We start from the raw sequence: 56,217 nt of genomic DNA, 5'->3' as shown, positions 1-56,217 counted from the left end.
GCCGAGCAGCCATGCCGCGCCGCCGATGAGCAGGGCGCTGGCCACCACCTGCGCCGCGCCCGCGCCGAACACCCAGCGCCGCATGGCCCACAGGCGCGCGGCCGATAGTTCAAGCCCGATCATGAACATCAGGAACAGCACGCCCAGCTCGGCCAGCATCGAGACGCCTTCGCCGCTCGGGAAGGTAAGGTAGCCCAGCAGCGGCACCTGCGGCGCCAGCAGCCCGAGCCCGAACGGGCCGACCAGCGTGCCCACGGCGAGGAAGCCCAGCACCTGGTTGATGCGCAGGCGCTGCAGCGTCGGGATGAGGATGCCGGCGAGTGTCAGGAACAGCAGGATCTCGCGGAGGAAGGGAAAGGCGTGTTGCTCTTGCACTGGTGTGTGGCCCTTTTGCAGATGTTGAAAGACGTTCCATTTTATAACGGCCGCTTGCGGGCTCCGCGTTTTGCGAGGCCGCGCTACACTCGTTCTTGATGAAGCATCCTGTCTTTTTTGAGGAGGAAAAGCGAATGCAAACGACCTGGATTCTCACCGCGGACAGCAGCCGCGCGCGCATTTTCGAACTGTCGCAAGACGACGGCCACCTGCAGGAAATCGAGGACATGCTCAACCCCGAAGGGCGCTTGATGGACCAAGAGATCAATGCCGAGCCCAAGGGGCGGTTCTTTGGCAAGGGCGAGCGGATGATGGGCCACACGGCCGAGTCGGACGTGGAGCCGACCCAGAAGGCCGCCGAGCGCTTTTCCAAGCGCGTGGCCGATCACCTGGACCACTGCCGCAACGAGCATCGCTTCGACAAGCTGCGCGTGGTGGCGGCGCCCCGCATGCTCGGGCTCATCCGCGAGAACATGAGCAAGGAAGTGCAGAAGATGGTGGAGGAAGAGGTTGCCAAGGATATCTCCAGCATGAAGGAGCATGACATGGAGGAGTACTTGCGCAAGTATCCGCACTGAGGTAAGGCACGCCAAGCCTCGCACGTCGTCCCGGCGAAAGCCGGGACCCATAGAAAGCTTGAGTAACCCGTATAGTCAAGCGCGGCCGCTGCGCTAGCTCAGCATGGGTCCCGGCGTCCGCCGGGACGACGGGTTCAATCTAGCGCATCGATTCGACATCAGAACCGCTTGACGTGAAACGCCTCCGCCGGCGCTTCTTCCTGCTGGCGGTGGTCGCTCGCCACATGCTGCCGGGTCTCGGCGGCCATCTGCAGTTCCTCGATTTCCGGATCGGCCTCGTTGCGCAGCTCCAGGTAGCGGCCGAGCGCGTTGTCCAGCGTCGGCAGCAGGATCGCGCGCTCGCTCGTGAGCGCAGTGTACGCCGGGCGTGCGGCGGCAAAGCCGCAGGCATGCGCTGGCCTGGCTTCGACGCGGCTTGCGTCCACCCCGGCGCGCTCGGCCGCCATGACCGCCAGGCCCGCCCACGTCACCGGGTGCCCATTGGTCAGGTGCCAGATGCCGCGTTCGCGGTCGATCGCCAGGTCCAGGCAGGTGTGCACCAGGTCCGGCACGTAGGTCGGCGTCACCGTGATGTCGCTGGCGCCCGCAAACGGTTCGCCACGCGTGAGCGCGTCCAGTGCCAGCGTGACGAAGTTGTACTTGTCCCACGGCCCGAAGAAGGAGCTGGTGCGCACCACCAGCGCGTCCGGGTTCGCGTCCAGCACGCGCTGCTCTGCTTCCGCTTTGCTCTTGCCGTACACGTTGAGCGGCGCGACCGGATCGGATTCCACATAAGGCTCGCGGCGCGCGCCGTCGAATACCAGGTCGCTCGAGAACGTGGTCAGGTGCACGCCGTGCCGGGCGCAGGCTGCCGCCAGCACCGCCGGGCCGATCGCGTTCTCGCGAAGGCAGCGCTCGGCGTCGATCTCGGCCTCGTCCACGCGCACGTAGCCGCTGGTGTTGATGACCGCCCACGGCCGGTGCTGCGCCAACGCGCGCTCCACCGAGGCGGGGTCCGCAATGTCCATGTCCTGGCGCGACAGCAGCCGGTAGGCGATGTTGCGCTTCTGGCAGATGCGCGCGAATGCGCGGCCGAGGGTGCCCGTCGCGCCCGTGATCAGGAGCGGCGCGGTGCCCATGCCGACCAGCGTGTGTCCGTCCGCCGAAATGGATGCGGGCACGTTGGAGGTGGCCACCGGCGGGTGGCACAGGAAGCGCCCCGGCCGCCGCCACCAGCCCTGGCCGCGCAGCACCGGGTGCGACAGCTGCCGGCCCGAGGACAGCTCGCGCATCATCGCCGCCACCGCGGTCGGGCGCGGGGGCGTCGAGCGCACGTCGAACGGGCCAGGCTCGTAGTAGCCGCGGCATTCGGTCACCAGGCTGTTCCAGTCGAACGAACCGAGCAGGGCCCACACCGTAACCGCCCGCATGTCCACGCCGTTCAGGCGCGCCTCGTGCGCCGCCTCCCAAATCTCGAGCAGCCAGCGCAACTGGTCTTCGCGGTTGGCGTCGATATGCGCTTCGGTCACGGCGATCGGCAGGCGGTAGCGTTCCCACACCTCGGTCAGCAGCGGTGCGATGCCGGGCGTGGGCGTGGCCAGCGCGCGCGAGGTCTCGATGTCGGCGCAAGGCCGGCCATCGATCACGCCGCGGTGGTGCGGCGGGTAGCGTTCGGGCCGGTGGTCGAGCCAGCGCTCGCTGGTGACGTAGTAGTTGACGCCGATGATGTCGGGCGGGCAGGGGTTGTCGCGGAACCAGAGGATCTCGGTGGCATCGATGCTGCTGCGGGTCAGGTAGTCCCACAGCGCGTGGTCGGTGTCGACCCGCCCGCACAGCAGGTCCCACGCGAGCCAGCGGCGCAGGTTGTAGAACTCGGCCACGTCCGCCATTTCGGGCGTGCTGTAGGTCTTGCCCAGGTCATCGGTCTGGACCAGCTTGGCGTTGGGGTTGACCGCGCGGATCGCGCGCATCGACAGCACCACCGCGCGGCACTGGTTCAGCAGCGCCTGGATGAAGGTGCGGTCATCGCGGCCATGCGGGTACCACAGGCCGTACAGTCCCGCAAAGCGGGCCGTGGTACAGGGTTCGTTGACCGGGGTGTAGTACTCGAGCCAGGGATAGCGGGCGGCGACGGCGCCGGCGTATTCGGCCAGCTGTGGCGCAAATGCGGGGTCGAGCAGGCTGGTGTGGCGCGGGCCGCTGCCGTGGTGGACCAGGCCCGCAATCGGGGTCACGCCGGCGTCGCGCAGCGCGGGCAGGCGTTCGTCGGTCCAGCTCCAGTCGGCCTTGGCCAGGCCCTCGGGCGCGGTGCGCTCCCACAGGACCGGGTAGCGGATCGCCCGGATGCCCAGGGCAGCGAAGCGGGCGATGTCGTCGAAACGGTTCGCGTGCCCGTTGCGGTCGAGCTGGCTGAAATAGTCGTCGCGGACGCGGTTGACGGTACATTCGAGGCCGCCCCAGAGTTCAAGCGGGCGGGTTTGGCTGTTCGTGCTCGAGTTTTTCTGCATACTCACCATTGTTAATGTTATTTCAACTACAGCAGCAGACCGCATCGAAAAGTTGACAGCGTCGCGTCAACCTGCAACCATGCGGTCCATGAATTTCACGAAACCACATGCAATCCTTCGCTGGTGGCGCCGCTGACAGAGCGCGGCCGCTGGATATGATGTGAATTTCAATGAACGCCGCCTCGATTCAGGTGGCGTTTTTTGTTGGCGCGGCAGGATCGGGGCATCACAAAGGAAACACGATGAGCTCGCAAAGCAATACCGCACCAGCCCCCGTCATCCTGACGGGCGACCGTCCAACCGGACCCCTCCATCTCGGCCACTTCGTGGGCAGCCTGCGTAACCGGGTCGTCTACCAGGACAGCTACCGGCAATTCGTCATGCTTGCAGACGCGCAAGCGCTGACCGACAACATGGAGGACATCGGAAAGGTACACCGGAACGTGGTGGAAGTGGCGCTCGATTACCTCGCGGTAGGAATCGACCCGGCCCGCACCACCATCCTGATCCAGTCGCAGATCCCCGAGCTGGCCGAGCTGACCTTCTACTACCTGAACCTGGTCACGGTGGCGCGCCTGGAGCGCAACCCGACGGTGAAGGAAGAGATCCGCCACCGCGGATTCGAGCGCGACATTCCGGCCGGCTTCCTCACTTACCCCGCCAGCCAGGCGGCCGACATCACCGCCTTCAAGGCCACGCTGGTGCCGGTGGGCGAAGACCAGATCCCGATGATCGAGCAGACCAACGAGATCGTGCGGCGCTTTAACCGTGTGGCCCAGCGCGACATCCTGGTCGAGGCCAAGGCGCTGGTGCCGGAAGTGGGGCGCCTGCCAGGTATCGACGGCAAGGCCAAGATGAGCAAGTCGCTCGGCAACACGATCAACCTCGGTGCTTCCGCCGCCGAGATCAGCGCCGCCGTCAAGCAGGTGTACACCGACCCGCTGCACCTGCGCGTGTCCGACCCCGGCCACCTGGAAGGCAACGTGGCCTTCCTCTACCTCGACGCGTTCGACCCCGACAAGGAAGGGCTGCAGGCGCTGAAGGACCACTACGTGCGCGGCGGGCTGGGCGACAGCGTGGTCAAGAAGCGGCTGGAAGGCATCCTGCAGGACCTGCTGGGCCCGATCCGCGCCCGCCGCGAAGAGTTCGCGAAGGACAAGGGCCAGGTGATGCAGATCCTGAAGGAGGGCACCGCCAAGGCGCGCGAAGTGGCGGCCCAGACCACGGACGAAGTGCGCAAGGCGCTGGGCCTGAGCTACTTCTGACGACCCCGGCGCGATCCTGCCGCTGTTCAGGTTGTTGAAATTGTGGCAATCTCATCGGCGTTCCCAACAGAAAGGAGCGTCGCATGAGCAAAGGACTGCGCCTCACCGAAGTGTGGATGCAACGTGCATTGTGGCTCGTTGCATTTGTGTTCGCCGCGTTCCTGATCGGCCTGGGCGGCAAGATCGTCGATAACCTGCGCGACGTCGAGCCCGCGCCCACCGTGGAGCAGTTCATCGACGCGCAGCAGGCCGCGCGCGTGCAAGGCGAGCTGGCCGCCGCCGGCAAAGCGCGCGACGAAGCCGCCGCAAGGCTGGAGCAGGCAAACCAGAAGCACGAGATTGCTGCCTCGAACACGCAGGCGGCGCGGCAAAGCTTCAACACCTGGGTCGCCACGCGGCAGGCCACGGCCCGTCCCGACCAGGACACCGAGCTCATCACCCGCACCCGCGCGCTCGATGCGCTGGAAGCGTCCGAACGCGAAGCACTGCGCGCAGCGCAGGCAGAAGAACAAAAGATGCTCGATGCCAAACAGGCGAGCTATCGGGCGCGGCAACGACTGGATGAACTCGAAGAGCCGGCGCGTGATGCGGCCGAGAAGGCGGCACGCATGTACGAGCTGCGCGTGTTCGGCTTGCGGCTCGCGCTCACACTGCCGCTCTTGGTGGTGGCCGGCTGGCTGTTCGCGAAAAAGCGCCACGGCAGCTACTGGCCGTTTGCCTGGGGCTTCATCTTCTTCGCCCTGTTCGCGTTCTTCTTCGAACTCGTGCCCTACCTGCCGAGCTACGGTGGCTACGTGCGCTACGTCGTGGGCATCGTGGTGACCGTGCTGGTGGGGCGGTATGCGATCGTCTCGCTGCAGCGCTACCTCGAGCGCCAAAAGGCGGCCGAGGCGCTGCCGGACGTGCAGCGGCGCGAAACCATGCGCTACGACACCGCCATCAGCCGGCTGGAAAAGAGCGTGTGCCCCGGCTGCGAACGCACGGTCGACCTCAAGGACAAGACCCTGGACTACTGCCCGCACTGCGGGATCGGCCTGTTTGACCACTGCGGGCGCTGCACGACGCGCAAGAGCGCCTTCTCGCGCTTTTGCTTCTCGTGCGGGGCGCCCGCCAATACCAGCCTGGCCGAGTAGGCGTCAGTCCTTCAGGTCGTCCGGCACCTTGCCGCCATTGGCCGCCAGCTTGTTCATCACCTGGCGGTGCAGCCAGATGTTCATCGTGGCCGAGTCGCTGGTGTCACCGCTGTAATGCAGCTCGGCTGCCAGCTCCTTGCGCGCCTGCAGGCTGCTGTCCAGTCCTAGCAGCTTGAGCAGGTCGACGATCGAGGTGCGCCAGTTCAGCTGCTGGCCCGACTGCTTTTGCATATTGTTCAGCACCTGCTCCACGTCCACCTGTGGCACGGCGGCGGCCTGCGGTTGCTGCACCCCCGCCTGGGGCTGCTGGGCGCCGCCTTGCGGCTGCTGCACCCCGGCCTGCGGCTGCTGCTGCGGCGCCCGTTGCTGCGAGACCTGCGGCTGTCCGCCGGCCGAACCTGCCGGCGCGGTACTGGTGTTGGCCTGTGCCTGGGTCACCGCCGGATGCGATGAGGGAAAGATCTTGTGGAAGATATTGCTGAGGATGCCCATGGTTGTTCCTTTGTGTGAGTGATTACTGGCGCCGCTGCTGCATGCCTTGCGCGATGTGGCCAAGCGCGATGGCCAGCGCCGCGCCGCCGACCGCCTTGACCAGGTTCGGATGCTGCGCGTAGAAATTGCCCATCGTGTCCACCACGCCCGGGTTGTGCTGTTCGGCCTTGGCCGCGATCTCCTGCACCTGCTGGGGCGACACCTGCGCAGCCTGTTCCGGCGTCACTTGTGGCTGGCCGCCCTGGTGGCCGCCCAGGATGTTGCCGAGCGCGCCGCCGGCCACCGACGACAGGATCTGCGGTCCAACGCTGGACAGGATCTGGTTGAGCATGCCGGCGCGCTGGTCCGGATTGCTCTGGCCGAACATGTGGCTGACCATCTGCGGGAACGGCGGTGTCTCGTCCGAGCGCAGCGCCTGGGTCACGCCCTGGGCGACCGTTTCGCGCGGCGCGTTCTGAGCCACGCGCTCGAAGTCGTCCGCGGCCTGCGCCGTGTTCGCGTTCTGCGCGCCGCCGATGTATTGCTGTAACAGGTTTCCCAAATCAAAGCCCATCATGGCCTCCCGATGAAAACAGGTCGAAGGTCGAGGGTAGGCCGTGGCGCTCGGCGGCTCCGTTCGGTAGCGAACGAAGATGGCCTTTAGCCCGGTTGCCTCATGGACAGCCGTCAGGGCAGGGCGTAAGCTCCTTGCCCATGCACACCGTCGCCGTCCTTGCCTTCGCTGCGTTCTATGCCGCCGCAACCTTGCTCTGGCATGTACCGGGCTACATCGGGCTGGCCTACCTCGTCGTCAGCGCCGTCTGCTTTGGCGCCTACGCGTTGGACAAGGCCGCGGCCCGCGCGCATGCACGCCGCACGCCCGAGCGCACCTTGCTCCTGCTGGGCTTGGCGGGCGGCTGGCCGGGGGCGGTGCTGGCGCAACAGTGGCTGCGGCACAAGACGGCCAAGCCATCGTTCCAGGCACGGTCCTGGGCCACGGTGGCGGTGAACGCCGGCGCCTTCATGTACGTGGCGACGCATCTCTAGGGGGGGCGAATCATGTGGCTATATCCTGCGACAGTGCTGGCCCACCGCGGCGGTGGCACGCTGGCTCCGGAAAACACGCTGGCGGGCCTGCGCGAGGGAATGGCGCGCGGCTTTCGCGCCATCGAGTACGACGTGATGCTGGCGCGCGATGGCGTCCCCGTCGTCATGCACGATCCCTGGCTGGGTCGCACAGTGGCGGGCTCGGGCAACGTGTTCGATTACGACGCGCGCGAACTGGCGGCAATGGACGCGGGCGGCTGGTTTGGCCGTCAATACAAGAGCGAGCCGGTGCCGCTGTTCGTCGAGTTTGCCCAGTTCTGCAAGGCCAACGGGGTGTGGATGAACATCGAGATCAAGCCGGCGCCGGGTTACGACCTGGAGACGGGTGCAGTGGTGGCCCGGATCGTGTCGTCGATGTTCGCGGACGAGATCGCCGCGGGTCAGAAGGACCGGGTGCCGCTGCTGTCATCGTTCAGCCACGAGGCGCTGGAGTCGGCGCGCGAACTGGCGCCGCAGGTGCCACGCGCCTGCCTGATGAGCGAGCTGCCGCCGGACTGGGAGCGCCGCGCGCGCGAGGTCGATGCGGTGGCGGTCCATGCCAACCACCGGAACCTGACGCGCGAGCAGGCGGCGCAGGTTAAGGCGGCCGGGCTGGCGCTGTTTTGCTACACCGTCAACGACCCGGCACGGGCGCGCGAGCTGCTCGGCTGGGGCGTGGATGCGTTTTGCACCGACCGCATCGACCAGATTGGCCCGAACTTCGCGATCGGGTAGGGTGGGCACTTGTGCCCACGCGCGGCGCACGAGCCGCTTGACCACCGCGTGGGCTCAAGAGCCCACCCTACCGGCGCATTTCCGTTGTCATCCATTCCACCCCCTCAACCGTTGCCATCAGTGCCGGGTTGACCCCCTGCATAAGTCACCGGTGACTGAGATATAATCGGAAATCCTGTTTCGTGCACCGCAATAAAACGAAAACGCAGCCATCCTCCGCCCACAAGACATGAAATCATCCGAAATTCGCGAAAAGTTCCTCAAGTTCTTTGAGTCCAAAGGCCATACCATTGTCCGGTCCAGCCCGCTCGTGCCGGGGAACGACCCGACCATGTTGCTGACCAATAGCGGGATGGTGCAGTTCAAGGACGTGTTCCTGGGCCTGGATACGCGCCCGTACAAGCGCGCCACCACCGTGCAGCGCTGCGTGCGCGCCGGCGGCAAGCACAACGACCTGGAAAACGTCGGCTACACCGCGCGCCACCACACCTTCTTCGAGATGCTGGGTAACTTCAGCTTCGGCGACTACTTCAAGCGCGACGCGATCAACTTCGCCTGGGAGCTGCTGACCAAGGTGTACCTGCTGCCGGCCGAAAAGCTGACCGTCACCGTCTATTTCGAGGACGACGAAGCCTACGACATCTGGGCCAACGAAATCGGCGTGCCGAAAGAGCGCATCATTCGCATCGGCGACAACAAGGGCGCGCGCTACGCATCGGACAACTTCTGGCAGATGGCCGACACCGGCCCGTGCGGTCCCTGCACCGAGATCTTCTACGACCACGGCCCGGACATCTGGGGCGGCCCCCCGGGCTCGGCAGAAGAAGACGGCGACCGCTTCATCGAGATCTGGAACCTGGTGTTCATGCAGTTCAACCGCGACGAAGCCGGCGTGCTGACCCCGCTGCCCAAGCCGTCGATCGACACCGGCATGGGCCTGGAGCGTCTGGCCGCCGTGCTGCAGCACGTGCACAGCAACTACGAGATCGACCTGTTCCAGAACCTGATCCGCGCTGCCGCCCGTGAAACCGGCGCCACCGACCTGTCGAACAACTCGCTCAAGGTCATCGCCGACCACATCCGCGCGTCGAGTTTCCTGATCGTGGACGGCATCATCCCGAGCAGCGAAGGCCACGGCTACGTCCTGCGCCGCATCATCCGCCGCGCGCTGCGCCACGGCTACAAGCTGGGCCAGACCAAGCCGTTCTTCTACAAGCTGGTGGACGACCTGGACATCGAAATGGGCCAGGCCTATCCGGAGCTGCACGAGGCCAAGGAGCGCGTCAAGCAGGTGCTCAAGGCCGAGGAAGAGCGCTTTGGCGAGACGCTGGAAAACGGCATGAAGATCCTCGAAGCCCAGCTGGCCAAGGATCCGAAGAACCTGGACGGCGCCACCGCCTTCACCCTGTACGACACCTACGGCTTCCCGCTCGACCTGACCGCCGACATCTGCCGCGAGCGCGGCGTGACGCTGGACGAAGCCGGCTTTGCCAGCGCGATGGAGCAGCAGAAAAAGACCGCCCGCGCCGCCGGCAAGTTCAAGATGGCCGCCAACGTCGAGTACTCGGGCGAAAAGACCAAGTTCGTCGGCTACGAATCGCTGGAGCAGAACAGCCGCGTGGTCGCGCTGTACGCCGATGGCGTGGCGGTGCAGGAACTGAAAGCCGGCCAGGCCGGCATCGTGGTGCTCGACACCACCCCGTTCTACGCCGAATCCGGCGGCCAGGTGGGCGACCACGGCCTGCTCAAGGGCGGCGCAGGCGTGTTCGAAGTCGAGGACACCCTCAAGATCCAGGCCGAAGTGTTCGGTCACCACGGCGTGGTGCAATCGGGCGCGCTGAAGGTGGGCGACGCGGTCGACGCGCAGGTGGACAAGGCCAAGCGCGCACGCACCATCCGCAACCACTCGGCCACCCACCTGATGCACAAGGCGCTGCGCGAAGTGCTGGGCGCCCACGTGCAGCAGAAGGGCTCGCTGGTCGATCCGGATAAGACCCGCTTCGACTTCAGCCACAATGCCCCGGTCACCCCGGAGGAAATCGCCAGGGTGGAGCAGATCGTCAATGCCGAGATCCTGGAAAACCACCCGACCCGTGCGCAGCACATGACGATGGACGACGCGATCAAGCACGGCGCCATGGCCCTGTTCGGCGAGAAATACGGCGACACCGTGCGTGTGCTCGACATCGGCTCGTCCAAAGAGCTGTGCGGCGGCGTGCACGTGACGCGCACCGGCGACATTGGCCTCTTCAAGATCGTGTCCGAGGGTGGCGTTGCTGCCGGTATCCGTCGTATCGAGGCGGTGACGGGCGAGGGCGCGCTGGCATGGGTGCAGGCGACCAACCGCAAGCTCCAGGAAGCCGCAAGCGCGCTCAAGACCGCGCCGGAAGAGCTGCCGACCCGTATCGGCCAGGTGCAGGACCAGGTCAAGACGCTGGAGAAGGAAGTCGCCCAGCTCAAGTCGAAGCTGGCCTCGGGCCAGGGCGACGAGCTGGCCCGCAAGGCTGTGGACGTGAACGGCGTGAAGGTGCTGGCCGCGACCATGGACGGCGCCGACGTGGCCGCGCTGCGCGAGACCATGGACAAGCTGAAGGACAAGCTGAAGACCGCCGCCATCGTGCTGGCGAGCGTGGCCGACGGCAAGGTCAGCCTGATCGCGGGCGTGACCCCGGACACCACCGGCAAGGTCAAGGCCGGCGAGCTGGTCAACTTCGTCGCCAAGCAGGTCGGCGGCAAGGGCGGCGGCCGCCCGGACATGGCACAAGCTGGCGGTACCGACCCGGCCGGCCTGCCGCAAGCGCTGGAAGGCGTGGCTGCGTGGGTGACCGAGCGCGTCTGACCGTCCCGGCGACGTTTTGAATGAAGAGGTGCGCGGAGCGATCCGCGCGCCTTTTTTGTTGTTGCACTGTAACGGTGCAAGCACGCTCGATCCCAAGTCGTTACCCGTAAAACCGTCATCCCGGCGAAGGCCGGGATCCATGCTGAGTGTACGGCCCCGCAAACGGTCTATGGATCCCGGCCTTCGCCGGGATGACGACTCTAGGGTTAGGGGGGCAAGCCGAGGCGGAAGGCTGTTCGGCGCTTGACATTATCGCAAGCCACTTGTCGTTGTTGCTATGCAACAGAGATACCCCTTTTTGGTGCGCTGCGTCATAATCGCCGTTTTGGAGTAGTATTCACACGACGAATTGCAGGCACCATGAGCGATACCCTCTGCGAACTTGAAACCATGGAATTCCAGAAAGACCTGGATGCGCGCGGCCTGAACTGCCCGCTCCCGATCCTGAAAGCCAAGAAGGCACTTGCCGAGATGCAGACCGGCGAGGTGCTGCGCATCGTGGCCACCGACTCCGGCTCGGTGCGCGATTTCCAGGCCTTCGCCAAACAAACCGGCAACACGCTGCTGTCGCACACCCAACAAGACGGCGAGTACACCTTCCTCATGCGCCGCAAGTAAAGGCGCGTGGCACAGCGGGCTGCACCGGCGCGGCCCGCGCCTGTTTCCCGACAATGACCCAGGTGAAGAATTAGGAGGAAAGCTCTAGTGGAAAATCGCACGGTCGTGCTTTAATTTAGTCCTGAACCATTTTTCCCCTTATAATCTAGACCATTTTGGTCCGACACTTTTTCACATTCCAAAGGCAAAACATATGAAAGTCCTGGTACCGGTCAAGCGCGTGGTCGACTACAACGTCAAGGTCCGCGTCAAGTCCGATGGCAGTGGCGTGGATATCGCCAATGTCAAGATGTCGATGAATCCGTTTGACGAGATCGCGCTCGAGGAAGCGGTGCGCCTGAAGGAAGGCGGCAAGGTTACCGAAGTGGTGGCGGTGTCGGTGGGCGTGGCCCAGTGCCAGGAAACCCTGCGCACCGGCATGGCGATCGGCGCCGACCGCGGCATCCTGGTCGAGACCGCGGTCGAGACCGAGCCGCTGGGCGTGGCCAAGGTGATCAAGGCGCTGGCCGACAAGGAACAGCCGCAGCTCATCATCCTGGGCAAGCAGGCGATCGACGACGACTCCAACCAGACCGGCCAGATGGTCGCGGCGCTGCTGGGCTGGCCGCAGGCCACCTTTGCGTCGAAAGTGGTGGTGGAAGACGGCAAGGTCACCGTGACCCGCGAAGTGGACGGCGGCCTGGAAACCGTGGCCCTGTCGCTGCCGGCCGTGATCACCACCGACCTGCGCCTGAACGAGCCGCGCTACGTGACGCTGCCGAACATCATGAAGGCCAAGAAAAAGCCGCTCGAGACGATCAAGCCGGAAGACCTGGGCGTGGACGTCACCCCGCGCCTGAAGACGCTGAAAGTCGTGGAGCCGCCCAAGCGCTCGGCCGGCATCAAGGTGCCCGACGTGGCGACCCTGGTGCAGAAGCTGCGCACCGAAGCGAAAGTCATCTGATCGCGGCCTGGCCGTCTCACACATAAGGATTCAATCATGGTCGCATTAGTTATCGCAGAACACGACAACGCCTCCATCAAGGGCAGCACTCTCAACACCGTTACCGCGGCCGCACAGTGCGGCGGCGAAGTCCACGTGCTGGTCGCCGGCGCCAACGCCGCTGCTGCCGCCGAGCAGGCCGCGCAGATCGCCGGCGTGTCCAAGGTGCTGCTGGCCGACGCGGCGTACTTTGCCGATGGCCTGGCCGAGAACGTGGCCGAGCAGGCGCTGGCCGTCGCCGGTTCCTACTCGCACATCCTGGCTCCCGCCACCGCCTTCGGCAAGAACGTGCTGCCGCGTGTGGCCGCCAAACTGGACGTGGCCCAGATCTCCGAAATCACCAAGGTCGATGCGCCGGACACCTTCGAGCGCCCGATCTACGCCGGTAACGCCATCGCTACCGTGCAGTCGTCGGACAAGGTCAAGGTCATCACCGTGCGCAGCACCGGCTTTGACGCTGCTGCCGCCACCGGCGGTTCGGCCGCCGTCGAGAAGCTGTCGCCGGTTGGCGACTCGGGCAAGTCGTCCTTCGTCGGCCGCGAGATGGCCAAGTCGGACCGTCCGGAGCTGACCGCCGCCAAGATCATCGTCTCGGGCGGCCGCGGCATGGGCTCGGGCGAGAACTTCAAGATCCTGGAACCGCTGGCCGACAAGCTGGGCGCGGCCATGGGCGCATCGCGCGCCGCCGTGGATGCGGGCTTCGTGCCGAACGACTGGCAGGTTGGCCAGACCGGTAAGATCGTCGCGCCGCAGCTGTACATCGCGGTGGGCATCTCGGGCGCTATCCAGCACCTGGCCGGCATGAAGGACTCCAAGACCATCGTCGCCATCAACAAGGATCCGGAAGCGCCGATCTTCTCGGTGGCCGACTACGGCCTGGTGGGCGACCTGTTCGAGGTCGTGCCGGAACTGGTCAAGGAACTGGGCTGATCGCCACGGGGCGGGAGTGATGAAACCTTCCGCCCATTCCACACACGTCGTTCCCGCCCAGGCGGGAATCCGTTGTGCCGGCGTAAGCGCTGCGTCAACCGCAGCCGCTACGCTTGCACGATTGGGTTCCCGTTGCGGCGGGAACGACGTTTTTGTATCTGCGCATTGAATTACGAGGAGACCAAGGTGAGCTACATCGCCCCCCTGAAAGACATGCAGTTCGTGCTCAACGAACTGGCCAACCTGTCCGAGATCAGCCAGCTGCCCGGCTGCGAGGACGCCACCCCCGACACCGTCGAAGCGGTGCTGGAGGAAAACGCGAAATTCTGCGGCGAGGTCATTGCCCCGCTGAACCACCCGAGTGACAAGGAGCCGAGCTTCTGGCACGACGGCAACGTCACCACCTCGAAGGGCTTCAAGGAAGCCTTCAAGGGCTTTGTCGAAGCCGGCTGGCAGGGTGTGCAGCACCCGACCGAATTCGGCGGCCAGGGCCTGCCCAAGCTGGTGGCCACGCCGTGCATCGAGATGCTGCACGCGTCCAGCCTGTCGTTCGCGCTGGTGGCGCTGCTGACCGACGGCGCGATCGAGGCGCTGCTCACCGCCGGTTCGGAAGAACAGAAAGCGCGCTTCATCGAGCCGCTCATCACCGGCAAGTGGACCGGCACCATGAACCTGACCGAGCCGCAGGCAGGCTCCGACCTGGCTGCCGTGCGCACCCGCGCCGTGCCGCAGGGCGACGGCACCTACAAGGTGTTCGGCACCAAGATCTTCATCACCTACGGCGAGCACGACATGGCCGAGAACATCATCCACCTGGTGCTGGCCCGCACGCCGGACGCACCGCCGGGGGTGAAGGGCATTTCGCTGTTCATCGTGCCCAAGTTCCTGGTCAACGAAGACGGCTCGCTGGGCGCGCGCAACGACGCGCACTGCGTCTCGATCGAGCACAAGCTGGGCATCAAGGCCAGCCCGACCGCCGTGCTGCAGTTCGGCGACCATGGCGGCGCAACCGGCTACCTGGTGGGCGAGGAGAACCGCGGCCTGGAATACATGTTCATCATGATGAACGCGGCCCGCTTCGGCGTGGGCATGCAGGGCATCGCACTGGCCGAGCGCGCCTACCAGAAGGCGGTGGCGTACGCAAAAGACCGCGTGCAGTCGCGCGACCTGGCCGGTTCCAGCGGCCCGGTGTCGATCATCCACCACCCGGACGTGCGCCGCATGCTGATGTCGATGCGCGCCCAGACCGAGGCCGCGCGCGCGCTGGCGTACGTGGGCGCGGGCCTGTCGGACCTGGCGCACCACCATCCTGACGAAGCGACCCGCAAGGCCAACCTGGCGGTGTACGAATACCTGGTCCCGGTCATCAAGGGCTGGTCCACCGAGATGAGCGAAAACGTGGCGCGCGACGGCGTGCAGGTCCACGGCGGCATGGGCTTCATCGAGGAGACCGGCGCGGCACAGCACTACCGCGACGCCAAGATCCTGACCATCTACGAAGGCACCACCGCGATCCAGGCCAACGACCTGGTGGGCCGCAAGACCGTGCGTGACGGCGGCGCCGTGGCCAAGTCGATCCTGGCGCAGGTGCGCGCCACCGAGGCGCAGCTGGCCGAGGTGCAGGGCGACGAGTTTGCGGCCATGCGGCGCGAGCTCGCGGCCGGCAGCGCGGCGCTGGAACAGGTGGTGGACTACATGGTGGCCAACGTCAAGTCGGACATCAAGGGCGTGTTCGCGGGCAGCGTGCTGTACCTGAAGCTGGCCGGCATCGTGCTGGGTGGCTGGCAGATGGCGCGCGCTGCGCTGGTGGCGCACAAGAAGCTGCAGGCAGGCGAGGGCGATGCCGCCTTCCTGCGCGCCAAGATCACCACTGCGCGCTTCTTCGCCGACCACATCCTGTCGCAAGCCGGCGGCCTGCGCACTGCGATCGTGGAGGGCAGCGCCGGCGTGCTGGCGCTGGCTGAAGACCAGTTCTAAGCCTCCCGACTGCCCCGCAGTTGCCTGAAAACGTCGTCCTCGCCTGAGCGGGGGCGACGTTTTTGTATTTGCCGGAACGTACCAAACGCTTTCCGTTCAACGACAACGCCCTCACGGCCGAGTTTCGTTTCCGCGCCACCGCCTGCTTGATGCGCGCTAAATGAACGGCTGAGTCCCACCCCTAGAATTCTCTACAGCGCGATGTTCAGGAACGACTGCTGGGGGCTGCGTACTGTCGGGTTGGGCGTCCATTCCAAGAAAATCATACGACGCGTGCGCGCCGCCGCTTGTGGATTTGTTTCGTCGGTTTCATCGATCACACCCACTACAGGAGCGCCCATCATGGCTGTCAGCAAAACGAATTCTCGATTGGTGCCGCACGTGGCTCTGTCGGCACTGCTGTTGCTCACCGCCTGCGGCGGTGACAACCCGTCGCACGACCAGAACCAGAGCGGGCAGGATCCGCCCCAGCCCACCCCGGCGCCGACGACAGCCCCGACGCCGGCCCCCACGCCGGCACCGACCGTTGCGCCGACTCCTGCGCCTACGCCAGCGCCAACGCCCGCGCCAACGCCCGCGCCAACGCCGGCACCGACGCCGGCCCCCACGCCGGCGCCGCTCGATGTCAGCCTCGATACCAAGCTCACGCCGCTGAGCACCATCTCCAACAGCCCGGCGCAGTGGCCGGACGGCTCCGGCACCGGCAAGCCCATCGACGGCGTCAACTGCGCGTCAGGCGAGTCCTACCACGTGCATTCGCTGGTCTCGCTGTACAAGGACGGGGTGCGCCAGAGCCTGCCGGCGGAAATCGGGCTGAAGGGCTGCGCCTACGAGCTGCACACGCACGACCACACGGGCGTGGTGCACAACGAGACGGACATGAAGAAGAACTTCACCTTTGGCCAGTTCTTCTCAGTCTGGGGCAAGGAGCTGACGGCAACCAGCGTTGCGGGCCTGACGGGGGACATCCACTACTACATCATTGAAAACGGCAAGCTCACGCCATTCACCGGCGACCCGGCAACCATACAGATCGTCAGCCATCGCGAGCTCCTGATCATCATCGGCAAATCGCCGGGCGTGGTGCCGCAGTACGTGTGGCCGGCCACGCTCTGATGCGGACGGTGGGCGGCTTGTCGCTGCGCCAGCCGGTGCGGCTGGCGGTTGCCCGGGCTTAGCTGGCGTCGGGTGAGGCGGCGCCCGCCGCCCGCAGGGATCACGCTGCCCTATTGCCCGCAAGGGCTGGGGGCGGGGGTGTCGCGCAGCCGCCGCAAGATGCGATTCAGCCCCACCGGCGTCACCCCAAGATAGCCTGCGAGGTCCTTTTGCGGCACGGCTGCGGCAAGCTCCGGCCGCTCTTGTGCGAACTTGAGGTACAGCTCAGCTGGCGACAGCATGAGCAGGTCGCGTTCGCGCACCACCTTGATCTCGGCAAGCCGGCGAAAGGCCAGCCCCACGGCAGCCTGCCACGCCGGGTGCTGCTCGGCGAGCGCCTCGACGAGGCGAAAGTCGATAGACTCGACCACTGCGCTGCCAATGCTGATGCTTGCAAAGCTGGTTCGCCCGCCTTCGGTCAGCGCGAACGGACATCCGAAGAGGTCGCCGGGGGCGGCGAAACTCTTAATCCGCTCGCTGCCGTCGGCGCCGAAATAGACCTGCTTCAGGATTCCGGAGCGCACCGCGAACACATGGCTGCACAGTTCGCCCGCTTCGAACGCCGCCTCCCGGTGCCGCAGGGCGCGCACGCGGACCGCTGCCGCCAGGCGCCCCGCTTCCGGGAGCGGGGCGCCAAAAGCGTGCTCAAAGCGCGCGAGCATGGCAAGCAAGGGTGAGGTATCCACGATTAACCCTGGTTAATGACACGAGTGGGGTGCGGCTCCACACTGCCGCCTGCGCGGGACGTCCGCGTAACGACAACTGGAAAACATGTCCTTGAACACTATTATCGAACACAACCGTCGCTTACTGACCAGCTATTTCGAGCAGGTCTGGAACCAGGGGCAAGTGGACGTGCTGGACGAGCTGCTGGCCACCGACTACATCAACCACAGCCCCAGCACGCCGAACCCGCCTGCCGGCCCGGCGGGCCTGAAGCCCATCGTCCAGGCGATGCGCGCGGGGATCCCCGACCTGCATTACGACATCCTGGACATGGTGGTCGCGCCGGACAAGGTGGCCGTGTACACCCGGGTGACCGGCACCCACAGCGGCGAGCTGTTCGGCATGCCCGCGAGCCACCGCAAGATCGACGTGCGGCAGATGCAGGTCGAGTGGATCCGCGATGGCCGCATCTGGCAGCACTGGCGCATTACCGACGAAGCGGCGCTGGTGCGCCAGATCCTGGGCCAGGAGCCGGTTCAGCCGTAGGCGCCGCCGGTGTAGAGCAGGTCGAACATGCGCGACATGGTGGCGATCACGACCGTGGTGCCGACCAGCATGGTGGCCACCAGCAGCACCACGACCACCCAGTTCGAGCGGGACTGGGTGCCGGAGCCGGCGTTGTAGGCCGCGTCCCATTTCTCGTCCGGGGTCAGGCCGATCACCAGCGCTTCGATGAAGCCGGCCGAGTACGAGACCAGCAGCGGCAGCAGTACCCAGAACGGGTTGGGCGCGTGCCCCAGGCCATAGACCAGGCCGGCCACCGGCACGCTGCACAGGTGCAGCAGGCCAATCCGGTCAGTCGGGTGCTTGATGTAGAAGCGGTGCGCGCCCAGGCCGCCCAGGAGCAGGGCGCGCAGGGTAGCGATGGTCTTGTTCTTGTGTCGGCTGGCCATGCGCAGGAAATGTCTCCAAGGAAAGACTGCAGTATCGTCCAAAACCGGCGCAAAGGCCACAGTACGCTTGTGCTGCGCGGTAGCGGGCCGCCGAAAAATCGGCGATAATGCTCAATTCGGCCGGGCAGCATGCCTGTTGTCGTTAAGGCTTGCTGCTGCGCGACGTTTCGCGCTATAATCGTCGGCTTTCTCCGCCCAGTACAATTTTTCTGGAAATAATATGGTCGTTATTCGTTTAGCTCGTGGTGGCGCCAAGAAGCGCCCGTTCTTCAACATCGTCGCAACCGACTCGCGCAATCGCCGCGACGGCCGCTTCATCGAGCGTATCGGTTTCTACGATCCGATGGCATCGGGCGCCGCAGTTGGCCTGCGCATCGCTGCAGACCGCCTGGCTCACTGGCAAGGCGTTGGCGCACAACTGTCGCCGACCGTTGCCCGCCTGGTCGCCCAGCAAAAGGCAGCTGCCTAAGTAACAAGGCTGTCCAGGTTTGACCGATCACGCCGCACCCGCTGTTCCCGCCGACCTGGCGCAAGTCGGTCACGTGTCGGGCGCGTACGGCGTCATGGGCGGCATCCGCATTACGCCGTATTCGACGGACGCGGACGCGCTGCTCAAGGTAAAGACCTGGTGGCTGGACAAGCCGGCCCTGCGGCCCGTGCAGGTGCGCACCGTGCGCATGCACAGCGGCGACGTGGTGGCCACGCTTGTCGAAGTCAAGGACCGCGACGCGGCGGAAGCGCTCAAGGGCGCTTCGGTCAGCGTGCCGCGCAGCGAGTTTCCCGCGCTGCCCGACGACGAGTATTACTGGACCGACCTCATCGGACTGGACGCTGTCAACCTGCAGGGCGAGGCCCTCGGCAAGGTGGCGGACATGATGCACAACGGCGCGCAGTCGATCCTGCGCATCATGCCGGTGCGAGGTGAGGGCGATGAGGCCAAGGCGCAGGAGCGCCTCGTGCCGTTTGTCGATCAGTTCGTCAAGCAAGTCGACCTGGCCGGCAAGAAGATTACCCTGGACTGGGGCCTGGATTATTAGCCCGTCCACCCTGGAGCGAGGTCCCGATGCAGTTTGACGTCGTGACGTTGTTTCCCGAGATGTTTGCCGCGTTGACGCAGTCGGGTGTGACCCGGCGCGCCTTCGAACAGGAACGCTGGGGGCTCACGTTGTGGAATCCGCGCGATTTCACGACCGACCGCCACCGTACCGTGGACGACCGCCCGTACGGCGGCGGCCCCGGCATGGTGATGCTGGCGCGCCCGCTCGAAGCGACGATCAACGCGGCCAAAGAGCGCCAGGTGGCCATGGGCCTGCCGGCGCCGCGCGTGGTGTTCATGTCCCCGCAAGGCAAGCCGCTGAGCCACGCGCGCGTCATGCAGCTGAAGGACGAGCCGGGCCTGGTGGTGCTGTGCGGCCGCTACGAAGCGGTGGACCAGCGCCTGCTGGACCGCTGCGTGGACGAAGAAATTTCGCTGGGCGACTTCGTGCTGTCCGGCGGCGAGCTGCCGGCGATGGCGCTGATGGACGCGGTGGTGCGACAATTGCCCGGGGTACTGGGCGACGACGCGTCGGCGGTCGAAGACAGTTTCGTCAACGGGCTGCTCGATTCGCCGCACTATACGCGGCCCGAGGTGTACGAAGACATGCCGGTGCCGCCCGTGCTGTTGGGCGGCAACCATGCCGAGATCATGAAGTGGCGCCGCCAGCGCATGCTGGAAGCGACCGCGACAAAACGGCCGGATTTGCTGGAGCAGGCGCGCACCGCCGGGCTCCTGACGAAGGCGGACGAACAGTTTTTGGCAGGTTTAGCAAAACCTGTGTTGTAAAAGCCGCACCATGTTGGTGCAAAACTGCGGGCCGCAAGGCCTGCTGGTTAACCCCCATCCTCTACTGGGCACTTGATGGCGCCAGCAAGATGGTTTTTGGAGTGATAAAAATGGATCTGATCCAGCAACTCGAGCAAGAAGAGATTGCGCGCCTCGGCCGCAACATCCCTGACTTCGCACCGGGCGACACCGTGGTCGTCAACGTCAACGTCGTCGAAGGCAACCGCAAGCGCGCCCAGGCATACGAAGGCGTCGTGATCTCGCGTCGCAACCGCGGCCTGAACTCGAACTTCATCGTTCGCAAGATCTCGTCGGGCGAAGGCGTGGAGCGTACGTTCCAGCTGTACTCGCCGCTGATCGCTTCGATCGAAGTGAAGCGTCGTGGTGACGTGCGTCGCGCCAAGCTGTACTACCTGCGCGAGCGTTCGGGCAAATCGGCACGCATCAAGGAAAAACTGCCGAACCGCAAAGCCGCTGCTGCCGAGTAATCGCGTCTGCATGGCTGAAAAAGGCATCCCTTGGCGGGTGCCTTTTTCTTTTTCCGCTGGAGATTTCGTTTGGCAAAGATTCATTTCGACCCGCAACTGCTGCCGGTAGAAGGCTACGCTGGCGAGCCCCCGCTCGCGTCCGAGCGGCTGGTGCCCAGCTGGGTGCGCCAGCGCTTTGCCGCGCCGCCGCCGCAATGGCAGGCGGAGCAGGTGGACGAGAGCTGGCTGCTGCAGTTCCCCAGGCTCAAGCGCGCCGCCGTGCTGGTGCCGCTGGTGGCGCGCGATGGCGCCCTGCATGTGCTGCTGACCCAGCGCACCGACAACCTGACCAACCACGCCGGCCAGATCAGCTTTCCGGGCGGCCGGTCGGAAGAATTCGACTCTTCGCCCATCGAAACGGCCCTGCGCGAGACGGAGGAAGAGATCAGCCTGGCGCGCCGCCACATCGACATCGTCGGCGTGCTGCCCGAGCACGTGACTGGTACCGGCTACCGCGTCACGCCCGTGGTCGGCATCGTGGCCCCGCCGTTCGAGCTGGCCGCCGACCCCAACGAGGTGGCCGAGATCTTCGAGGTGCCGCTCGCCTTTTTGATGGACGGAATGAACCACCAGCGCCTGTCGTACGAACTGCCGGAAGGGAAGGGCCGCCGCCACTTCTACGCCATGCCCTTCGAGCGCTACTTCATCTGGGGCGCCACCGCGGCCATGCTGCGCAACCTGTTTCACTTCCTGCGTGCCTGACCGGAACATTTTCTTACAGCCTTGATTTGATTCCGGCGGTCCTCTGCGCTATCGTAGCGGGCAGCATAAAGTTGCCATAAACAAAAAACAGCAAGGACCTTCGATGACTTTTTTCTCCATTCTGTGCGCGTTGCTGATCGAGCAACTCAAGCCCTTGCGCGCAGATAACCAGGTGTACGGTGGGATCAAGCGGCTGGCTGCGCGGATCGAAGGCTGGTTCAACGCCGGCGAGCCGGGCAACGGGCGCCTGGGCTGGCTCTTGATGATGGCGGTGCTGATGCTGCCGACCGCGATCATCTACTGGGTGCTGCTGCACTACAACCTGGTGTTTGCGGTGTTCGCCTGGAACGTCCTGATCGTCTACCTGACGCTCGGTTTCCGCCACTACAGCCATTACTTCACCTCGATCCAGTTCGCGCTCAACGCCGGCGACGAGGCGCAGGCGCGCGCCCTGCTGGCCGAGTGGACCCGGATGGACACGGTGGGCATGGACAGCAGCGAGATCGCGCGCATTGCGGTGGAAAAATCGCTGGTCACCACGCACCGCAACGTGTTCGGCGTGTTCTTCTGGTTCCTGATGCCGGTCGGCCCGGCCTGCGCGGTCATGTATCGCGTGGCCGAGTACCTGGCGCGCGCGTGGAACGAGCCCGAGCACATGCGCAACGAAGAGTTCGGCAAGTTTGCCGCCAAGGCGTTCTACTGGATCGACTGGATCCCGGTGCGCCTGACCGCGATTGCGTTTGCGGTGGTCGGCAATTTCGAGGACGCCGTGTACGCGTGGCGTAATTTCGCCAACCGCTGGGCGGACGAGTCCAAGGGCATCATCCTGGCCGCGGGCGGCGGCGCGATGGGTGTGCGCCTGGGCACCCCGGCCGAAAACGCGCCGCAACTGCTGCCGGCCGATGCCGCGACGGTGGACCTGTCCGAGAGCGAAGCCGAAGTGCTGCCGGGCGAGGAGCCGAACGTGCGCGCCTTGCAGAGCACGGTGGGCTTGGTCTGGCGTGCTTTGCTGCTGTGGATGCTGCTCCTGCTGCTCCTGTCGAGCGCAGTCTGGCTGGGCTGAGCGCAAGCCGCCAACAATAGCCCGTCGTCCCCGGACTCGCCGTCCGCCTTGGCGGGGACCCATAGGCCGCGTGAATGCACGCTCAGCATGGGTCCCCGCCTCCGCGGGGACGACGTTTTTGAGTTGACGATGGCTGCAAAGCAGCGTCGCAGCACGCTCAGCATGGGCCCGGCGTTCGCCGGGGTGACGGTGTGTCATGTTTCCCGGGACGGCATTGTTTTCCACCTTTTCGCCCACACCCTTCCATCCGGGCGCCAGAAACCTCGTCCTCAGGTCTTCTATAAGATATAATACTGAAGTTCTCTTCCACGCAGCATTCACCAAGCAGCACTATGGCCGAGTTACCGCAAAACAGGAAAGAACTCGCCGGCGAGTTTTTTATTCTGGGCATTTCCAACAGCGGAAGGCAATTCCGCCCCAGCGACTGGGCTGAGCGCCTGTGCGGCGCCATGTCCTGCTTTCGCCCGGAAGACGGACGCAACGCCCACCTGAAGTACTCGCCCTACGTGCGCCCGACCGTCGTCAACGGCCTGAAAGCCGTGGTCGTCAGCCGCGCGCTGCAGGACCTGGAACCGCTGGCCTACCACTTCGTCCTCGACTTCGCCAAGGACAACGACCTGCAGGTCGTTGACGCCTGCTTCGTGCCGCTGCCCGGCGAACGCAAACCCTGATCCCGCTCCGCGCCATCGCGGCTTTGAGCAAGGTCAAAGCCGTGCCGGTGGCGCACGCTACGGTGGTTCACGGCGCGCAGCCCTGCGCGCCTACAACAACGAGGGGACTGCCATGCACATCGGGGAAATTTCCACCGTCCAAACGGTGTATTGCAAACGCGACGAAAGCGTCCAAAGCGCAGCTTTGCTGATGCGAAAACACCATGTCGGCGACCTCGTCGTGGTCGATCAGCCCGAAGGCGAAAAGATCCCGGTTGGCATCGTCACCGACCGCGACATCGTCGTTTCCGTGATCGCGCTCGGGCTCGACCCGTCCAGCCTGCAGGTGGGCGACATCATGACCGACGACCTCTTGACCGCCGCCGAACATGACGATGTGTACGAGACCATCGAGCGCATGCGCTTTCGCGGCATTCGCAGGGTGCCGGTGGTCAACGCCGCCGGCGGGCTGACCGGCATCATCAGCGCCGACGACCTGCTCGAGTTCCTGGCCGACGAGATGGGCGAGCTCTCGCGCATCAGCTCGCATCAACAAGCGCACGAAAAGAGCGCCCGGCACTAGCGTCTGTTACCATCCCGTCGTTTGCAACGTCACTGACGGGATTGACATGGATTGGATGAAAATCGCGCGCGGCTTCGTCGCGCCTGTTGCGGTCGGCTGCGCGGCCTTTCTGGCTGCCGGCGCCGCCTGGTCGTTCCAACTGCCCAAGGGCGTGGTGCAGGGGCCAATGGTGGAGGGCATCACCGAATACCGGCTGCCCAACGGCCTGAAGGTGCTGCTGTTCCCGGACGCGTCGCGCCCGACCATCACCGTCAACGTCACCTACCTGGTCGGCTCGCGCCACGAGAACTATGGCGAGACCGGCATGGCCCACCTGCTCGAACACCTGATGTTCAAGGGCGCGCCCAAGCACCCGGACATCACGCGCCAGTTCGCCGACCGCGGCATGCAGTTCAACGGCACCACCTCGTTCGACCGCACCAACTACTACGAGGTGTTCGACGCGTCCGGCGACAATCTCCAGTGGGCGCTGCAGATGGAAGCGGACCGCATGGTCCACTCCTTCATCGCGAAGAAGGACCTGGACTCCGAGATGACCGTGGTGCGCAACGAGTACGAGAGCGGCGAGAACTCGCCGGGCCAGGTGCTGATGAAGCGCATGCAGAGCCTGTCGTACGACTGGCACGCCTACGGCCGCCCGACCATCGGCAACCGCAGCGACATCGAGAACGTGAAGATCGAGAACCTGCAGGCCTTCTACCACACTTGGTACCAGCCCGATAACGCGGTGCTGCTCGTGGCCGGCAAGTTCGACCCGGTGGCCACGCTGGGCACCATCAGCCGCCTGTTCGGCGCGATCCCCAAGCCCAAGCGCACGCTGCCCAAGTTCTGGACCGTGGAGCCGACCCAGGATGGTGAGCGTACCTACGCCGTGCGGCGCCAGGGCGACGTGCAGATCGTCGCGCTCGGCTACAAGATCCCGTCCGGCCTGCACCCGGACAGCGACGTGCTCGATTTCGCTTCGAGCATCATGGGCGACGTGCCCACCGGCCGCCTGCACAAGCTGCTGGTCGATTCGGGCATGGCGAGCGAGGTGTTCGCCTTTCCGCAAACGGGCTACGCGCCCGGGCTGCAGTTCTTCGGCGCGGTGGTCAAGAAGGGCGCGCCAATCGAGCCGGTGCGCACCGCGCTCACCGAAGCGGTCGAGAGCTTCTACAAGAACCCGCCCACGGCGGAGGAAATGGAGCGCGTGCGGCGCGCCTACCTCAACGATTTCGAGCGCAGCCTGAACGATCCGCAGAAGGTCGGGGTGTCCTTGTCCGAGTCGATTTCGCTGGGCGACTGGCGCCTGTATTTCGTTGGCCGCGACCGCGTCAAGCAGGTCAAGGGCGACGAGGTGGCAGCTGCCGCCGGCCGCTACTTCCGGCGCGACAACCGGGTGACCGGCACCTTCATCCCGGACGATAATCCGCAGCGCGCGCAGATCCCGGTGGCGCCCACGGCGCAGGACCTGCTCAAGGACTTCAAGCCGCAGAACGGCAGCTACGTGTCCGAGGAATTCGCGCCGACGCAGGAGAACATCCTCAAGCGCACCACGATCGTGCTTGAGGGCGGCGTCACGCTCGCGCTGCTGCCCAAGAAGAACCGCGGCGCCACCGTGTCGGTCGACCTGCGCCAGCACATCGGCGACGAAAGGAACCTGTTCGGCAAGAACGCGATTCCCGGCCTGACGGCAGCCATGCTGATGCGCGGCACAAACAAGTACAACCGCGTGCAGCTGGCCGACGCATTCGACAAGCTCAAGATCTCGGGCGGCCTGACGCACTTCCAGACCACGCGCGAGAACCTGCCCGAGGCGCTCAAGCTGGTTGCGCACGTGCTCAAGGAAGCGAGCTTCCCGGCCACCGAGTTCGAGCAGCTGCGCCAGCAGGCGCTGGTGGGGCTCGAGGCCGGCAGGAGCGAGCCGCAGGAGGTGGCATCGCGCGCGCTGGCCGAGCACTTCAACATCTACCCGCGCGGCGACGTGCGCTACGAGACCACGCTGGAAGAAGACATCGCCGACATCAAGGCCGCCACGCTCGACCAGGTGAAAGCCTTCCACCGCGACTATTACGGCAGCGTGCCGGCCCAGATGGCGATCGTCGGCGACTTCGATCCCAAAGAGGTCACGCCGCTGGTGGACCAGCTGTTCGGCCACTGGCAGGCGAAAGAGCATGTGGCGCCGGTGCTGCGCCGCTACGCCGACATCAAGCCGATGGAAAAGACGCTGGATACGCCGGACAAGGAGAACGGTTTCTTCACCGCGCGCGAGAACCTGGACCTGAACGTGGACGACGAGGACTTCCCGGCGCTCATGCTGGCCAACTACATCTTCGGTGAAGGCGGCCTGCGCTCGCGCCTGATGGACCGGATCCGCCAGAAGGAAGGCTTGTCGTACGGCGGCGGCTCGCAACTGGTGGCCGGCGAGATGGACCGCTCCGGCATGTTCGCCATCAGCGCCATCGCCGCGCCGCAGAACCTGCGCCGCGTGGACAAGGCCGTGCGCGAGGAACTGGCGCGCGCCGTCAAGGACGGTTTCACGCAACAGGAGCTGGCCGGCGCCAAGTCGGGCCTGATGCAGCAGCGTATCCAGAACCGTTCGGAAGACGGGGTGGTGGCGGCCGGCTGGACCTCCTACCTCTACCGCGGCAAGACCTACGAGTGGTCGCGCGAGTTCGAGCGCAAGCTGATGGCGGTGACCCTGCCGCAGCTGAACGCGGCCTTCCGCAAGGCGATCGATCCGGCCAAACTCTCGGTGGTGATCGCCGGCGACCAGCACAAGGCCAATGGAGGGAAATGAGGCCGGGGCAGCCCCGCAGTTTGATCGATGGACCTGCTGCACGCTATGATGTTGCTTTTGCTGTGGCATCGCGTAGGAGCAGATCGTGAAGGGCACTAACAAGCAGCAGTCGGAAGCCATGTCGTTTGCCGGCAAGGTTGTGCTGGTGACGGGAGCGGCAGCCGGCATCGGCCGCGCCACGGCGCTGGCGTTCGGGCGCGCGGGCGCCTGCGTCGTGGTCGCCGATTCCTCGGTGGACGGCGGCCACGCGACTGCCGCCATGATCGTGGAAGCGGGCGGCAAGGCGCTGTACGTGAATGCCAACGTGACCCGCGCATCCGATGTGGAAGCGCTGGTGGACAAGGCTGTCAGCCGCTACGGCCGCATCGACTGCGCCGTGAACAACGCGGCCATCGAGGAAGAACAGGCCGGCATGCTGGACACGGACGACGCGCAATACGACCGCATCATGGGCGTGAACGTGAAGGGCGTGTGGCTGTGCATGAAGGCCGAGCTGCGCCAGATGATGCAGCAGGGCGGGGGCACGATCGTCAACATGGCGTCGGTGGCCGGACTGGTGGCCTTGCCCACGCGCTCGCTCTACACGGCCAGCAAGCACGCCGTAGTGGGCCTGACCAAGAGCGCCGCAGTCGAATACGCGCGTGCCGGCATTCGCGTCAACAGCCTGTGCCCTGGCGCCGTGCGCACGCCGATGTTTGCGCGCATGCTCGAGCGCGACCCGCAGCTGGAAGAAAAGCTCAAGGACACCTACCCGATGGGGCGCCTGGCCGAACCTGCCGAAGTGGCCAATGCCGTGATGTGGCTGTGCTCCGACCAGTCCTCGTTCGTGACCGGCCACCAGCTCGCCATCGACGGCGGACTGACCGCGCTGTGACGTAGGGTGGGCTCTCGAGCCCACGCGGTCAGGCACGCGGCGCGTATCCCCGCGTGGGCACCAGTGCCCACCCTACAAAAAAAATCCCGCATCGCTGCGGGATTTTTTTCGTGATGCCGGTATCGCTTACTTGGCTGCAGCCGCCGTCGCCGGGGTCGGGTGATTCGCCAGCACGATCCAGTAGCGCGCCAGGTCCGACAGGCCGCCGCCCGCCTTCACGTCCTGGAAGGTCTTGATCGCTTCGTCCTTGTGGCCGGCGCGCAGCTGGGCGATACCCAGGCGCAGCTTGGCCTCGTCCGGCTGCTTCAGGCCGCCCTTGGCGATGCCCTGCTGGATGAAGCCGATGCCCTTGTCGAACTGGTCCATCGTCACATATGCCCAGCCCAGGTTGACCAGGCCGGCGCCGTTCTTCGACTTGGCTGCCGAAGCCTCGCCGGTGGCGATGTTCTTGGCGTCGTCGGCCGCGCCCTTGGTCGCCTTGTCGCGCAGCTGGCGGTGCTTGGCCGCGTCCGCGCCGGTGCCCAGCGCGCCGTTGGCAAAGCCGGCGTCCAGCACCTTCTTCGCTTCGGTCGGGAAGCCCGCCAGCAGCAGCAGCTGGGCGAAGTCGGCGTAATGCTCGGCCGGCATCTTCTGCTGGGCCGAGTATTCCAGGCGGTACACGTTCACGTCGTTCGCGGTGCCATCGTAGCCCGGCTTGCGGTACACGCCGCGGTTGAGCGCGTCGGTCCACAGCTCGTCGCTCGGATAGTAGGCGATCATCTTGTCGATGGTGGCCAGGTAGGTGGCGTCGTCCTTGGTCTTGTTGGCCGAGGAGGCCAGCAGCCGCAGGTCCTCTTCGCCCGGCACCTTGCCGGCCTTCTCGGCGTCGGCGATCACCGGCAGCAGGCCGGCCTTGGCCGCGGCGTAGTCGCCGGACAGGTACTCGGCGCGGATCAGCGGGCCGCGCACCTTGGACGGGTCGCTGCCTTCCTTCTCGTAGCGCTTGAAGACCTCAGCGGCCTTCGGGTAGTTCTTGTTGTTGTAGTACTGGTTGCCGAGCGCCAGCAGGAAGGTGTCCTTTTCCTGCGGGGAGATGAACTCGGAGCCCAGCAGCGTGGTCAGCATCGGCGCCACGTCCGCGCCCGAGGTGGCGGCCAGCGACAGCTTCATGCGGTCGATCGCGTAGTGTTCGTACGGCGTCAGGTTCGGCACCGCTTCGGCTTGGTTGAGGCGGTTCTGGACTTCCGTGAAGTTCTTGGCGTCCATCAAAGGCTTGAGCTGGGCGCCGTCGATCAGCTTGAACACCTCCGGACGCACGGTCGGGCCTTTTTGCTCGGCGGCCGGTTTGTCTTCTTTCTTTTGCGCGATGGCATTGTTCATCAGGGCCGGCGCTGCGCCGAGGGCGGCCAGCATCAGGACGAGACGGGCAAGACGAAATTGGGACATGGAGAATCCTTCAATCAATAGCAAAAAAATGAGCGATGCACATTTTTGTCGGCTCAAAGCAACATTGCCTTTTCGGACAAACCGGCATTGTCCCACAAACTACATCGATGGGTCTGGCAATTGTGCCGCAGAGTCTGCCAGACCCGGCGCGTCGTTACATTGAGTTACGGCTAAAACCCGGCACCGGGCACACGCCTTGCGCCTCGATCTGGCCGGCCAGCCAGGCGTTCACCGCTTCCAGCGCGGGCGGGGCGAAGCCGTAGGTCATCAGGGCCGGGGCCTCGAAGTCGAGCGCCTGATAGGGGTTCCATAGCGCCAGGTGCAGGTCCGGGCGCCAGGTGGCGCGCGCGTTGGGGCCGTAGCGGCGGCGCGAGGTCGAGGCCAGGACCGTGAAGCGGCCGTCCTGCGGCAGCGCGTCCCAGTCGAAGCACTCGGCGTCGGCAAAGGTGACCAGATCCACCTCGTACAGCTGGCCCAGCATGGCTGCGATCGTGGCGGCCGGCACGCCGGCCTCGGACACGCCGTCGCTCACCACGTCCTGGCGCGCCACCAGGCGCACCTTGCTGCCGCGGGCAGGGCGGGTGGGGCCGCGCAGCGCGGTGAGGCCCGCCTTCCACGCCCGCGCCATGAGCGCGCGGTCCTGCTGTTCGGTCGTGTACTCGCCCTGGCAGCACGGATGCGCCTGCACCAGCGCGGACAGGCGCGCAAGGCGTGCCTTGACCTCGTCCATCGGCAGCACCCCGTCGCGGATCGCGGCGGCGATCGCGTCGATGGTCTCCTGCTGCGTTTCGCGGCTGCCGATCGCCATCACCATGTCGGCGCCGGCCACCAGCGCGTTCACCGCCGCCTGGCCCGCGCTGTAGCGGTGGGCGATCGCGTGCATGTCCATGCCGTCGGTGATCACCACGCCGCGGTAGCTCCACTCATCGCGCAAGATGCCGGTCAGGATCCGGCGCGACATGGTGGCCGGGTTGTCCGGGTCGAGCGACGGGTAGACGATGTGCGCCGTCATCATCGCCGGCGCGCTGGCCGCGGCCATGCGGAACGGCGCGAACTCGAAGCGTTCCAGCTCGGCGAGCGGCTTGTCCACCAGCGGCAGGTCGCGGTGCGAATCGACGTGGGTGTCGCCGTGGCCGGGGAAGTGCTTGACGCAGCAGGCCACGCCTTCGGCCTCGCTGCCCGCCATCCAGGCCAGCGCCAGTTCGGTCGCGCGCAACGGGTCGGCGCCGAACGAGCGCTCGGCGATGACCGGGTTCTGCGGGTTGTTGTTCAGGTCCAGCACCGGCGCGAAATTCCAGTTGAAGCCCAGCGAACGCACCGCGCGCGCCACCGCGGCGCCCACGTCGCGCGCCAGATGCGGATCGTTCGCTGCGCCCAGCGCCATCGCCGACGGCGGCGCCGGCACCCAGGTCGAGCGCACCACCGCGCCGCCTTCCTGGTCCAGTGCGATCAGCGACTCGCGGCCCATCACCTCGCGCAGCGCACCGGTGAAGCGCGTGAGCTGCGTGGCGTCGGTCATGTTCTGGCGGAACAGGCACACGCCGCGCACGCTGTTCTGGCCCAGGAATGCGGCGGTGTCGGCATCCAGTTCGGTGCCGAACAGCCGCACCATGATCAGCTGGCCGGCTAGCTGGTGGAGGTTCTCGTTCATGGTCCTCAGTTTGCTTAGTTCGTCTTTGTGACTTTCGACAGGTGGCGCGGACGGTCCGGGTCCATGCCGCGCGCCTTGGACAGGTGCGCCGCCATCACATAGAAAGACTGGATCGCTGCGATCGGGTCCAGGTCCGGGGTGGCCGCCACCGGTATCGTCAGGTCGCGCTCGGCCACGTCTTCGGGCGCGGCCAGCAGCACGCGCGCGCCGCGTCCGCGCATTTCGCCGGCCAGCTGCACCAGGCTGGCCTGGGCCGGGCCGCGGGTTGCGAAGATCAGGAGCGGGTAGCCTTCCTCGATCAGCGCCATTGGGCCGTGCTTGATCTCGGCGCCGGAGAACGCCTCCGCTTGCAGGGCCGAGGTCTCCTTGAACTTGAGCGCCGACTCCAGCGCCACCGGGAAGCTGATGCCGCGGCCGACCACCATGATGTTGCGGGCCGGCGCCAGCACGTCGATCGCTGCCGACCAGTCGGCACGGGCGGCGGTGGCCAGCACCTCGGGCAGGGCGGCGATGCCGTCCTTCAGTTCCGGGTCGTTCTGCCATTCGGCGACCAGGCGGGCGCCTGCCACCAGGCTGGTGATGAAGCTCTTGGTCGCGGCCACGCTCTGTTCTTTACCGGCGTGCAGCGGCATGGTCCACTCGGCCGCTTCGGCCAGCGGCGAGGCGGTGTCGTTGACCAGCGCGACCGTGGTGGCGCCGCCGCCGCGGAAGTAGCGGATCGGTTCGACCACGTCCGGGCTCTGGCCCGACTGCGAGATGGCCACGGCCAGCGTGTCGCGCGTGACGAGCGGCGACTTGTACAGGGTGATGAGCGACATCGGCAGCGAGGTCACCAGGCGTCCCATGCGCGCCATGATCAGGTAGGCCAGGTAGGCCGACGCGTGGTCCGAGCTGCCGCGCGCGACGGTGACGGCGCTGTGGAAATTGGTGGACCTCAGCTTGCGGCCCAGTTCCGCGTAGCGTTCGGCGTCGTTCGACAGTTGGAAAGCGACGCATTCTGCCGCGGACACGGCTTCTTTAAGCATCTGCGAGGTCACACACTTCTCCTTCAATATAAACGGCTTTGATGTTCAGGTCGCGGTCCAGGACCACGAGGTCGGCGAAGCAGCCCGGGGCCAGGCGCCCGCGCTGGGTTTCGCCTAGATAGTCTGCGGCGTTGGTGGACACGCGCCGTGAGGCCTCGGCCAGCGGCAGCCCGATCGAGACCAGGTTGCGCAGCGCCTGGTCCATGGTGAGCGTGCTGCCGGCCAGCGTGCCGTCGGCCAGGCGCACGCCGCCCATGCATTTGTGGACCACCTGGCGGCCCAGCATGTATTCGCCGTCCGGCATGCCGGCGGCGGCGGTGGAATCGGTTACGCAGAACAGGTGCGGGATCGACCGCAGCGCCACCTTGATCGCGCCCGGATGCACGTGCAACAGGTCGGGAATGATCTCGGCGTACTGCGCATGCGCGAGCGCCGCGCCGACCATGCCGGGGTCGCGGTGGTGCAGGCCGGGCATCGCGTTGAACAGGTGGGTGAAGCCCGCCGCGCCATGCTCCAGCGCCTTCACGCCGTCCTCGTAGGTGCCGGTGGTGTGGCCGATCTGTACCTTGATGCCGGCATCGGCAAGCTGGCGCACCAGTTCCAGGTGGCCGTCCATTTCGGGCGCCACGGTGATGAGCTTCATCGGCGCCTGCTGGCCGAAGCGCTGCACTTCGGCCAGCGTGGCCTCGCGCGCGTAGGCCGGCTGGGCACCGAGCTTGCCGGGGTTGATGTACGGGCCTTCCAGGTGCACGCCAAGGATGCGCGCCTCGTTCTTGCCACGCTCGCCGCAGGCCTTGCCGATCGCGCCAAGCGCGGTGGTGATGTCTTCCACCGGGGCGGTCATGGTGGTGGCGAGCAGGCTGGTGGTGCCGTGCCTTGCGTGCAGCGCCGCGATCACGTGCGGCGCGTCGCCGCCTTCCATCATGTCGCGCCCTGCGCCGCCGTGCACGTGCAGGTCGATAAAGCCGGGCAGGATGTAGTCTTCGCGGTTCGCTTCCGGATTGATCGACTCGCCTTCGATCGACAGGATGCGCGGGCCGAATTCGATGTCGCCGACGATCCAGCCGTTCGGGGTGAGGATGTTGCCCTTCATTGGTGTGCCTTTTTCAAATGCTGTTCGATCATGCGGAGCGCGCCCTTGGCCGAGTCGCCTTGCGCGGCCACCACGCGCGCAAGGAGTGCCTGCGGCAGGTAAGGGCGCAGCGGTTCGCCCAGGCCGCCGCACAGCGCCACCGGCAGCTGGCCGGAAGGGTCGAGCGCGGCCGCCATCAGCGCCACTTCGCGCCCCGCGTCTTCGAGGATGGTTCTGGCCACCGGGTCCGATTCGCCGTGCGCCATCACGATGCGCGCCAGCCCAGCGTAGGTGGTCTGCGTCGCCTGGCCGAGCCAGACCTGGATGGCGTCGCGGTTGCCGCCGCAAGCGTCGATCACCGCATCGGCAAAACGGCTCCCCGGCTTGCGGCCGTCGAGCACCTGCTGGATATGGTTCATCGCGCGCAGGCCCATCCAGCCGCCGCTGGCCTCATCCCCCGCCGGAAAACCCCAGCCGCCCACTTCGCGCTGGCTGCCGTCCGGGAGCAAGGCTTCGCCCACGCTGCCGGTGCCGATGGCCACGATCACGCCGGGCTGGCCCGCGTGCGCGCCGAAGAGGGTGGTGATGCCGTCGTTGTCGAGCGCAAGGGCCGCGTAGCCGGGGTTGGCGGCCGCGAATTGCGCCGCCCATTCCTTGTTGTGGACCCCGGCCAGCCCAAGCCCGATGGCGCAACGCTCCAGCGGAACCTGGTCGATGCCGATCGCGGTGAATGCCTTGCCCACCGCAGAGTTGACGGCGGTCCAGGCATTGCCGATGCCATGCGCCAGACCCGAAGGGCCGCTGGTGGACTGTGCCAGTTCGGCGCCGCTAACTTCTGCAAGCCGCACGCGCGTGCCGGTGCCGCCGCCATCGACGCCGATGAGATAGTCGATCATGAGTGTGATTGAGTGCCGGGGAGGTCAGGGCACTATAGGGAGGGCATACTTTGTTGTCAACAGGTATTTGACTGGTATTCTTTTGTGGCAATCCGGAATGGGTCAATAGCTGTCGGTTATGAGTGTAAGTAGTTGGTTTTTAAGGAAAAATTGCTGGTATCTGGCTGGTATGGTTGAGTGGGCGTGATGCCGCTGTTGTAATTGCCCACGACATGAAAAAAACAGTCCATTGATGCTATTCTTTCAATCCGTCGTTGGCCCAACAAGAAAATTACTGGACTCCCCTGCATAATGAACCAAACTGAACACATCGATTGGTCGGATTTCATGAAGGTCGAGCTTCGTGTCGGGCGCATCGTCGCCGCGGAGGCGTTTCCGGAAGCGAGAAAGCCGGCCTATAAACTGCAGATCGATTTCGGAAGCGATATCGGCGTGCTCAAATCGAGCGCCCAGATCACGGCGCTATATGCACCGGAAACCCTCATCGGAAAGCAGGTCGTTGCGGTCACCAATTTCCCTAAAAAGCAGATCGGTCCGTTCATGTCCGAATGCCTGGTAACCGGCTTTCACGACGCCTCCGGAAACGTCAGTCTCTGCGCACCGGAACATCAGGTACCGCTCGGCACGAGGCTGTTGTAAGCGAAATCTCGCAGCCACCTGCCCGTAACTCCCCCGGTTGGATTTTCCGCCCAACGGCCAGAAAAGGCTGCCGGGGCGACGATCGGCCCGGTGGTATCATGCAGCAATGAAACACAAGCTTTTTCTCTTTGACCTGGACGACACGCTCCTCGACTTCCGCGCGTCCGAAAAGCGCTCGTTTGCGCGGACCTTGCAGGAACTGGGCGCGCGTGACGGCATCGACCAGCTGTTCGTGGACTACCAGGCGATCAATGTCGACCTGTGGAAGCGCTTCGAACGCGGGGAAGTGGCGAAGGACTTCCTGAAGGTGGAGCGGTTCCGCCGCACCTTCCTTGCGCACGGGCTCGAGCTGGATGCCGAGGCGGCAAGCAGCCTGTATCTTGAGTCCTTGTCCGAAACGGTCGTGCTGATCGATGGCGCCGCGAGCGTGTGCGCAGCGCTGGCGGAAATCGGCGAAGTCGGTGTCATCACCAACGGCGTCGATCACATCCAGCGCCGCCGCATTGCCAGCTCGGGGCTGAACCAGCACATCTCGTTCATCTCCACGTCCGAAGCCTGCGGCTTCGCCAAGCCGGACAGCCGCTTTTTCGAGTACACGGTCAAGATGGCGCGTGCCTGCGCCAAGGCGGAGATGATCATCGTTGGCGACCGCCTGGATGCGGACATCCTGGGCGCGAACCGGTTCGGGATTGAAAGCTGCTGGTTCAATCCCGAGCGGCTTGCGAACGAAACCGATGCGGTGCCGGATTACGAGGTTGGCAGCCTGCGCGAGATCGTGCCCGCGCTTGACGCTCTGCCGGTCACGTAGGTTTGGCAGGTGCTCCTGCCCACGCGTTCAGGCCACGCATGCCCGGCCTGAACGCGTGGGCGGGAAACCCGCCCACCCTACCGAACCGCTTCGACGATCGGCAGCTCGACAAAGCTGCTGTGGTACACCCGCTGCGTGGCCTTCTTGAAGTCTGCCGGCTTGGCCCAGAAGATGTTGGGCACGAAGGTCTGCGGATTGCGGTCGTACAGCGGGAACCAGCTCGACTGCACCTGCACCATGATGCGGTGGCCCGGCAGGAACACGTGGTTCGCGGTCGGCAGGCCGAAGCGGTAGGCGAGCGGCTTGTTCGGTGCAATCGCGTGCGGCACCTCCATGCTCTCGCGATAGCGGCCGCGGAAAATGTCGCCCGAGACCATCAGCTGGTAGCCGCCCATGGCCGGCTGGCTGCCCACCTGGTCCGGGTACACGTCGATCAGCTTGACCACCCAGTCCGAGTCGGTGCCGCTGGTCGAGGCAATCAGGTTCGCCACCGGCTCGCCGCTGATCTTCACCGGCGCGGTGAGCACGTCCGAGGTGAAGGTCAGCACGTCGGTGCGACCCGATGCCTCGCGCTGGTCGTCCACCAGCCAGCGCGGCCAGCTCTGGCCCTTGGCTTCGTCGTAGCCGTACGGCGGAATCGGCCGCTGGCGGAACGGCACCGGCTTGGCCGGGTCCGAGATGTATTCGTCATAGCCCTTGTCGTTGGCCGGCGCACCCAGCAGCGCCTTCTGGCTGGCGGCCAGGCGCAGCGCCACCGGCTTGATCGCGCAGCCGCTGTTGCAGCCGGCCGGCCACGCATTCAGGCTGCGCCATTTGTTGGTGCCGGTCTCGAATGCCGACACGGTCGGGATCGGCGCGGCCGAGGTGTCGTCCTTCAGGTAGCGGTCCAGGAACGGGCGCAGGATCTCCTGGCGGAAGTGCAGGGCGGTGTCCTGGCCAAACTTGATCGCGCCCAGGCTGCTGCCGTCGCCGATGCCGCCGCCGTGCGACCACGGGCCCAATACCAGGTGCACCTTTCCGTCCTTGTCGTTCGGCTTGATGGCCTTGTACACCGCGACTGCGCCATAGATGTCTTCCGCATCCCACAGGCTGTGCACCAGCAGCGTGGGCACCGTGACCGGCTGCTTTGCCAGGATCTTGTCCATTGCCTGCTGCTGCCAGAAGCTGTCGTACGACGGATGCGCGAGGATCTTGCGCCAGAAGCCGCTCTGCTCGACGCCGCGTTCGCGCCCAAGCTCACCGGCGGTACCGGCGCGCATGTACATGTCGTAGTCGTCGTAATTCGAGGTAAACCATTTAGCCTCATTCTTGCGCGAGACCACCTGCTCCATCACGTACGACAGGTTGATCTGGCGGAAGGCGCCGTTGTGGAACCAGTCGTCGCCCTTCCAGCCATCGACCATCGGGTTCATCGGCACCGCCACCTTGAGCGCCGGGTGCGGGTTCACCAAGGCCATCAGCGGCAAAAAGCCATCGTACGAAATGCCGATGATGCCGACCTTGCCGTTGGTCTCGGGGAGGTTTTTGGTGAGCCATTCGATGGTGTCGTACGTGTCGGTCGAATGGTCCACCGGCGTGGGGTTGAGCGGGCCTTGCAGCGGGCGGTTCATCACATAGTCGCCTTCCGAACCGTACTTGCCGCGCACGTCCTGCACCACCCGGATGTAGCCGCCTTCCACGATCACGTCGGCCGCGTTGTCATAGCCCTGCAGGATCGAGCCCAGGTCGTTGCTCTCCGCGTGGCTGGTCAGCGACGACGCGTCGTACGGCGTGCGGGTCAGCAGGATCGGCGCGTTCTTCGCCCCCTTGGGCATGATGATGACGGTGTTGAGCCTCACGCCGTCGCGCATCGGGATCATCACGCTGCGCTTGACGTAGTTGAAGCTCGCTGTCGGCGCCGCGAATTCGGCGGGTGTTTCGGTGGGCAGTTGCGGATACAGCGGCTTGTCGGCCTGTGCGTGCGCGAGGCCGGCAAACGCAAGCGCGCCGGCGAGCGGCGCGAGGCGGGCGATGGTTGGTTTCATTGGCGTCCTTGGTTTTATAGGCGGCTATGTACATACAACGCGTGGCGGCGCTCGCGAAAGCGCCGCGTTACATTAGCACAGGACGCCGCCGCTACTCACTGCAGCAGGTGGTGCGTGCCCTCGCGATCGACCACCAGGATCGAGCCGCGCTGGCGGTTGGCCTGTTGGGCAGCTTGCTGGGTCAGGTTGACCGTCGCGCTGCCCGGGCCGCGCACGTGGATGTCGGTGTGCGCCGCCGTCAGGGCGCGGCCCTCGAGGCTGCCCGAGCCGGTCAGCTCGGCGCTGACCGTGTCCACGGTGCCGCTGATGCTGGCGTCGCCCGGCCCGTCGATCTTCAGCAGCAGGCGCTTGCCGGCCATGTTGGCGGCCAGGTTGCCCGAGCCGCGCAGCTGTGCGTCCAGCGTGTCGGTGATCGTGGCCAGCGCGACCTCGCCCGGGCCGCGGCTCGCTACCTGCGCCTTGGCCACCTGCAGCGAGCCGGCCTTCAGGTCGCCCGAACCGCTCATTTGCGCGGCCAGCTCGGTGGTGGCGCCGGCCAGCGTCACGTTGCCCGGGCCGGTCATGCGTACCCGCGCCGATTGGGCCTGCAGGCCGCGCGCGGTCAGGTCGCCCGAGCCGTGCACCTCGGCGTCGAACTGCTTGATGGTGCCGGACACGCACGCGCTGCCCGGGCCGCCCTGCAGCGTGCGCACCGCCTGTACCGCGAGGCTGCAGGCTTCCAGGTCGCCGGAGCCGGTCACCTCGGCGCGCAGCTCGCGCGCGCTGCCCGACAAATTGACGTTGCCCGGGCCGCTCATCTGCAGCTGCAGGCGGGCCAGGTGCAGTCCATCGGCCTTCAGGTCGCCCGAGCCGGTGACACTGGCGTTCATGTCGTTGGCCACGCCCGACAGGCGGACGTTGCCCGGGCCGGACATGGCCAGGCTCAGGTTGGCCGCGGCCAGCTGGCGCAGGTCGGCGTCGCCGCTGCCGCCGCTCTTGACGGCCAGCTCGCGCACCGCGCCCGAGGCGCGCAGGTCGCCCGGGCCGTCCACTTCCAGTGCGACTTTCTCGCCGCTCAACTGGTCCACCTCGACGTCGCCGCTGCCGCCCACCGACAGCCGTTTCAGGCCTTGCGCGCCGATCGTGACCTGGACCGGGTCGCGCTGCCTTCCCCAGCTGAAGTGAAAGCCCGCCACGTGCGAGCGCGGGCGCACCACCAGCGTGTCGCCGCGCGTGAAGACCTCGACCTCGTCGAGCTCCTTGCGCTCGCCCGACAGCTCCAGCGCGTTCTTGCCCTGTGCATGGACGACGACGTGGAAGGGGCCGGACAGTTCCAGCGCGGTGAAGGCGCCAACGGCACGCTGTTCGGTGACGACGCCGGCGCGCTGGGTCTGGGCCTGGCTGGCCTGGCTGGCGATGGCGCCGACGGCCACGGCGGCGGCCAGCGCGGTGAGTTTGAGAGCTGTCTTCATTGGTCTTGTTATCAGGTGGCGGCGCGGTGCCGGGAGCCTGCACAATAGACCGCCAGCCGCCGGCCTGCACGGCCAAAACGACAGACCGCCGAAAATCGGGAATCAACTGCGCAAGCCGGGGGTTGAAGTGCGCGCTTGCACTTGCCCGCGCCGCGTGTATATTCATCTGCATGTGCTCGCTCACCGTCCGCAAGCTCGACGTCGACCTGTCCCGCGGTTTCAGCCGCCGCTGGCTGGCGGGCGACGCCTATCGCACGCAGTTCTTCAATGCGTTGTCGATGACCTTTCCCATCGGCGAGCAGATGTTCATCGACAGCCTGCGCGCGGTGCCGCCGGCAAGGCTGTCCGACCCGGCCCTGGCGGCCGAGGTCAGGGATTTCGTGGGGCAGGAGGCGAGCCACCGCTTCGCCCACATCCAGTACAACGCGCAGCTGGCGCAGCAGGGCTTCGGCTTCACGCTGGAAAAGGCGATCGCGCGGCGGGTGCGGCGCATTGCAAAGCTGGACGTGAAGAGCCGCGTGGCCATCACCTGCGCACTGGAGCATTACACGGCGGTGCTGGCCGACGGCGTGCTGCGCCACCCCGAGTGGCTGGAAGGGGCCGACCCCGCGCTGCACCTGTTGTGGACCTGGCACGCGGTCGAGGAGACCGAGCACAAGGCCGTCGCGTTCGACGTGTACCGCGCCGCGGGCGGCGGTTACGTCAGGCGCGTGCTGTGGTTCGTGCACGCCAGCCTGGTGTTCTGGTTCGACGTGTTCCTGCAGACCGCGTTCAATTTGAAGCACGATGGCGCGCTGTGGCAGCCGCGCACCTGGGCCAGCGCCGCGCGCATGTGGTTCGGGTGGCGCGGGGTGGCATGGCATTTGTTCCTGCCATGCCTGCATTACCTGCGGCCGTCGTTTCATCCTTGGCAACATGACAACCGCGCGCTGGCGGCGATGTGGCTTGCGAGCAACATCTCGGCGTACCGCGCCATCGGCCGTGCAGCGCCGGCGCCGGGCGCTGGCGGCGCCTGATTCCGAAATGTCATAATAGTTGCATGGAGGAATAAGAAGTGATTCGATACATGGGCACCCGCAAGAATGCCGAAGGTGTGACCGTTTATGTTTTCGTGGTTAACGGCATGCAGAAGGAAGTGCGGGAAAATGCACTCAAGCAGCACCCCGGCTGTTACGACGCGCTGCCGGCGGCCACCAAGGCGCAGATTGCGTCCAACCGCAACTGGCTGTCCAAGCTCTAGGCCCGGCCGTAACCGCACTGTTGCGCACGCCGGAACCCGATCCAACACTACTTCGCATGCATGAAAACGCTGCCGGCGACCGGTTCGACATGTACAACAATTATTTCAGCCTGAAGCAAGCCCCGTTCTCGATCGCGCCCGACCCGCGCTACCTGTTCATGAGCGAGCGCCACCGTGAGGCGCTCGCCCACCTGCTGTACGGGATCGACAGCGGCGGCGGCTTTGTCCTGCTCACCGGCGAGATCGGCGCCGGCAAGACCACCGTGTGCCGCTGCTTCATCGAGCAGGTGCCGGGCAACTGCCGCCTGGCCTACATCTTCAATCCGCGCCTGACGGTGGAAGAGCTGCTGTCGACCGTATGCGACGAGTTCGGCATTGCGCTGCCGCCGCGCGCGGCCGGGGCCACGGGCGCCAAGCTGTATGTGGACGCGATCAACCAGTACCTGCTGGACGCGCACGCCAGGGGCCTGAACAACGTGCTGGTGATCGACGAGGCGCAGAACCTGTCGGCCGACGTGCTCGAGCAGCTGCGCCTGCTAACCAACCTTGAAACCAGCGAGCGCAAGCTCCTGCAGATCATCCTGATCGGCCAGCCCGAGCTGCGCCAGATGGTCGAGCGTCCCGAGCTGGAGCAGCTGGCCCAGCGCGTGATCGCGCGCTACCACCTCGGGCCGCTGTCCGAGTCCGAAACCGGGGCCTATGTCGCGCACCGGCTGGCGGTGGCTGGCGTGACCGGGCCCACGCCGATTCCGGTCTCGCTCGCGCCGCTGATTCACCGGCTCGCGCACGGCGTGCCGCGCCGGATCAACCTGCTGTGCGACCGCGGGCTGCTCGGTGCCTACGTCGAGAACAGCCGCGAGGTGACGCGGCCGATCCTGCGCCGCGCCGCGCAGGAGGTGTTCGGCAGCGAGCAGCCAGACGCGCGCCGGCGCCGCTGGCCGGTGTTCGCCGGCGGCGCCCTGATGGCCGTTGCCATCAGCGCCACCGCCGCCTGGCAGCTGCTGCCGCGCCAGCAGGCCGCGCCAGCCATCGCCAAGGTCGCGCCGGTATCCTCGGCGCTTGCCTCACCGGCACCCGCCAGGACAAACACCGCGCCCGCCAAGCCGGTGGCCCACGCCAGCCAGGACGCCGCGCTGCGCGAGCTGGCCGCGCTGTGGGGCCAGCCGCTGCCCGAAGGCGAACCATGCCAGGCCGCGCTCAAGCTCAACCTGCGCTGCCACCAGGGCCGGGGAGGGCTGTACGAACTGCGCCTCCTGGACCGGCCCGCAATCGTAACGCTGCACGACGGCGCCCATGTCGGTTACGCGGTCCTGACCCGCATGGACGACGCCACCGCCACCTTGTCCGCCAACGGCAAGCGCCAGACCGTGGGCCTGGCCACGCTCGCGCCCTTGTTCGACGGCGAGTACACCACCTTCTGGAAGATGCCGCGCGCTTTCCGCGACCAGGTTGGCATTGGCGACCAGGGGCCGGACGTGGACTGGATCGCCGAGCGCCTGGCGCAGCTCAACAAGATCGACGTACCGCCGGTGGACCGGCCGCTGGGCAAGCGCATGCAGGGGCTGCTGCGCGACTTTCAGTCCAAACAGAACCTGAAGGCGGACGGCGTGGCCGGGCCGCGCACCTACATGCGCCTGAACCAGCTGTCGGGCGTGGAAGAGCCGCGCCTGCTCTCGCTTAACCGGACCGGGAAATAAGATGTCCTACATCCTCGAAGCGCTCAAGAAGGCCCAGGCCGAACGCCAGCTGGGCAGCGCGCCGACCATCCATGCGCCGGCCGCCCACGGCGCGCCGCAGGCGGCACAGCGCCGCAAGCCGCTCGTGATCGGCGCCGCCGCCGGCGTGCTGCTGGTGGCGGGCGCGATACTGGCCTGGCGCCAGCACGCTGGCACTCCCGCACCGGCCGTGGTGGCGCAGGCTGCCGCACCGGCCGTGGCTCCCGGTCCGGCGCCTGCCCATGATGCAGCCGTCGCGCAGCACCCCCCGGCTGCGGCATCGCCCGCTCCGGCGGTAGCGCTCGTGGGCGCGCCGGATGCGCCGCCGGCCGCAGCAAAACCGGCAAGGCCGCCTGCCGAACCGGTACGCAAGGCGCCCGAACCGGCCCCTGCCGCAACGAGCGTGCCGGCGGAAGTGGCCAAGCCTGCCGTGGTGGCGCCCGTGTCGGCTGACGACGGCCTGCCGACCCTGAACGGCCTGCCGGATGCGGTGCGGCGCGACGTGCCCAAGGTAGCCTTCGGCGGCTACATGTATTCGCCCAACCCGGCCGACCGCCTGGTCCTGGTGGACAAGACGCTGCGCCACGAAGGCGAGGAGGTCGCGCCCGGGCTGATGCTGGAAAAGCTTCTGCCAAAGGGAGCGGTGCTGAACTTCAGGGGGTACCGCTATCGTGTCCCGTTCTGATCGCGGCCGCGTGCTGGGCATCTGCGGCTGGTCCGGCAGCGGCAAGACTACGTTGGTCGAGTACCTGGTCGGTGAGCTGGCCGGCCGAGGGCTGAGGGTCAACGCCGTCAAGCACAGCCACCACGACGTGGTGCTCGAGCCGCCGCACACCGACAGCGCACGCCTGCGCCGGGCCGGGGCGGGCGAGGTGATGCTGGTTTCGCCTTACCGCATTGCGATCGCCCGCGAACTGCGGGAACAAGCCGAGCCGCCGCTGGACGAGCTCCTGCCCCGGCTGTCCCCGGCCGACCTGACCCTGGTCGAAGGCTACAAATGGGAGCCGATTCCCAAGCTGGAAGTGCACCGTCCGTCCCTTGGCCGACCCGCGCTGTACCTGGACGACCCCCACATCGTGGCGGTGGCGTCGGATGCGCCGCGTCCCGCCGACGCTCCCGCCAGGCTGGCATGGCTGGACCTGAACGACCGGAAAGCGGTCCTGGGCTGGCTCAACAGTTGGCTCACAAAAAATTCCTAAAGTTCTTCAAAAAACTGCCGTCAACGGAGGATCAGCCTCTTCAGGAGAAGAAAATGGACATCAGCGGCATCGCCAGCGGCGCGACCAGCATCGCCGAAACGGGTACCAAGCAGGAAGTGGACATCGCCGTGCTCAAGCGCGCACAGGAGATCGAGAGCTCGACCGCGACCCAGTTGCTCGACGCCATCAAGTCGACCCCGACCGTCCAGAATCTGCCTGCACATCTTGGCAAGAATGTGAATACGACCGCCTGAGCTTTTTGCATTCTCGGCGACGCAACCCGGCACCTCGCCTGAGGTCCCGGGTTGCTTTCGTTTTGGGGACAGGTACAATCGCCAGCGTCGCGTCCGTACACAATCACAGGAGAAAACATGAACAAACGCCACGCCATGATCGCCGCCGCCCTTGCGAGTGCCTGCGCCGCCAACGCCGCGCTGGCTGCCCAGGATACGATGGCGGCGAAAGGCGAGCAGGAAAAGTGCTATGGCGTCGCCAAGGCTGGCCAGAACGACTGCGGTACCGCAACCCACGGCTGCGCGGGCCAGGCCAGGGTCGATAACGACGCCAAGGAATGGAAGTACGTCGCCAAGGGCACGTGCGAAAAGGTCGGCGGCAAGCTGACCGAGACCAAGTAAGGAACGCCGTGGTGGCGGGGCAGCGGCCTGCGCTGGGAATCGGCGTTGGCCTGCGCGTTCCGCACTACCGCCGCTTCCTGGACGAGCGGCCACAGGTTGGCTGGCTCGAGGTTCATACCGAGAACTACCTGTCCCGCTCGGGATGGGACTGGCATGTGCTGCAGGAGCTGCGGCGCGATTATCCGTTCAGCCTGCATGGCGTCGGGCTCGGGCTGGGCTCGGCGCGGGGCTTTTCCGAACAGCACCTGCAGCGCGTACGCGAGCTGGTCGAGCGCATCGAACCGGCGCTCGTGTCGGAACACCTGAGCTGGGGCGCGCTGCACGACCGCCAGCTCAACGACCTGCTGCCGGTCACGCTCGACGACGCGGCGCTCGATCTCGTGTCCGCGCGCGTCTCCCGCATGCAGGACGTGCTGCGCCGGCAGGTGCTGGTCGAAAACGTCTCGGCCTACCTGCGCTTTAACGGCGACACCATGAGCGAGGCCGAGTTCCTTGCAGAGCTGGTGCGCCGCACCGGCTGCGGCGTCCTGCTGGACGTCAACAACCTCTACGTCAACGAATGCAACCACGGCGAGGACGCGCTGGCCGCCATTGCCGCGCTGTCACCCGGGATGGTGGGCGAAATCCACCTGGCGGGCCACCTGCCGACCGAGCACGCCGTCATCGACCATCACGGCGCCGAGATTGCCGAACCGGTGTGGCAGCTGTACCGCGCCGCGCTTGCGCGCTTTGGCCGCGTGCCGACGCTGGTGGAGTGGGATACCGACATTCCCGAGCTGGCGGTGCTGCTCACAGAGGCCGCGAAGGCACAAGCGATCGCCAGTGAATTTTCCGCACCGTCAGAACTCGTCGTCCCGGCGCAGGCCGGGACCCATGCCGAGCTGGCAGACACGCGGCTCGACCAAACCCAGCAGCGCTTTGGCGACGCGCTGTTCGATGCCAGCCAGTCCACGCCCGCCATCGCGCTGGTCAAGCCGCATGCTGCGATGGAACGCCTCGCAATCTACCGCGGCAACCTCACCGCCAACTGGGAAAAATCGCTGGGCGCCGCCTTCCCGGTTGTGCGGCAACTGGTGGGCGAAGAATTCTTCAGCGGTCTCGCCCGCGCCTACGGCAAAGCCTTCCCGTCGCAGGACCCGGACCTGAACCTGTTCGGCGAGAACTTCGCGCAATTTCTCGCCGGTTTCGCGGCGGTGGAACGGTACCCGTACCTACCCGGCATGGCGCGCCTCGAATGGTTGCTGCACCGGTCGTACTACGAGCCGGACGCGCCGGCGCTGGACCCGGCCCAACTCGCCGCACTGGCGCCCGAGGAGGTGGAGGCGGCGCGCTTTACGCTGCATCCTGCCGCCGCGTTTGACCACTGCGAATGGGCAACGGCGGCGTTGTGGCTTGCCCATCAGCCAGACGGTCCGCCATTTCCGGAGCAAATGCGGGAGGACAGTTATGCGTTGGTCGTGCGCCCGCGCTGGCAACCGCAGTTGGTGCCGCTCACGGCATCTGCTTTTGCTGCCCTGACGGCGCTTGCCGAGGGAAAGACGTTCGGCGAGGCGTTGGACGCGGCGTTTGCGATCGACGAGGAGTTCGACGTTGCAGCGCACCTGGGGCATTGGCTGCGATTAGGGGTGTTTTCGGCGGAGCAGGGCGGGCGGAAGTGCCCACGCGCGCAAGCGTGCGAGGCCAATGAGCGTTAGCATGGGCACATCCGCCCGTCCTGTGAGCTGGTCAATCAGTGCAGGTCCTGGAAAGCGCGCAGGATGCGTGCCTCGCCGGTTTGGTCGTTAAAGCGTGCGTTGGCCTCGCGCGTGGCGTCGATCATGCGCGCAAGCTGGGCGTCCTCGAAGCGCGCCAGCTCCTCGTTGGCGGCGTCCAGCGCCATGGCCAGCTTGGCCCGCGCGTTCTGGTACAGCACGCTGGTGTACTGATCGGTGTTTTTCAGCAGCTCTTCCGCGTTTTCGATGACGGCCCTTAAGTCGCCGATCAGCCGTTCCTGCGTATGGGAATTGTTGTCCGGGGTTTCCATCGCGCTCACCTTAAGCCGGTTGATCACACTTAAAATATAAACAAGGGAGCCCTGGCGCATTTGTCTCGGCGCAAACGTGCGCCGCACAGGCTGGCAGCCTGCTTATTTCACGCTGATCCGCATATCGCCCACGGTGACCACCTGGCCGGCACGGATTTTCGCGGTCTTGCGCAGCTCCTGCTTGCCATCGACTGACACCACGCCGCTATCGACCATGTGCTTGCCGGCGCCGCCGCTGTCCACCAACCCGGCCACCTTGAGCAACTGGTTGAGTTCGATGAATTCCGATGTCAATTCGATAACTGTCTGTTCCATTTAATCCCTGTAAGGTAGTCTTATCTTTGTAGTACTTGATTATCCGCCAATTGAAGCACTGATGCGAACACGATTGTCGTGTGACTAGTCGCTGGGCTCGTTCTGCCGGGATCATTCCGGAGCTGTCGAAAAAGCGTCGCCCTGATCGACTAAGGACAGGGACGCGATCGCGGACCAAATCAGGAGGCAAAAATGAACAGCACCAGCACCACGAACGGCATGCGCGCTGCAAACGGCGTGACCGCGGATATTGGCGATGGCGAGCGGGCATCCAAGCGACGACGCCGCGCCGGACTGGTTCTCACCTGCCTGGTCACGGCATTCTTTTTGCTGGACGCCGCCGGAAAACTGGCCGGCGCCGAGGTTGCCATCAGCGCGACCGTTGCACTCGGGTGGCCTTCGTCCTCGGTTTTTTTCCTGGGACTGTTGCTGCTGGTGGGCGCCGTACTCCACATGCTGCCCAGGACAACTGTCCTCGGCGCGATTTATCTCACTGGCTACCTGGGCGGCGCGATCGCAGCGCACTACCGGATTGGATCGCCGCTGTTTTCGCATGTGCTCTTCGGCGTCTATATCGCGGCAATCATGTGGGCAGGGGTCTTCCTTCGCTATCCGGCGGTGCTCTCGGTCATCGCCGCGCCGACTGGAAAACGGTAGAAACATCGGCGCGACGCGCCTGCCTCACACCGGATGCGGCCGTGTCATTTCGATCGGCACGATCCATTCGTTGAACTGCTGCTCGGTCACGTGACCGGACCGCAGCGCCGCCTCACGCAGGGTGATGCCTTCGTGCTGCGCGGTCTTTGCGATTTGAGCCGCGCGATCATAGCCGATATGCGGGGCCAGCGCGGTCACCAGCATCAGCGAGCGTTCCATCAGCTCGCCGATGCGGGCGCGGTTCGGCTCGATGCCGCGCGCGCAATGTTCGTCGAACGAGCGCATGCCATCGGCCAGCAGCCGGCAGCTCTGCAGGAAATTGTGGGCAATCATCGGCTTGAACACGTTCAGTTCGAAGTTGCCCTGCGAGCCGCCCATCGTGATCGCCACGTCGTTGCCGAATACCTGGCAGCACAGCATCGTCATCGCCTCGGCCTGGGTCGGGTTGACCTTGCCCGGCATGATCGAGCTGCCCGGTTCGTTCTCCGGAATCGTGAGCTCGCCCAGGCCCGAGCGCGGGCCGGACGCCATCCACCGTATGTCGTTGGCGATCTTCATGAGCGCGGTGCCCAGCGTCTTGAGCGCGCCATGCGCCGAGACAATGGCGTCGTGCGCGGCCAGCGCCGCGAATTTGTTGGGTGCGCTCTTGAACGACAGCCCGGTGCGCGATCCGATCTCGGCCGCAATGCGCGGCGCAAACTCGGGGTGCGCGTTCAGTCCGGTGCCGACGGCGGTGCCGCCGGCCGCCAGCATCAGCAGGCCGGGCAGGGTGGTGCGGATCGCGTGCTCGGCAAATTCCAGCTGCGCCACGTAGCCCGAGAATTCCTGCCCGAGCGTGAGCGGCGTCGCGTCCTGCAGGTGGGTGCGGCCGATCTTGACGATGCCGGCAAAGTCGCGCGACTTCACTTCCAGCGTGCCGCGCAGCCGTGCCAGCGCCGGCAGTACCCGCTGCGACACGGCGGTGGCGGCGGCCACGTGCATCGCGGTCGGGAACATGTCGTTGGACGACTGGCCCATGTTCACATGGTCGTTCGGGTGCAGCAGCCGCGCCTGGCCGCGCGGCCCACCCAGGATCTCGGAGGCGCGGTTGGCCAGCACCTCGTTCATGTTCATGTTGCTCTGTGTGCCCGAGCCGGTCTGCCACACGGACAGCGGAAACTCGTCCTCGTGCTTACCTTCGAGCACCTCGTCGGCGGCTTTCATGATGGCGTCGGCCTTGTCGCGCTCCAGCTTGCCGAGCGAGCGGTTGACGGCCGCCGCCGCCCGCTTGACCTGCGCCAGCGCGGCAACCAGCTCTGGCGCCATCCGCTCGGTGGAGATGTGGAAATGGTGCAGCGAGCGCTGCGTCTGCGCGCCCCACAGGTGATCCGCAGGTACTTCGATAGGCCCAAAGCTGTCTTTTTCGGTCCGGGTTTCCATCACGCCATCCTGTCAATTGTGCAATCGGACTAAAGAGTTTACTCCAGCGCCCGTTAATTACGCTTAGGACACAAATCGACCGCACTTTTTCATGGCCCGCCGCTTCCTTCGACACACTGCCAGCTTCATCTTTGCCTGCGCCGCCGCGCAGGCGAGTGCTGTCGAGCTTGGCGAGGTGAAAGTGAACTCGTACATCGGCCAGCAGCTGGTTGCCGATATCGAGCTGACATCGCTCCAGGATCAGGCCGCCGGCGTGCAGGCGCGACTGGCCAGCCGCGATGTGTACCAGGGCGCGGGGATCGACATGCCAGCTGTACTTTCATCGCTGAACATGAATGTGATGCGGCGCGACGGCAAGCAGTTCCTGCACCTGACCTCACTCAAGCCGGTCGAGGGCGAGCACCTGCACGTGTACCTCGAACTGACCGAAGGTGGCCAGAAGACAGTACGGCTGGCAACCTTGTGGTTCACTCCCGACCCAACGCCTCCGGCGCCCGTGACGGCCCCGGTGTCGCTGCCGGTCGCCGCCAGGGAGCCGGCGCCGCCGCCGCTGGCCTGGGCCAAGTCGAAAGCGGCGCGTCCACAAGCCGTCCCGTTGCCCCGGCCCCAGCCCCGGCCCCAGCCTGAAGCAGCCTGCCGGCGCGAGCCATCCAAGGCCGAAGCCGTGTGCGCGGCGCTCGATGGCAAGAACGCCGAGTTGCAAGCCAAGCTGCTCATGCTGGAAGGCCGTGTGCGGGCGCTGCAGGCCGAAGCGCAGGCGGCTCCCGAACCGGCCAAGCAGCCCGAGCCGCCGGCGAAGAAGGAGGCCTCTGCGGGCCACGACAGCGCGTCCGGCACAACGGATCAGCCGGCGGAGCAGCATGCCGAGCCCAAGGTGGAAAAACCTGCAGCGGCAGCGACGCCTGCGTCCAAGCCAGCGGACACCAAGCCGGCGCCACCCGAGCCTGGCATGCCCTGGGGTTGGATCGCGGGGGCGGGCGTGGCAGTGTTTGCGCTCGTTGGTGGCTGGCAGCTGTGGAGAAGCCGGCGCAAGGGCGCAAAGGCAAAGCCGGCCAAACGCGTCGAGCCGTCCGACGCCAAACCGCAAGAGGCCCAGGCGAGCGAAGCGGCGGCCGGATAACACCGGTACAAAAATTTACCCCACGGTCAAACTTTTTGGTTATACTGGCGCCGTGGTTGTATATACCACAGAAAAAACGGCTCAGGATCTGGCGCAGCCACCACCGATAGTGTGGCGCGGAAAACAGATGATCGTTGAGGAAACGCCTGAGTACGGAAGCGGTTTGCTAGCCAACAGTGGCGGCAAACGCCGGATGCAACCGGCACGAGGCGACGCCAGGAGATACCTGGTGCTCGCTCTCCCGAATTCCCCAAAGCGCCCGTGTGGCGCTTTTTTGTTTCGTGGGGCGGGTCTCCCGCCCACGCGTTCAACCAAGGTGTGCGTCGCGGACGACATGTACACCTGCTGAACGCGTGGGCAGGAAACCTGCCCACCCTACGAAACAAAAAAAGCGCCTCGCGGGCGCTTTTTTCTTAGGGAGGGGCTAACGCTCAGTGCGCGCACATGGTCGCGTCCAGGCGGCTCATCCACGGCTCCGTGACGGCCCGGATGGCGCGGTCGTTGGCGAGAATCTGCTTGATCAGCTCGACCTTGCGGCTGCGCTGGGCGCCTTGCAGCGCAGGCATGCCGGATGAAGCGGCCGCGCGTTCGATCAGGCAGCGCGTTTCCAGTTGACTCAGGCGTTCCCAGTCGCCGGCCTGCGCCGCCATTGCCATCCCGCTTGTCAGGCCGGCAATTTTTTCGTACATCGAAAGCACTTCGTTGGAGGTCATGGCCCACCTCGACTGCATACGCCGGCCGGATTGCCGGTTCTCTAGGGCGTATCGGCAGTCTTTTGGCGAACTTTAGGGTTCCGCGCAAATATTTTTGAATTTTTTTCGCTGTATCCAACGCCCGGTGCGGCCATTCCCGAAAAAATGCGTTCCAGCGGCGATTTCTGCATCCTGTCGCATTTGCCATGCGGCCCATCCTCGCTTTCCCTACAGTCGAAGCTGGGAGATCCCGCCGACGGGCGGGTCCAGAACAAGAAAAGAAGGGGAAAGTATGAAGAATCACCTGCTGCGTGCCGCAGTTGTTGCCACTTTGACCACGACTGCCGGGTTGGCCCTGGCCGAAGCGCCGTTTTCCTTCGATGCCACGCCGGGCAAGTTGCCCAAGGACGTGCTGCCCGTCCAGTACGTCGCACACATCGTGCCGGACATCGACGCCAACACCTTCCGCGGTGACGAAACCGTGGAGATCGAAGTCAGGAAGCAGACATCGACGCTGATGCTCAATGCCGACAACCTCGACATCGATGGCGCCACGCTCTCGGGCAAGGGCATCTCGGGCCTCAAGCTGGTCCCGTCGCTGGACCGGCAGCAGCAGACCGTGACCTTCAACCTGGCCCAACCGCTGCAACCGGGCCGCTACAAGCTGGCGCTGCAGTTCCGCGGCCTGATCAACCGCGAGCCGCGCGGTATGTTCCACATGAATTACAAGGTTGCCGGTGCTGACAAGAAAATGATCGGCACCACGATGGAACCGAGCGACGCGCGCCGCCTGCTGCCCACCTGGGATGAGCCCTCGTTCCGCGCCAAATTCAAGTTGTCGATCGACGTGCCCGCCAGCTTCAGCGCCTACTCCAACACGCCTGTGGACAAGCAGCAGGCGCTACCAGGCGGCAAGAAGCGCGTTTCCTTTGCCGCCACGCCCAAGATGCCAAGCTACCTGGTGGTGCTGGTCGCCGGCGAGCTGGAACGCCTGGCCGCCAAGCAGGATGGCGTGGAAATCGGCGTCGTGACGACCGCCGGCAAGCAGGAGAGCGCCACGCTGCCGCTGGCCGATGCGAAGCAAGTCCTGCACTACTACAACAATTACTTCGGCGTGCCTTACCCGCTGCCCAAGCTCGACCTGATCGCCGTGCCCGGCGGCTTCAACGGGGCGATGGAGAACTGGGGCGGCATCGTGTACAACGAGGCGGCGCTGCTGGTCGATCCCAAGCGCAGCCCGGTGCCGGTGAAGAAGGGCACCTTCATGGTCAACTCCCACGAGATCGCGCACCAGTGGTTCGGCAACCTGGTGACGATGGCGTGGTGGGACAACCTGTGGCTGAACGAAGGCTTTGCCTCGTGGATGTCGACCAAGGCGATGGACCACTTCCACCCAGAATGGCGCCCTTACCTGGACGCCATTGCCGAGCGCGAATATGTGCTCAACCTCGACGCGCGCAAGACCACGCACCCGATCCAGACCCGGATCGACAACGAAGCGCAGGCCGCCAACGCGTTCGACGCGATCACCTACCAGAAGGGCGAAGCCTTCCTGCGCATGCTCGAGGCCTACCTGGGCGAGGATGCGTTCCGCCGCGGCATTCGCAGCTACATGGCCAAGCACCAGTACTCCAACACCACCTCGCAAGACCTGTGGAACGCGCTGGAAGCGGCGTCCGGCAAGCCGGTTGGCAAGCTCGCGTCCGACTGGACGCTGCAGGCCGGTTTCCCGCTGGTGAAGGTGGAGCAGGCCTGCGTGGACGGCAAGCGTCGCGTGACGCTGTCGCAGGAAGTGTTCCGCCTCGACGAGCCGGCCACCGACAAGCGCGTCTGGAACGTGCCGGTGCAGCTGGGAACGGTCAACGGCAAGGCCGGGTACACGCTGCTGTCCACCCCAAGCGCCACCGTGACCCAGGCCAACTGCGACGGCGCGCTGGTGGTGGACCCGTACAGCGTGGGCTTCTTCCGCGTCCAGTACGACCCGCAGAGCTTCCAGGCATTGGCAGCGCAGGCGCCCAAACTGCCCGACCCCACGCGACTGAAATTGCTCACCGACACCTGGGCCATGGTCAGCGCCGGCCGCATGCAGCTGGACAGCTACCTGAACCTGGTCAGCCAGTACCGCAACGAGCAGCGCCTGGCCGTGTGGGAATCGATCGCGGGCAACCTGGGCAACCTGTACCAGCTGTCGCGCGGTGAGCCGCAGCAAGAGCTGATCCGCAAGTTCATCATCGGCTTTGCCAAACCCAAGTTCAACGAACTGGGCTGGGACGAAAAGCAAAGCGACTCCACCGAAGACAAGCGCCTGCGCGCCTTGCTGGCAACCACGCTGGCGCGCGCCGGAGACGAGGAAGCAATCCGCGAGGCCAAAACCCGCTTTGCGCGCTATCTGGAGGACCCGTCCTCGGTGAGCCCGTCCATGCTCGACTTCGTGATCGGCACCGCCGGCCGCTACGCCGACGCCGCCACCTACGATGCGCTCACCAAGCGCGCGCTGGAAACCACCAGCGGCGAAGAGCGCAACCGCTTCGGCCGCGCCCTGATGAGCGCGCAAGACCCGGCGCTGGCCGCACGCACCCTGCAGCTGGCGCTGTCGCCGCAACTGCCACCGCACCTGGCCAGCGTGATCGTGCCGGGCGTGGCGCGCGAACACCTCGACCTCGCATGGAAATTTGCGGTCGAGCACCGCGACCAGCTGCTGAAGAACCTCGACGCCATGAGCAGCAACCGCGCATTCGCCGAGGTCGTGAGCGCCTCGAACCGCGCTGCCGATGCGGACATGATGGAGAACTATGTCCGTCAGAACTTTGGCCCGGATGCACTGGTCGAAGCCCAGCGTGTCGGCAATGGCGTGCGCATCCGCGCGACGCAAAAAGCACGCCTGTTGCCGCAGGTGGGCGCGGCCTTGAAGTGAGATACCATCCGCGTGGGCAAGATCTCTTGCTTGCGCGGATAATGCATGCAGCAATCCATAATACCGAGAAGGGACACCATGAAAACTCGCTGGACACCGATCAAGACCGCCATCACCCTGGCCCTGTGCGGCGCCTCGCTCGCCTTTTCGCCCGCGTACAGCGCCGGGCAAGAGGCGGCCAAGCAAGCCGAAACCAAATCCATGACCATGCTGCCGGGCGACGATTTCTTCGCCTGGGCCAATGGTGACTGGCTGGCCAAGACCGAGATCCCGGCCGACAAGAGTGGCTGGGGCGCGATGGGGCAACTGGCGGAAGAGACCAACCAGCGCATCGCCAAGCTGATCGAAGGGCTGGCCGGGCAGAAGGACCTCAGCCCCGAGGCCCGCAAGGTAGCGGACTACTACAGCGCCTACATGAACGAGGGCGCGATCGAAGAGAAGGGCATCGCCCCGCTCAAGCCTTACCTGGCGCGCATCGACGCGATCAAGGACAAGGCCGGCCTCACGCGCGCGCTGGGCGAAAACCTGCGCGCCGACGTGGACCCGCTGAACGCCACCAACTTCTACACCGAAAACCTGTTCGGCCTGTGGGTGTCCCCGGGCCTGCACGACCCGGCACGTAACACGCCGTACCTGCTGCAGGGCGGCCTGGGCATGCCGGACCGCGCCTACTACCTGGACAAGAGTCAGCGCATGGACGACCTGCGCGACAAGTACCAGAAGCACATTGCCGCGATGCTCAAGCTGGCCGGCTACGACAAGGTGGACGACCGCGCCAAGCGCGTGTTCGCGCTGGAATCGGCCATCGCCCAGACGCACGCCACGCGCGAAGTGTCGGCCGACGTCCTCAAGGCCGACAACACCTGGACCGCCAAGGACTTCGCCGCCAAGGCGCCGGGCATGGACTGGAACGCCTTCTTCAAGGCTGCGCGCCTGAACGGCCAGCAGAAGTTCATCGTCTGGCACCCGACTGCCGTCAAGGGCGAAGCCTCGCTGGTGCGCAGCACCGACCTGGCGACCTGGAAGGACTGGCTGGCCTTCCACCAGATCAACCACTTCGCCAGCGTGCTGCCCAAGGCCTTTGCCGACCAGCGCTTCGAGTTCTACGGCAAGGCGCTGACCGGCACGCCGCAGCAGTCGGTGCGCTGGAAGCGCGCGCTGTCCGCCACCAACGGCGCCATGGACGAAGCGATCGGCAAGATCTACGTCGAGAAATACTTCCCGGCCGAGAGCAAGACGCGCGTGCAGCAGATGGTGAGCAACATCATCACCGCCTTCGACAAGCGCATCGACAAGCTGGACTGGATGGCGCCGACCACGCGCGCGCAGGCCAAGGAAAAGCTCAAGACCCTGTACGTGGGCGTGGGCTACCCGGACCACTGGAAATCGTATGAGGGCCTGGCCGTGTCGTCCACCGACGCCTTCGCCAACGCCGTGCACGCCGAGGAATTCCAGACCGCGCACGAGATCGCCAAGCTGGGCAAGAAGCCGGATCGCACCGAATGGGCGATGCCGCCGCAGCTGGTGAACGCCGTCAACCTGCCGCTGCAAAACGCGCTGAACTTCCCGGCCGCGATCCTGCAGCCGCCGTTCTTCGATGTGAACGCATCGGATGCGACCAACTACGGCTCGATCGGTTCCATCATCGGCCACGAGATCAGCCACAGCTTCGACGACCAGGGCGCGCAGTTCGACGCCCAGGGCCGCCTGCGCAACTGGTGGACCCCGCAAGACGAGAAGCACTTCAAGGAAGCATCGCAAAAGCTGGTGGCGCAGTATTCGGCCTACAAACCGTTCCCGGACCTGGCGGTGAACGGCCAGCAGACGCTGTCGGAAAACCTGGCTGACCTGGCCGGCATTGCCGCGTCTTACGATGCGTACCATGCCGCGATGGGGGCCAAGGCGAATGAAGCGACCGACCGTGACTTCTTCATCGGCTTTGCGCACAGCTGGCGCACCAAGATGCGCGAGGCGGCGGAGCGCCGCGGCATCCTGACCGACGGCCACGCCCCGCCGCAATACCGCACCGCGACCGTGCGCAACCTGGACGCATGGTACAAGGCGTTCGACGTGAAGCCCGGCGAGAAGCTGTACCTCCCGCCAGAGCAGCGCGTGCGCGTCTGGTAAGAGTTCAGCCTCAGCCCGTTGTCCCCGCGGAGGCGGGGACCCATACTGAGCTTGCAAGCAGGTATCGCATCCACTGGAGCTGACGCTCAAACCGTCGTCCCGGCGAATCCTCGGCGGCCCCGCCGGGATCCATACTGAGCATGCGATACTGCCAACGCTGGCACACCGCAACCTCAGCATGGGTCCCGACTTGCGTCGGGACGACGGAGCGAACATGAGTGACCAACTCGACGACATCACCAACAAAACGCTCGCCCACTACGAGCACACCGCCGACGCCTTCTTCGCCGGCACCATCGACCACGACGTCAGCCAGAATATCGATGCGCTCCTGAACGCCATCGAAGCCGAGCCGCCTTTCACGATCCTCGACCTTGGCTGCGGACCCGGCCGCGACCTGAAAACCTTCACCGCGCGCGGCCACCACGCCATTGGCCTGGACGGCTGTGAACAATTCGTCCACATGGCACGTCGCTTCAGCGGCTGCGAAGTCTGGCACCAGCACCTGCTGCACCTGCAGCTGCCGCATGAAACCTTTGACGGTATCTTCGCCAACGCCGTCCTGTTCCACGTTCCCAGCGCCGCGCTGCCCAAGGTGCTGGCCGACCTGCATGCCGCGCTGAAGCCTGGCGGCGTCCTGTTCAGCTCCAATCCCCGCGGACACAACGAAGAAGGCTGGAACGGTCCTCGCTACGGCAGCTACTATGACTACGACACTTGGGAACGCTACCTCACCGCCGCCGGCTTTCTTCCAGTGGAACACTATTACCGTCCAACAGGATTACCTCGCGACCAGCAGCCCTGGCTCGCCAGCGTTTGGCGCAAACGCTAGTGTTACCTGGCGTACGGACCGCATGCGTGGTTCGGCGTAGGATAAAGACTCGTTTCAACGACAGAGCGAGGTAATCCAAATGAACGACGACCAAATCAAAGGCAAAGCCAAAGACATCGGCGGCAAAATTCAGGAAGAGGTCGGCAAGGTCACTGGCAGCAGCCAGCAGCAGACCGAAGGCCTGTCGAACCAAGCCGAAGGCAAAGTGCAAGAGAAGTGGGGCGACCTGAAGGACGCCGTCAACAAAGGCAACCGCTGATTTCAGCGAGCTTTTCACAAAGGGCAGCCGCGCACGCAAGCGCGGCTGTTTTTTTTTGCGCTCCGGCTTTCTGCTTTTGTTAAATCCCGGCATAACGCGATAGACCGCAGGGAACAAAAGAGGCGCTATTGACAGTATATCTTCTTCGTAAGTATTCTGAGAAACAAAAATTTCCTAACGGAAACTCATAAAATCAAGGGGTACTGGAAGTGAGATTCGCGGATTTAAAAGTCGGGGTGCGCCTGGGCGCAGGCTTCGCGCTGATGATCGTGCTGCTGTTCGTGGTGGCGCTCGTCGGCATCACCCGCCTGCAAGACAGTAATCAAACCACAGCCAAAGTGGTACAGGATCGCTATACAAAGGCGGCGTTGAGCTCGCGCCTGCGCGATTCCGTGAATACGGGGGCCGTCAACCTGCGCAGCGCCTTGTTATTTTCCGACCCGGCCGCCGCGAAACCGTACCTGGAACAGCTGGCGACAACGCGCAAGGGAAGCCAGGAGATTCTCGCCAGGCTGGAGAAACTGAACGTTACGCCGACCGGAAAAGCGCTCTACAAGGAGATCAACGATACGCGCGCCAAGTACGCGCCTGCCCGCGATCGCACCGCCAGTCTCTATCTGGAAGGGAAGCAGGCGGAGGCGGTGCAATTGCTCACCACGGAGCTCGTGCCATTGCAGGCAGCCTATTTTGATGCCATCGACAAGATGGTCAAATACCAGGAACAGCAAATGGAACGCGACAGCGCCGGTGCGGCCGAAGCCGGCCGGCAGGCGATCATGCTGATGATTGGCCTGGCGCTGGCCGCGGCTGTGGCAGCAACACTCATC

56 protein-coding genes (2 of these 56 only partly in view) are annotated in these 56,217 nt (G+C 65.5%); 39 read left to right on the top strand and 17 right to left on the bottom strand.

The features are described from left to right. Positions 1-375: the 5' end (the start) of a cation:proton antiporter domain-containing protein gene (locus NX774_RS12710; RefSeq protein ID WP_258822541.1), read on the bottom strand. Its footprint begins 1,383 nt before the window's first position; only the first 375 of its 1,758 coding nucleotides appear in the window; it begins with the start codon at positions 373-375; its stop codon lies off the left edge, out of view. 134 nt (positions 376-509) lie between these two features. On the opposite strand from NX774_RS12710, the gene NX774_RS12705 reads away from it, so the two are divergent. Beyond that, on the top strand, positions 510-953 hold the full coding sequence (locus tag NX774_RS12705; protein WP_258822540.1) for a host attachment protein: 444 nt from the start codon (positions 510-512) through the stop codon (positions 951-953). 158 nt (positions 954-1,111) lie between these two features. Here the strand turns inward: NX774_RS12705 and NX774_RS12700 are convergent, their stop codons facing one another. Next, complete coding sequence (locus NX774_RS12700) at positions 1,112-3,439, bottom strand: family 1 glycosylhydrolase (protein WP_258822539.1); 2,328 nt, start codon at positions 3,437-3,439, stop codon at positions 1,112-1,114. Positions 3,440-3,681: 242 nt separating this feature from the next. Here NX774_RS12700 and trpS point away from each other — a divergent pair, with 242 nt between their 5' ends. Together trpS and NX774_RS12690 are read left to right on the top strand one after the other, a co-directional pair. Next, positions 3,682-4,704, top strand: coding sequence for a tryptophan--tRNA ligase (gene trpS / locus NX774_RS12695; protein WP_258822538.1), 1,023 nt, complete (start codon positions 3,682-3,684; stop codon positions 4,702-4,704). A gap of 83 nt (positions 4,705-4,787) precedes the next feature. Further along, entirely contained in the window at positions 4,788-5,837 is a 1,050-nt protein-coding gene (locus NX774_RS12690; protein WP_258822537.1) for a serine endopeptidase, read from the top strand. A 3-nt stretch (positions 5,838-5,840) separates the two neighbouring features. Here the strand turns inward: NX774_RS12690 and NX774_RS12685 are convergent, their stop codons facing one another. After that, positions 5,841-6,329 carry a DUF3597 domain-containing protein gene (locus tag NX774_RS12685; RefSeq protein ID WP_258822536.1) on the bottom strand — a complete coding sequence of 163 codons (489 nt, stop codon included), beginning with the start codon at positions 6,327-6,329 and terminating at the stop codon, positions 5,841-5,843. Positions 6,330-6,351: 22 nt separating this feature from the next. After that, the gene (locus NX774_RS12680) at positions 6,352-6,885 is read right to left on the bottom strand and encodes a hypothetical protein (RefSeq protein ID WP_258822535.1); all 534 of its coding nucleotides are present in this window, start codon (positions 6,883-6,885) and stop codon (positions 6,352-6,354) included. Positions 6,886-7,022: 137 nt separating this feature from the next. On the opposite strand from NX774_RS12680, the gene NX774_RS12675 reads away from it, so the two are divergent. The 8 genes from NX774_RS12675 to NX774_RS12640 all read left to right on the top strand — a co-directional run bounded on the left by NX774_RS12675 (position 7,023) and on the right by NX774_RS12640 (position 16,591). Then, on the top strand, positions 7,023-7,355 hold the full coding sequence (locus tag NX774_RS12675; protein WP_258822534.1) for a DUF1294 domain-containing protein: 333 nt from the start codon (positions 7,023-7,025) through the stop codon (positions 7,353-7,355). A gap of 12 nt (positions 7,356-7,367) precedes the next feature. Then, positions 7,368-8,129, top strand: coding sequence for a glycerophosphodiester phosphodiesterase (gene ugpQ / locus NX774_RS12670; protein WP_258822533.1), 762 nt, complete (start codon positions 7,368-7,370; stop codon positions 8,127-8,129). A 229-nt stretch (positions 8,130-8,358) separates the two neighbouring features. Next, the gene (alaS, locus tag NX774_RS12665; RefSeq protein WP_258822532.1) at positions 8,359-10,968 is read left to right on the top strand and encodes an alanine--tRNA ligase; all 2,610 of its coding nucleotides are present in this window, start codon (positions 8,359-8,361) and stop codon (positions 10,966-10,968) included. Positions 10,969-11,358: 390 nt separating this feature from the next. Further along, positions 11,359-11,586: a sulfurtransferase TusA family protein gene (locus NX774_RS12660; RefSeq protein WP_258822758.1), complete on the top strand. Its 228-nt coding sequence runs from the start codon at positions 11,359-11,361 to the stop codon at positions 11,584-11,586. A 193-nt stretch (positions 11,587-11,779) separates the two neighbouring features. Beyond that, entirely contained in the window at positions 11,780-12,529 is a 750-nt protein-coding gene (locus tag NX774_RS12655) for an electron transfer flavoprotein subunit beta/FixA family protein (protein ID WP_258822531.1), read from the top strand. 36 nt (positions 12,530-12,565) lie between these two features. Next, complete coding sequence (locus NX774_RS12650) at positions 12,566-13,498, top strand: electron transfer flavoprotein subunit alpha/FixB family protein (protein ID WP_258822530.1); 933 nt, start codon at positions 12,566-12,568, stop codon at positions 13,496-13,498. A 186-nt stretch (positions 13,499-13,684) separates the two neighbouring features. After that, positions 13,685-15,475: an acyl-CoA dehydrogenase gene (locus tag NX774_RS12645; protein ID WP_258822529.1), complete on the top strand. Its 1,791-nt coding sequence runs from the start codon at positions 13,685-13,687 to the stop codon at positions 15,473-15,475. A 342-nt stretch (positions 15,476-15,817) separates the two neighbouring features. Beyond that, complete coding sequence (locus NX774_RS12640; protein WP_258822528.1) at positions 15,818-16,591, top strand: hypothetical protein; 774 nt, start codon at positions 15,818-15,820, stop codon at positions 16,589-16,591. A gap of 110 nt (positions 16,592-16,701) precedes the next feature. Here NX774_RS12640 and NX774_RS12635 read toward each other — a convergent pair whose 3' ends face one another. Further along, a complete protein-coding gene (locus tag NX774_RS12635; protein ID WP_370660431.1) occupies positions 16,702-17,292 on the bottom strand; it encodes a Crp/Fnr family transcriptional regulator in 591 nt (196 codons plus the stop codon). Positions 17,293-17,407: 115 nt separating this feature from the next. On the opposite strand from NX774_RS12635, the gene NX774_RS12630 reads away from it, so the two are divergent. Further along, positions 17,408-17,842 (top strand): ester cyclase, encoded by a 435-nt coding sequence (locus NX774_RS12630; protein ID WP_258822526.1) that lies wholly within the window; start codon positions 17,408-17,410, stop codon positions 17,840-17,842. On the opposite strand, the gene NX774_RS12625 is transcribed toward NX774_RS12630, so the two are convergent. Continuing rightward, the gene (locus NX774_RS12625) at positions 17,833-18,249 is read right to left on the bottom strand and encodes an NINE protein (protein WP_258822525.1); all 417 of its coding nucleotides are present in this window, start codon (positions 18,247-18,249) and stop codon (positions 17,833-17,835) included. The two genes, NX774_RS12630 and NX774_RS12625, sit on opposite strands and share 10 nt — an antisense overlap. Positions 18,250-18,469: 220 nt before the next feature. On the opposite strand from NX774_RS12625, the gene rpsP reads away from it, so the two are divergent. The 10 genes from rpsP (at position 18,470) to NX774_RS12575 (ending at position 27,252) form a co-directional block, all read left to right on the top strand. Next, positions 18,470-18,718 (top strand): 30S ribosomal protein S16, encoded by a 249-nt coding sequence (gene rpsP, locus NX774_RS12620; protein ID WP_258822524.1) that lies wholly within the window; start codon positions 18,470-18,472, stop codon positions 18,716-18,718. Between the two features lie 19 nt (positions 18,719-18,737). After that, a complete protein-coding gene (gene rimM, locus NX774_RS12615) occupies positions 18,738-19,286 on the top strand; it encodes a ribosome maturation factor RimM (RefSeq protein WP_258822523.1) in 549 nt (182 codons plus the stop codon). A 26-nt stretch (positions 19,287-19,312) separates the two neighbouring features. Then, on the top strand, positions 19,313-20,074 hold the full coding sequence (gene trmD / locus NX774_RS12610; RefSeq protein ID WP_258822522.1) for a tRNA (guanosine(37)-N1)-methyltransferase TrmD: 762 nt from the start codon (positions 19,313-19,315) through the stop codon (positions 20,072-20,074). A gap of 110 nt (positions 20,075-20,184) precedes the next feature. Next, on the top strand, positions 20,185-20,562 hold the full coding sequence (gene rplS / locus NX774_RS12605) for a 50S ribosomal protein L19 (RefSeq protein ID WP_258822521.1): 378 nt from the start codon (positions 20,185-20,187) through the stop codon (positions 20,560-20,562). A 69-nt stretch (positions 20,563-20,631) separates the two neighbouring features. Beyond that, positions 20,632-21,303, top strand: a complete 672-nt coding sequence (locus NX774_RS12600) for a CoA pyrophosphatase (protein ID WP_258822520.1) — start codon at positions 20,632-20,634, stop codon at positions 21,301-21,303. Positions 21,304-21,406: 103 nt separating this feature from the next. After that, the gene (locus tag NX774_RS12595; RefSeq protein ID WP_258822519.1) at positions 21,407-22,366 is read left to right on the top strand and encodes a CobD/CbiB family protein; all 960 of its coding nucleotides are present in this window, start codon (positions 21,407-21,409) and stop codon (positions 22,364-22,366) included. A gap of 332 nt (positions 22,367-22,698) precedes the next feature. Then, entirely contained in the window at positions 22,699-23,037 is a 339-nt protein-coding gene (locus NX774_RS12590; RefSeq protein ID WP_258822518.1) for a DUF3579 domain-containing protein, read from the top strand. Between the two features lie 112 nt (positions 23,038-23,149). Further along, entirely contained in the window at positions 23,150-23,599 is a 450-nt protein-coding gene (locus NX774_RS12585) for a CBS domain-containing protein (protein WP_258822517.1), read from the top strand. A 46-nt stretch (positions 23,600-23,645) separates the two neighbouring features. Continuing rightward, entirely contained in the window at positions 23,646-26,378 is a 2,733-nt protein-coding gene (locus NX774_RS12580) for a M16 family metallopeptidase (protein WP_370660424.1), read from the top strand. Between the two features lie 85 nt (positions 26,379-26,463). Next, complete coding sequence (locus NX774_RS12575; RefSeq protein WP_258822516.1) at positions 26,464-27,252, top strand: SDR family oxidoreductase; 789 nt, start codon at positions 26,464-26,466, stop codon at positions 27,250-27,252. A 126-nt stretch (positions 27,253-27,378) separates the two neighbouring features. Here NX774_RS12575 and NX774_RS12570 read toward each other — a convergent pair whose 3' ends face one another. The 5 genes from NX774_RS12570 to NX774_RS12550 all read right to left on the bottom strand — a co-directional run bounded on the left by NX774_RS12570 (position 27,379) and on the right by NX774_RS12550 (position 33,321). Next, positions 27,379-28,677, bottom strand: coding sequence for a tetratricopeptide repeat protein (locus NX774_RS12570; RefSeq protein WP_258822515.1), 1,299 nt, complete (start codon positions 28,675-28,677; stop codon positions 27,379-27,381). Between the two features lie 154 nt (positions 28,678-28,831). Next, positions 28,832-30,328 (bottom strand): beta-N-acetylhexosaminidase, encoded by a 1,497-nt coding sequence (nagZ, locus tag NX774_RS12565; RefSeq protein WP_258822514.1) that lies wholly within the window; start codon positions 30,326-30,328, stop codon positions 28,832-28,834. A gap of 14 nt (positions 30,329-30,342) precedes the next feature. Continuing rightward, complete coding sequence (locus NX774_RS12560; protein WP_258822753.1) at positions 30,343-31,353, bottom strand: SIS domain-containing protein; 1,011 nt, start codon at positions 31,351-31,353, stop codon at positions 30,343-30,345. After that, positions 31,346-32,446 carry an N-acetylglucosamine-6-phosphate deacetylase gene (gene nagA, locus NX774_RS12555; protein ID WP_258822513.1) on the bottom strand — a complete coding sequence of 367 codons (1,101 nt, stop codon included), beginning with the start codon at positions 32,444-32,446 and terminating at the stop codon, positions 31,346-31,348. The genes NX774_RS12560 and nagA overlap by 8 nt, the downstream gene beginning before the upstream one ends. Then, on the bottom strand, positions 32,443-33,321 hold the full coding sequence (locus NX774_RS12550; RefSeq protein WP_258822512.1) for a glucosamine kinase nucleotide-binding domain-containing protein: 879 nt from the start codon (positions 33,319-33,321) through the stop codon (positions 32,443-32,445). The genes nagA and NX774_RS12550 overlap by 4 nt, the downstream gene beginning before the upstream one ends. Before the next feature lie 291 nt (positions 33,322-33,612). Between NX774_RS12550 and NX774_RS12545 the strand changes: the two genes are divergently transcribed. Continuing rightward, positions 33,613-33,960 carry a tRNA-binding protein gene (locus NX774_RS12545; protein WP_258822511.1) on the top strand — a complete coding sequence of 116 codons (348 nt, stop codon included), beginning with the start codon at positions 33,613-33,615 and terminating at the stop codon, positions 33,958-33,960. Positions 33,961-34,066: 106 nt separating this feature from the next. After that, positions 34,067-34,768, top strand: a complete 702-nt coding sequence (locus NX774_RS12540) for a YjjG family noncanonical pyrimidine nucleotidase (RefSeq protein WP_258822510.1) — start codon at positions 34,067-34,069, stop codon at positions 34,766-34,768. A gap of 77 nt (positions 34,769-34,845) precedes the next feature. Here the strand turns inward: NX774_RS12540 and NX774_RS12535 are convergent, their stop codons facing one another. Then, positions 34,846-36,792 carry a CocE/NonD family hydrolase gene (locus NX774_RS12535; RefSeq protein ID WP_258822509.1) on the bottom strand — a complete coding sequence of 649 codons (1,947 nt, stop codon included), beginning with the start codon at positions 36,790-36,792 and terminating at the stop codon, positions 34,846-34,848. 95 nt (positions 36,793-36,887) lie between these two features. Next, the gene (locus NX774_RS12530; protein WP_258822508.1) at positions 36,888-38,243 is read right to left on the bottom strand and encodes a GIN domain-containing protein; all 1,356 of its coding nucleotides are present in this window, start codon (positions 38,241-38,243) and stop codon (positions 36,888-36,890) included. Between the two features lie 170 nt (positions 38,244-38,413). Here NX774_RS12530 and NX774_RS12525 point away from each other — a divergent pair, with 170 nt between their 5' ends. The 8 genes from NX774_RS12525 (at position 38,414) to bufB (ending at position 44,726) form a co-directional block, all read left to right on the top strand. Continuing rightward, a complete protein-coding gene (locus NX774_RS12525; protein WP_258822507.1) occupies positions 38,414-39,259 on the top strand; it encodes a metal-dependent hydrolase in 846 nt (281 codons plus the stop codon). 38 nt (positions 39,260-39,297) lie between these two features. Then, a complete protein-coding gene (locus tag NX774_RS12520; protein WP_258822506.1) occupies positions 39,298-39,483 on the top strand; it encodes a hypothetical protein in 186 nt (61 codons plus the stop codon). 89 nt (positions 39,484-39,572) lie between these two features. Next, positions 39,573-41,180 (top strand): AAA family ATPase, encoded by a 1,608-nt coding sequence (locus NX774_RS12515; protein WP_258822752.1) that lies wholly within the window; start codon positions 39,573-39,575, stop codon positions 41,178-41,180. A gap of 1 nt (position 41,181) precedes the next feature. Next, complete coding sequence (locus NX774_RS12510; protein WP_258822505.1) at positions 41,182-41,883, top strand: general secretion pathway protein GspB; 702 nt, start codon at positions 41,182-41,184, stop codon at positions 41,881-41,883. Next, on the top strand, positions 41,870-42,397 hold the full coding sequence (gene mobB / locus NX774_RS12505) for a molybdopterin-guanine dinucleotide biosynthesis protein B (RefSeq protein WP_258822504.1): 528 nt from the start codon (positions 41,870-41,872) through the stop codon (positions 42,395-42,397). The genes NX774_RS12510 and mobB overlap by 14 nt, the downstream gene beginning before the upstream one ends. 53 nt (positions 42,398-42,450) lie before the next feature. Beyond that, positions 42,451-42,651 (top strand): YjfB family protein, encoded by a 201-nt coding sequence (locus tag NX774_RS12500; RefSeq protein ID WP_258822503.1) that lies wholly within the window; start codon positions 42,451-42,453, stop codon positions 42,649-42,651. A 117-nt stretch (positions 42,652-42,768) separates the two neighbouring features. Beyond that, entirely contained in the window at positions 42,769-43,032 is a 264-nt protein-coding gene (locus tag NX774_RS12495) for a BufA1 family periplasmic bufferin-type metallophore (RefSeq protein WP_258822502.1), read from the top strand. Positions 43,033-43,040: 8 nt separating this feature from the next. Further along, positions 43,041-44,726 (top strand): MNIO family bufferin maturase, encoded by a 1,686-nt coding sequence (gene bufB, locus NX774_RS12490; protein ID WP_258822501.1) that lies wholly within the window; start codon positions 43,041-43,043, stop codon positions 44,724-44,726. A 35-nt stretch (positions 44,727-44,761) separates the two neighbouring features. Here the strand turns inward: bufB and NX774_RS12485 are convergent, their stop codons facing one another. After that, entirely contained in the window at positions 44,762-45,055 is a 294-nt protein-coding gene (locus NX774_RS12485; RefSeq protein WP_258822500.1) for a DUF883 domain-containing protein, read from the bottom strand. A 102-nt stretch (positions 45,056-45,157) separates the two neighbouring features. After that, positions 45,158-45,370, bottom strand: a complete 213-nt coding sequence (locus NX774_RS12480) for an RNA-binding S4 domain-containing protein (RefSeq protein ID WP_258822499.1) — start codon at positions 45,368-45,370, stop codon at positions 45,158-45,160. Between the two features lie 192 nt (positions 45,371-45,562). Between NX774_RS12480 and NX774_RS12475 the strand changes: the two genes are divergently transcribed. Further along, complete coding sequence (locus NX774_RS12475; RefSeq protein WP_258822498.1) at positions 45,563-46,027, top strand: DoxX family protein; 465 nt, start codon at positions 45,563-45,565, stop codon at positions 46,025-46,027. Positions 46,028-46,051: 24 nt separating this feature from the next. Here NX774_RS12475 and fumC read toward each other — a convergent pair whose 3' ends face one another. Next, on the bottom strand, positions 46,052-47,446 hold the full coding sequence (gene fumC / locus NX774_RS12470) for a class II fumarate hydratase (protein WP_258822497.1): 1,395 nt from the start codon (positions 47,444-47,446) through the stop codon (positions 46,052-46,054). Positions 47,447-47,537: 91 nt separating this feature from the next. On the opposite strand from fumC, the gene NX774_RS12465 reads away from it, so the two are divergent. Beyond that, complete coding sequence (locus NX774_RS12465; RefSeq protein ID WP_258822496.1) at positions 47,538-48,566, top strand: FimV/HubP-related protein; 1,029 nt, start codon at positions 47,538-47,540, stop codon at positions 48,564-48,566. 431 nt (positions 48,567-48,997) lie between these two features. Here the strand turns inward: NX774_RS12465 and NX774_RS12460 are convergent, their stop codons facing one another. After that, positions 48,998-49,279, bottom strand: a complete 282-nt coding sequence (locus NX774_RS12460) for a flagellar protein FliT (RefSeq protein WP_258822495.1) — start codon at positions 49,277-49,279, stop codon at positions 48,998-49,000. 271 nt (positions 49,280-49,550) lie between these two features. Here NX774_RS12460 and NX774_RS12455 point away from each other — a divergent pair, with 271 nt between their 5' ends. The 5 genes from NX774_RS12455 to NX774_RS12435 form a co-directional block, all read left to right on the top strand. Continuing rightward, entirely contained in the window at positions 49,551-52,172 is a 2,622-nt protein-coding gene (locus tag NX774_RS12455) for a M1 family metallopeptidase (protein ID WP_258822494.1), read from the top strand. Positions 52,173-52,250: 78 nt separating this feature from the next. Further along, complete coding sequence (locus NX774_RS12450) at positions 52,251-54,299, top strand: M13 family metallopeptidase (RefSeq protein ID WP_258822493.1); 2,049 nt, start codon at positions 52,251-52,253, stop codon at positions 54,297-54,299. Between the two features lie 214 nt (positions 54,300-54,513). Further along, complete coding sequence (locus tag NX774_RS12445; RefSeq protein WP_258822492.1) at positions 54,514-55,131, top strand: class I SAM-dependent methyltransferase; 618 nt, start codon at positions 54,514-54,516, stop codon at positions 55,129-55,131. A gap of 79 nt (positions 55,132-55,210) precedes the next feature. Then, entirely contained in the window at positions 55,211-55,390 is a 180-nt protein-coding gene (locus NX774_RS12440; RefSeq protein WP_258822491.1) for a CsbD family protein, read from the top strand. 209 nt (positions 55,391-55,599) lie between these two features. Continuing rightward, positions 55,600-56,217: the 5' end (the start) of a methyl-accepting chemotaxis protein gene (locus NX774_RS12435; protein ID WP_258822490.1), read on the top strand. Its footprint extends 1,053 nt past the window's final position; 618 of the gene's 1,671 nt are visible here — the first part of the coding sequence; it begins with the start codon at positions 55,600-55,602; its stop codon lies beyond the right edge, outside the window.

The sequence above is a fragment of the Massilia agilis genome (assembly GCF_024756255.1).
GTDB classification, from domain to species: domain Bacteria; phylum Pseudomonadota; class Gammaproteobacteria; order Burkholderiales; family Burkholderiaceae_D; genus Telluria; species Telluria agilis.
This window is presented reverse-complemented; position numbering and strand designations above follow the sequence as displayed.

Excerpts from the sequence above, each read along its gene's own strand:
- NX774_RS12690 (WP_258822537.1), top strand. The coding sequence starts at position 4,788 with ATGAGCAAAGGACTGCGCCTCACCGAAGTGTGGATGCAACGTGCATTG.
- NX774_RS12625 (WP_258822525.1), bottom strand. The coding sequence starts at position 18,249 with ATGGCCAGCCGACACAAGAACAAGACCATCGCTACCCTGCGCGCCCTG.
- NX774_RS12495 (WP_258822502.1), top strand. The coding sequence starts at position 42,769 with ATGAACAAACGCCACGCCATGATCGCCGCCGCCCTTGCGAGTGCCTGC.
- trmD (WP_258822522.1), top strand. The coding sequence starts at position 19,313 with ATGCAGTTTGACGTCGTGACGTTGTTTCCCGAGATGTTTGCCGCGTTG.
- NX774_RS12685 (WP_258822536.1), bottom strand. The coding sequence starts at position 6,329 with ATGGGCATCCTCAGCAATATCTTCCACAAGATCTTTCCCTCATCGCAT.
- nagZ (WP_258822514.1), bottom strand. The coding sequence starts at position 30,328 with ATGAACGAGAACCTCCACCAGCTAGCCGGCCAGCTGATCATGGTGCGG.
- NX774_RS12450 (WP_258822493.1), top strand. The coding sequence starts at position 52,251 with ATGAAAACTCGCTGGACACCGATCAAGACCGCCATCACCCTGGCCCTG.
- NX774_RS12525 (WP_258822507.1), top strand. The coding sequence starts at position 38,414 with ATGTGCTCGCTCACCGTCCGCAAGCTCGACGTCGACCTGTCCCGCGGT.
- NX774_RS12660 (WP_258822758.1), top strand. The coding sequence starts at position 11,359 with ATGGAATTCCAGAAAGACCTGGATGCGCGCGGCCTGAACTGCCCGCTC.
- NX774_RS12680 (WP_258822535.1), bottom strand. The coding sequence starts at position 6,885 with ATGATGGGCTTTGATTTGGGAAACCTGTTACAGCAATACATCGGCGGC.
- NX774_RS12580 (WP_370660424.1), top strand. The coding sequence starts at position 23,646 with ATGGATTGGATGAAAATCGCGCGCGGCTTCGTCGCGCCTGTTGCGGTC.
- NX774_RS12655 (WP_258822531.1), top strand. The coding sequence starts at position 11,780 with ATGAAAGTCCTGGTACCGGTCAAGCGCGTGGTCGACTACAACGTCAAG.
- nagA (WP_258822513.1), bottom strand. The coding sequence starts at position 32,446 with ATGAAGGGCAACATCCTCACCCCGAACGGCTGGATCGTCGGCGACATC.
- NX774_RS12545 (WP_258822511.1), top strand. The coding sequence starts at position 33,613 with ATGAACCAAACTGAACACATCGATTGGTCGGATTTCATGAAGGTCGAG.
- trpS (WP_258822538.1), top strand. The coding sequence starts at position 3,682 with ATGAGCTCGCAAAGCAATACCGCACCAGCCCCCGTCATCCTGACGGGC.
- NX774_RS12700 (WP_258822539.1), bottom strand. The coding sequence starts at position 3,439 with ATGCAGAAAAACTCGAGCACGAACAGCCAAACCCGCCCGCTTGAACTC.
- NX774_RS12510 (WP_258822505.1), top strand. The coding sequence starts at position 41,182 with ATGTCCTACATCCTCGAAGCGCTCAAGAAGGCCCAGGCCGAACGCCAG.
- NX774_RS12500 (WP_258822503.1), top strand. The coding sequence starts at position 42,451 with ATGGACATCAGCGGCATCGCCAGCGGCGCGACCAGCATCGCCGAAACG.
- NX774_RS12570 (WP_258822515.1), bottom strand. The coding sequence starts at position 28,677 with ATGTCCCAATTTCGTCTTGCCCGTCTCGTCCTGATGCTGGCCGCCCTC.
- rplS (WP_258822521.1), top strand. The coding sequence starts at position 20,185 with ATGGATCTGATCCAGCAACTCGAGCAAGAAGAGATTGCGCGCCTCGGC.
- NX774_RS12640 (WP_258822528.1), top strand. The coding sequence starts at position 15,818 with ATGGCTGTCAGCAAAACGAATTCTCGATTGGTGCCGCACGTGGCTCTG.
- NX774_RS12480 (WP_258822499.1), bottom strand. The coding sequence starts at position 45,370 with ATGGAACAGACAGTTATCGAATTGACATCGGAATTCATCGAACTCAAC.
- NX774_RS12635 (WP_370660431.1), bottom strand. The coding sequence starts at position 17,292 with ATGCTCGCGCGCTTTGAGCACGCTTTTGGCGCCCCGCTCCCGGAAGCG.
- NX774_RS12705 (WP_258822540.1), top strand. The coding sequence starts at position 510 with ATGCAAACGACCTGGATTCTCACCGCGGACAGCAGCCGCGCGCGCATT.
- NX774_RS12585 (WP_258822517.1), top strand. The coding sequence starts at position 23,150 with ATGCACATCGGGGAAATTTCCACCGTCCAAACGGTGTATTGCAAACGC.
- NX774_RS12455 (WP_258822494.1), top strand. The coding sequence starts at position 49,551 with ATGAAGAATCACCTGCTGCGTGCCGCAGTTGTTGCCACTTTGACCACG.
- NX774_RS12465 (WP_258822496.1), top strand. The coding sequence starts at position 47,538 with ATGGCCCGCCGCTTCCTTCGACACACTGCCAGCTTCATCTTTGCCTGC.
- NX774_RS12540 (WP_258822510.1), top strand. The coding sequence starts at position 34,067 with ATGAAACACAAGCTTTTTCTCTTTGACCTGGACGACACGCTCCTCGAC.
- NX774_RS12595 (WP_258822519.1), top strand. The coding sequence starts at position 21,407 with ATGACTTTTTTCTCCATTCTGTGCGCGTTGCTGATCGAGCAACTCAAG.
- NX774_RS12550 (WP_258822512.1), bottom strand. The coding sequence starts at position 33,321 with ATGATCGACTATCTCATCGGCGTCGATGGCGGCGGCACCGGCACGCGC.
- NX774_RS12675 (WP_258822534.1), top strand. The coding sequence starts at position 7,023 with ATGCACACCGTCGCCGTCCTTGCCTTCGCTGCGTTCTATGCCGCCGCA.
- NX774_RS12440 (WP_258822491.1), top strand. The coding sequence starts at position 55,211 with ATGAACGACGACCAAATCAAAGGCAAAGCCAAAGACATCGGCGGCAAA.
- alaS (WP_258822532.1), top strand. The coding sequence starts at position 8,359 with ATGAAATCATCCGAAATTCGCGAAAAGTTCCTCAAGTTCTTTGAGTCC.
- NX774_RS12485 (WP_258822500.1), bottom strand. The coding sequence starts at position 45,055 with ATGGAAACCCCGGACAACAATTCCCATACGCAGGAACGGCTGATCGGC.
- rpsP (WP_258822524.1), top strand. The coding sequence starts at position 18,470 with ATGGTCGTTATTCGTTTAGCTCGTGGTGGCGCCAAGAAGCGCCCGTTC.
- NX774_RS12650 (WP_258822530.1), top strand. The coding sequence starts at position 12,566 with ATGGTCGCATTAGTTATCGCAGAACACGACAACGCCTCCATCAAGGGC.
- NX774_RS12515 (WP_258822752.1), top strand. The coding sequence starts at position 39,573 with ATGTACAACAATTATTTCAGCCTGAAGCAAGCCCCGTTCTCGATCGCG.
- NX774_RS12530 (WP_258822508.1), bottom strand. The coding sequence starts at position 38,243 with ATGAAGACAGCTCTCAAACTCACCGCGCTGGCCGCCGCCGTGGCCGTC.
- NX774_RS12560 (WP_258822753.1), bottom strand. The coding sequence starts at position 31,353 with ATGCTTAAAGAAGCCGTGTCCGCGGCAGAATGCGTCGCTTTCCAACTG.
- ugpQ (WP_258822533.1), top strand. The coding sequence starts at position 7,368 with ATGTGGCTATATCCTGCGACAGTGCTGGCCCACCGCGGCGGTGGCACG.
- NX774_RS12445 (WP_258822492.1), top strand. The coding sequence starts at position 54,514 with ATGAGTGACCAACTCGACGACATCACCAACAAAACGCTCGCCCACTAC.
- NX774_RS12460 (WP_258822495.1), bottom strand. The coding sequence starts at position 49,279 with ATGACCTCCAACGAAGTGCTTTCGATGTACGAAAAAATTGCCGGCCTG.
- NX774_RS12535 (WP_258822509.1), bottom strand. The coding sequence starts at position 36,792 with ATGAAACCAACCATCGCCCGCCTCGCGCCGCTCGCCGGCGCGCTTGCG.
- fumC (WP_258822497.1), bottom strand. The coding sequence starts at position 47,446 with ATGGAAACCCGGACCGAAAAAGACAGCTTTGGGCCTATCGAAGTACCT.
- NX774_RS12590 (WP_258822518.1), top strand. The coding sequence starts at position 22,699 with ATGGCCGAGTTACCGCAAAACAGGAAAGAACTCGCCGGCGAGTTTTTT.
- NX774_RS12475 (WP_258822498.1), top strand. The coding sequence starts at position 45,563 with ATGAACAGCACCAGCACCACGAACGGCATGCGCGCTGCAAACGGCGTG.